At 68.2% G+C, this 57,671-nt stretch carries 49 protein-coding genes (1 of these 49 running past the window's edge); 19 read left to right on the forward strand and 30 right to left on the reverse strand.

Annotation, left to right across the window (positions count from 1 at the left end):
* The 5 genes from LTH93_RS05635 to LTH93_RS05655 all read right to left on the reverse strand — a co-directional run.
* Positions 1–462, reverse strand: a 462-nt coding sequence (locus tag LTH93_RS05635) for a hypothetical protein (protein WP_241470376.1), incomplete at its 3' end; no start/stop codon positions are given.
* Between the two features lie 553 nt (positions 463–1,015).
* The gene (locus LTH93_RS05640) at positions 1,016–1,756 is read right to left on the reverse strand and encodes an aspartate/glutamate racemase family protein (RefSeq protein ID WP_241465117.1); all 741 of its coding nucleotides are present in this window, start codon (positions 1,754–1,756) and stop codon (positions 1,016–1,018) included.
* Between the two features lie 86 nt (positions 1,757–1,842).
* Entirely contained in the window at positions 1,843–3,471 is a 1,629-nt protein-coding gene (locus tag LTH93_RS05645; protein ID WP_241470377.1) for a DUF1461 domain-containing protein, read from the reverse strand.
* 488 nt (positions 3,472–3,959) lie between these two features.
* Positions 3,960–6,857 carry a helix-turn-helix transcriptional regulator gene (locus tag LTH93_RS13435; RefSeq protein ID WP_241470378.1) on the reverse strand — a complete coding sequence of 966 codons (2,898 nt, stop codon included), beginning with the start codon at positions 6,855–6,857 and terminating at the stop codon, positions 3,960–3,962.
* A gap of 186 nt (positions 6,858–7,043) precedes the next feature.
* Entirely contained in the window at positions 7,044–8,033 is a 990-nt protein-coding gene (locus tag LTH93_RS05655) for a stage II sporulation protein M (protein WP_241470379.1), read from the reverse strand.
* A gap of 88 nt (positions 8,034–8,121) precedes the next feature.
* Between LTH93_RS05655 and LTH93_RS05660 the strand changes: the two genes are divergently transcribed.
* The 3 genes from LTH93_RS05660 to LTH93_RS05670 all read left to right on the forward strand — a co-directional run bounded on the left by LTH93_RS05660 (position 8,122) and on the right by LTH93_RS05670 (position 11,292).
* Entirely contained in the window at positions 8,122–8,895 is a 774-nt protein-coding gene (locus tag LTH93_RS05660; RefSeq protein ID WP_241465121.1) for an isocitrate lyase/PEP mutase family protein, read from the forward strand.
* Between the two features lie 48 nt (positions 8,896–8,943).
* Positions 8,944–9,756: an RDD family protein gene (locus LTH93_RS05665; RefSeq protein WP_241470380.1), complete on the forward strand. Its 813-nt coding sequence runs from the start codon at positions 8,944–8,946 to the stop codon at positions 9,754–9,756.
* A 105-nt stretch (positions 9,757–9,861) separates the two neighbouring features.
* Entirely contained in the window at positions 9,862–11,292 is a 1,431-nt protein-coding gene (locus LTH93_RS05670) for an aminobutyraldehyde dehydrogenase (protein ID WP_241465123.1), read from the forward strand.
* Here the strand turns inward: LTH93_RS05670 and LTH93_RS05675 are convergent.
* Complete coding sequence (locus LTH93_RS05675; protein WP_241465124.1) at positions 11,273–11,956, reverse strand: TetR/AcrR family transcriptional regulator; 684 nt, start codon at positions 11,954–11,956, stop codon at positions 11,273–11,275. The two genes, LTH93_RS05670 and LTH93_RS05675, sit on opposite strands and share 20 nt — an antisense overlap.
* 197 nt (positions 11,957–12,153) lie before the next feature.
* Between LTH93_RS05675 and LTH93_RS05680 the strand changes: the two genes are divergently transcribed.
* From LTH93_RS05680 to LTH93_RS05700, 5 genes are read left to right on the forward strand one after another with little or no spacing between them, the layout of a single operon-like run.
* Positions 12,154–13,596 (forward strand): flavin monoamine oxidase family protein, encoded by a 1,443-nt coding sequence (locus LTH93_RS05680; RefSeq protein WP_241470381.1) that lies wholly within the window; start codon positions 12,154–12,156, stop codon positions 13,594–13,596.
* Positions 13,589–14,446: a universal stress protein gene (locus tag LTH93_RS05685; RefSeq protein WP_241465126.1), complete on the forward strand. Its 858-nt coding sequence runs from the start codon at positions 13,589–13,591 to the stop codon at positions 14,444–14,446. Before LTH93_RS05680 ends, LTH93_RS05685 begins: the two co-directional genes overlap by 8 nt.
* A 16-nt stretch (positions 14,447–14,462) precedes the next feature.
* Complete coding sequence (locus LTH93_RS05690; protein WP_241465127.1) at positions 14,463–15,989, forward strand: APC family permease; 1,527 nt, start codon at positions 14,463–14,465, stop codon at positions 15,987–15,989.
* A 9-nt stretch (positions 15,990–15,998) separates the two neighbouring features.
* Positions 15,999–17,084, forward strand: a complete 1,086-nt coding sequence (locus tag LTH93_RS05695; RefSeq protein WP_241470382.1) for an agmatine deiminase family protein — start codon at positions 15,999–16,001, stop codon at positions 17,082–17,084.
* A complete protein-coding gene (locus LTH93_RS05700) occupies positions 17,081–18,841 on the forward strand; it encodes an amidase (protein WP_241470383.1) in 1,761 nt (586 codons plus the stop codon). The genes LTH93_RS05695 and LTH93_RS05700 overlap by 4 nt, the downstream gene beginning before the upstream one ends.
* Positions 18,842–19,073: 232 nt before the next feature.
* On the opposite strand, the gene ahcY is transcribed toward LTH93_RS05700, so the two are convergent.
* From ahcY to LTH93_RS05740, 8 genes are all read right to left on the reverse strand, one after another.
* A complete protein-coding gene (gene ahcY, locus LTH93_RS05705) occupies positions 19,074–20,564 on the reverse strand; it encodes an adenosylhomocysteinase (protein WP_241470384.1) in 1,491 nt (496 codons plus the stop codon).
* Positions 20,565–20,649: 85 nt separating this feature from the next.
* On the reverse strand, positions 20,650–20,856 hold the full coding sequence (locus LTH93_RS05710; protein ID WP_241465131.1) for a hypothetical protein: 207 nt from the start codon (positions 20,854–20,856) through the stop codon (positions 20,650–20,652).
* A 97-nt stretch (positions 20,857–20,953) separates the two neighbouring features.
* Positions 20,954–22,477, reverse strand: coding sequence for a SulP family inorganic anion transporter (locus tag LTH93_RS05715; RefSeq protein WP_241465132.1), 1,524 nt, complete (start codon positions 22,475–22,477; stop codon positions 20,954–20,956).
* A 193-nt stretch (positions 22,478–22,670) separates the two neighbouring features.
* Positions 22,671–23,051, reverse strand: a complete 381-nt coding sequence (locus LTH93_RS05720; RefSeq protein WP_370642696.1) for a MerR family transcriptional regulator — start codon at positions 23,049–23,051, stop codon at positions 22,671–22,673.
* 99 nt (positions 23,052–23,150) lie between these two features.
* Complete coding sequence (locus tag LTH93_RS05725; protein ID WP_241470385.1) at positions 23,151–23,618, reverse strand: DUF3499 domain-containing protein; 468 nt, start codon at positions 23,616–23,618, stop codon at positions 23,151–23,153.
* Positions 23,619–23,925: 307 nt separating this feature from the next.
* Positions 23,926–26,154: a DUF5719 family protein gene (locus tag LTH93_RS05730; RefSeq protein WP_241470386.1), complete on the reverse strand. Its 2,229-nt coding sequence runs from the start codon at positions 26,152–26,154 to the stop codon at positions 23,926–23,928.
* Entirely contained in the window at positions 26,151–29,744 is a 3,594-nt protein-coding gene (locus LTH93_RS05735) for a hypothetical protein (protein ID WP_241470387.1), read from the reverse strand. Before LTH93_RS05735 ends, LTH93_RS05730 begins: the two co-directional genes overlap by 4 nt.
* A 56-nt stretch (positions 29,745–29,800) precedes the next feature.
* The gene (locus tag LTH93_RS05740; protein ID WP_241465136.1) at positions 29,801–30,409 is read right to left on the reverse strand and encodes a WhiB family transcriptional regulator; all 609 of its coding nucleotides are present in this window, start codon (positions 30,407–30,409) and stop codon (positions 29,801–29,803) included.
* Positions 30,410–30,587: 178 nt separating this feature from the next.
* On the opposite strand from LTH93_RS05740, the gene LTH93_RS05745 reads away from it, so the two are divergent.
* The gene (locus LTH93_RS05745) at positions 30,588–31,412 is read left to right on the forward strand and encodes a TIGR03089 family protein (protein ID WP_241470388.1); all 825 of its coding nucleotides are present in this window, start codon (positions 30,588–30,590) and stop codon (positions 31,410–31,412) included.
* A gap of 123 nt (positions 31,413–31,535) precedes the next feature.
* Here LTH93_RS05745 and LTH93_RS05750 read toward each other — a convergent pair whose 3' ends face one another.
* The 5 genes from LTH93_RS05750 to LTH93_RS05770 are packed head-to-tail and all read right to left on the reverse strand — an operon-like array spanning position 31,536 to position 36,920.
* Entirely contained in the window at positions 31,536–32,048 is a 513-nt protein-coding gene (locus tag LTH93_RS05750; protein WP_241470389.1) for a GtrA family protein, read from the reverse strand.
* A 10-nt stretch (positions 32,049–32,058) separates the two neighbouring features.
* Positions 32,059–33,375 carry a mannose-6-phosphate isomerase, class I gene (gene manA, locus LTH93_RS05755; protein WP_241470390.1) on the reverse strand — a complete coding sequence of 439 codons (1,317 nt, stop codon included), beginning with the start codon at positions 33,373–33,375 and terminating at the stop codon, positions 32,059–32,061.
* A gap of 25 nt (positions 33,376–33,400) precedes the next feature.
* On the reverse strand, positions 33,401–35,038 hold the full coding sequence (locus LTH93_RS05760; RefSeq protein WP_241470391.1) for an LCP family protein: 1,638 nt from the start codon (positions 35,036–35,038) through the stop codon (positions 33,401–33,403).
* Positions 35,035–35,637: a 5-(carboxyamino)imidazole ribonucleotide mutase gene (purE, locus tag LTH93_RS05765; RefSeq protein WP_370642697.1), complete on the reverse strand. Its 603-nt coding sequence runs from the start codon at positions 35,635–35,637 to the stop codon at positions 35,035–35,037. The genes LTH93_RS05760 and purE overlap by 4 nt, the downstream gene beginning before the upstream one ends.
* Positions 35,634–36,920, reverse strand: a complete 1,287-nt coding sequence (locus LTH93_RS05770) for a 5-(carboxyamino)imidazole ribonucleotide synthase (protein ID WP_342357757.1) — start codon at positions 36,918–36,920, stop codon at positions 35,634–35,636. Before LTH93_RS05770 ends, purE begins: the two co-directional genes overlap by 4 nt.
* Before the next feature lie 176 nt (positions 36,921–37,096).
* Between LTH93_RS05770 and LTH93_RS05775 the strand changes: the two genes are divergently transcribed.
* Positions 37,097–38,509, forward strand: coding sequence for a S8 family serine peptidase (locus LTH93_RS05775; RefSeq protein ID WP_304653870.1), 1,413 nt, complete (start codon positions 37,097–37,099; stop codon positions 38,507–38,509).
* Between the two features lie 42 nt (positions 38,510–38,551).
* Here LTH93_RS05775 and LTH93_RS05780 read toward each other — a convergent pair whose 3' ends face one another.
* The gene (locus LTH93_RS05780) at positions 38,552–38,851 is read right to left on the reverse strand and encodes a putative quinol monooxygenase (protein WP_241465142.1); all 300 of its coding nucleotides are present in this window, start codon (positions 38,849–38,851) and stop codon (positions 38,552–38,554) included.
* A gap of 224 nt (positions 38,852–39,075) precedes the next feature.
* Positions 39,076–40,140 (reverse strand): class II fructose-bisphosphatase, encoded by a 1,065-nt coding sequence (gene glpX / locus LTH93_RS05785; RefSeq protein WP_241465144.1) that lies wholly within the window; start codon positions 40,138–40,140, stop codon positions 39,076–39,078.
* Positions 40,141–40,274: 134 nt separating this feature from the next.
* Here glpX and LTH93_RS05790 point away from each other — a divergent pair, with 134 nt between their 5' ends.
* From LTH93_RS05790 to LTH93_RS05805, 4 genes are all read left to right on the forward strand, one after another.
* Entirely contained in the window at positions 40,275–40,913 is a 639-nt protein-coding gene (locus tag LTH93_RS05790) for a DUF4245 domain-containing protein (protein ID WP_241470392.1), read from the forward strand.
* Positions 40,910–41,539, forward strand: coding sequence for a carbonic anhydrase (locus LTH93_RS05795; protein WP_241470393.1), 630 nt, complete (start codon positions 40,910–40,912; stop codon positions 41,537–41,539). Before LTH93_RS05790 ends, LTH93_RS05795 begins: the two co-directional genes overlap by 4 nt.
* Positions 41,540–41,624: 85 nt before the next feature.
* Entirely contained in the window at positions 41,625–42,158 is a 534-nt protein-coding gene (locus tag LTH93_RS05800; protein ID WP_241465147.1) for a prepilin peptidase, read from the forward strand.
* A gap of 4 nt (positions 42,159–42,162) precedes the next feature.
* Positions 42,163–42,690: an NUDIX hydrolase gene (locus LTH93_RS05805; RefSeq protein WP_241465148.1), complete on the forward strand. Its 528-nt coding sequence runs from the start codon at positions 42,163–42,165 to the stop codon at positions 42,688–42,690.
* A gap of 97 nt (positions 42,691–42,787) precedes the next feature.
* Here LTH93_RS05805 and LTH93_RS05810 read toward each other — a convergent pair whose 3' ends face one another.
* Complete coding sequence (locus tag LTH93_RS05810; RefSeq protein WP_241470394.1) at positions 42,788–44,209, reverse strand: class II fumarate hydratase; 1,422 nt, start codon at positions 44,207–44,209, stop codon at positions 42,788–42,790.
* A 78-nt stretch (positions 44,210–44,287) separates the two neighbouring features.
* Positions 44,288–44,884, reverse strand: a complete 597-nt coding sequence (locus LTH93_RS05815; RefSeq protein WP_241470395.1) for a MarR family winged helix-turn-helix transcriptional regulator — start codon at positions 44,882–44,884, stop codon at positions 44,288–44,290.
* A gap of 146 nt (positions 44,885–45,030) precedes the next feature.
* Here LTH93_RS05815 and LTH93_RS05820 point away from each other — a divergent pair, with 146 nt between their 5' ends.
* A complete protein-coding gene (locus LTH93_RS05820) occupies positions 45,031–45,741 on the forward strand; it encodes a rhomboid family intramembrane serine protease (protein ID WP_241470396.1) in 711 nt (236 codons plus the stop codon).
* A gap of 73 nt (positions 45,742–45,814) precedes the next feature.
* Here LTH93_RS05820 and LTH93_RS05825 read toward each other — a convergent pair whose 3' ends face one another.
* Together LTH93_RS05825 and uppS are read right to left on the reverse strand one after the other, a co-directional pair.
* The gene (locus tag LTH93_RS05825) at positions 45,815–47,137 is read right to left on the reverse strand and encodes a PhoH family protein (RefSeq protein ID WP_241465555.1); all 1,323 of its coding nucleotides are present in this window, start codon (positions 47,135–47,137) and stop codon (positions 45,815–45,817) included.
* Positions 47,138–47,498: 361 nt separating this feature from the next.
* The gene (uppS, locus tag LTH93_RS05830) at positions 47,499–48,281 is read right to left on the reverse strand and encodes a polyprenyl diphosphate synthase (protein WP_241465152.1); all 783 of its coding nucleotides are present in this window, start codon (positions 48,279–48,281) and stop codon (positions 47,499–47,501) included.
* 212 nt (positions 48,282–48,493) lie between these two features.
* Here uppS and trhA point away from each other — a divergent pair, with 212 nt between their 5' ends.
* The gene (gene trhA / locus LTH93_RS05835) at positions 48,494–49,123 is read left to right on the forward strand and encodes a PAQR family membrane homeostasis protein TrhA (protein ID WP_241470661.1); all 630 of its coding nucleotides are present in this window, start codon (positions 48,494–48,496) and stop codon (positions 49,121–49,123) included.
* 4 nt (positions 49,124–49,127) lie between these two features.
* Here the strand turns inward: trhA and LTH93_RS05840 are convergent, their stop codons facing one another.
* From LTH93_RS05840 to mca, 4 genes are all read right to left on the reverse strand, one after another.
* A complete protein-coding gene (locus LTH93_RS05840; RefSeq protein ID WP_241470397.1) occupies positions 49,128–51,311 on the reverse strand; it encodes a thioredoxin domain-containing protein in 2,184 nt (727 codons plus the stop codon).
* A 135-nt stretch (positions 51,312–51,446) separates the two neighbouring features.
* Positions 51,447–53,633 (reverse strand): prolyl oligopeptidase family serine peptidase, encoded by a 2,187-nt coding sequence (locus LTH93_RS05845; protein ID WP_241470398.1) that lies wholly within the window; start codon positions 53,631–53,633, stop codon positions 51,447–51,449.
* A gap of 118 nt (positions 53,634–53,751) precedes the next feature.
* A complete protein-coding gene (locus LTH93_RS05850; RefSeq protein WP_241465155.1) occupies positions 53,752–54,126 on the reverse strand; it encodes a hypothetical protein in 375 nt (124 codons plus the stop codon).
* Positions 54,127–54,244: 118 nt separating this feature from the next.
* Positions 54,245–55,102, reverse strand: coding sequence for a mycothiol conjugate amidase Mca (gene mca, locus LTH93_RS05855; protein ID WP_241465557.1), 858 nt, complete (start codon positions 55,100–55,102; stop codon positions 54,245–54,247).
* A 233-nt stretch (positions 55,103–55,335) separates the two neighbouring features.
* Here mca and LTH93_RS05860 point away from each other — a divergent pair, with 233 nt between their 5' ends.
* The 3 genes from LTH93_RS05860 (at position 55,336) to greA (ending at position 57,351) form a co-directional block, all read left to right on the forward strand.
* Positions 55,336–55,773, forward strand: a complete 438-nt coding sequence (locus tag LTH93_RS05860) for a DUF4307 domain-containing protein (RefSeq protein WP_241465156.1) — start codon at positions 55,336–55,338, stop codon at positions 55,771–55,773.
* 74 nt (positions 55,774–55,847) lie between these two features.
* Positions 55,848–56,705 (forward strand): molybdate ABC transporter substrate-binding protein, encoded by an 858-nt coding sequence (locus tag LTH93_RS05865; protein WP_241470399.1) that lies wholly within the window; start codon positions 55,848–55,850, stop codon positions 56,703–56,705.
* Between the two features lie 145 nt (positions 56,706–56,850).
* On the forward strand, positions 56,851–57,351 hold the full coding sequence (gene greA, locus LTH93_RS05870; RefSeq protein WP_241465158.1) for a transcription elongation factor GreA: 501 nt from the start codon (positions 56,851–56,853) through the stop codon (positions 57,349–57,351).
* A 127-nt stretch (positions 57,352–57,478) separates the two neighbouring features.
* Here the strand turns inward: greA and ilvA are convergent, their stop codons facing one another.
* Positions 57,479–57,671, reverse strand: partial view of a threonine ammonia-lyase gene (gene ilvA, locus LTH93_RS05875; protein WP_241465159.1) — the 3' portion only. 1,094 nt of this gene lie beyond the right edge of the window; only the last 193 of its 1,287 coding nucleotides appear in the window; its start codon lies beyond the right edge, outside the window; it ends in the stop codon at positions 57,479–57,481.

Below are 57,671 nucleotides of genomic sequence, written 5' to 3' on the forward strand. Positions count from 1 at the left end.
GGCGTCGTCCTTGACCCCAGCGGCCTCCTGCGCCGCGGTGTCCTTCACGGCCCGGCCGGCGTCCTTGGCATCACCGGCCACGTCCTGGGCCGCACTCTTGGCCTGATCTGACTTGGCCTGATCTGACGTCGCCTGATCTGACCTGCCCTGCTCGGATGAGCCCTGATCTGATGTGCCCTGGCCAGATGTGCTCTGGCCAGTGCTGGGCCGGCTCGCGCTGGCCGGACCGGACCGGGACTGGTCGGTCGTGCCCGGAGAACCTGTCTCGGAGGCATGCCGGGCGGAGTAGCCCGGTTCACCGGTCACCGGCTCCAGACCCGAGGGGGCGGCATGGACCGCGGGCACAGGTCCGGTCGCATCTGAGTCTGGTGAGGATGTCCGGGGTTCAGCTGCGGACGGGGTCTTGCTCGCGGCATCCTCTGGATTGGAAGGACGCGGGGATGTGTTGATGGGGTCAGTCATGGTTGCCTTTCGTCAGGGGCGACGGCATCGACACGATCTACGATGCCGTTCACTCCTGACGCTAGGAGCGGTGACTGTCGTTTCACTGACGACAACGTGTGCGTTTCCCCCACGTCCCAGATCAGTGCGCCACCCCGTCGGCGATCGGGTTTTGTGCCGGGCACGCCCGGCCCGGGGGATGTGGACGTGGAGTTCATGCGCCCTGACACGGGCCCCGGTACCCGGGCCCGGGCTCCGTGGCGGTCCGCGTCCGCCGCCACCAGTCGCGACGTCACTGTCTGCACGGCTCCAAGTCCTGGATGCCACCGTCGTTTCGGCCGTGCGTCTTGTCCGACTCGCCCTGCGCGGGGCATCGCCCTCGGCAGTCACCCCCGTCGAGGGAGCGCACCGACGCATCGACGCGTCGAACAGCCGACCCTCGGGGATCCATGAGCTGCCGGCCTCGGGGTCTTCACGCCGCAGCGCGGGGCGCGGAGGTGCTGTGAGTCATGCTCAGTCTGACGAACGCGGTCAGCGGCGACGCTCCATTGCTCTCAGTCCGGACCGGCCGCCCTCAAGCTCCTCCGCGCAGCGTATTCGCCTTCGTCACGACATGGTTTGCGAGCAGCACCGCAGGATCAACGAGCGGTCGCGGGGACTCCTCGGTGGTCATCGCCAGGGGGATCTCGGTGCAGGCCGCGACGATCACGTCGGCGCCCTGGGCGACCAGGGATTGGGCCACCCTGACCAGGGCGGCGCGCAGCTCGGGGCCGAGGTTGCCGCCCTTGACCGCGTAGATCGCCTCCATCACCGTGTGCTGATCGGCGGCCTCGGGAACGATCGGCTCCACCCCGTAGGCGGCCAGGCTGTCCTGGTAGAGCCCTGCGGTGAGGGTCGCATCGGTGGCCAGCAGACCGGCGGCCTTCACGTAGGGCAGGGCACTGAGGTGCTCGGCGGTCACGTCGATCATGGAGACGTACTCCAGGTCCACCTGCTCACGGACCCGCGGCAGGAAGGCGTGAGAGCCGTTGCAGGCGGCCACGTAGAACGCGGCGCCGGCGTCTTTGAGCTGCTGGGCACCCTCCGACAGCTTCGGCGTCGGGTCCTCTCCGTGGCCCACGATCGCCTGCGAGCGGTCCGGGACGGTCGGATCGGCCCAGATCATGACGCGGAGGTGCTGCTGATCCGTGGCGGCGGGAGTGGCCGCGATCAGCTTCGAATAGAAATCGACGGTGGCGGCAGGACCCATGCCGCCCAGGATCCCTACTAGGGGGCCCTGGGCGGCTGGGGCTGCGGCGGTGTTGTCACTGGTCATCAGCGAAGAGTGTACCCGGGACGCCCGCTGAGCAGGGGCCGTCGAACACTGCGGACTCAGCCCACCGAGGCGGTCTGATCCCGCTCTCAGTCGAGGTTGCGGTCACGCTTGCGACCACGAGCGGGGGTGTGGGTCGAGCTCTCGCTGTAATCCCCGTTGCCCTTGTTCAGCTCCTCGACCAGCTTGACCTTGCGACGCTCGTGCACCTCGGCCAGGCGTGCTGCCCGGCGCGCACGCCGACGGCGGGTGGGCCAGGTCGCGATCAGCAGGATCAGGGCGAACAGCACCGCGAGCGCGACTACGGCGACACCGGCGTCGATCCAGAACTGCTCGGGGTAGAGCTGGATCAGCGTGGAGTCGGTCGGGAAGGTCCAGGTGCCGTCGGCGAAGAAGATCCGGTGGAACTCGGCGAAGAAGAGCTGCCAGTCGATGATCGCCAGGACTGCGACGGCGATGATGAGGCCTAAGGTCACCCAGGCGCCGGCGAAGAGCCCGCGGGCCACTCCCCCTGGACGCCAGGCGCGAAGCAGAAGCGCCAGGATCAAGGTGATCACCAGCAGGAGGACGCCGATGAGCATGGCCCAGAGGACCACGAACTTGACGTCGACCATGTGCGCGACCTCACCCTCGGTGAACAGCTGTTCTCCACCGGGCGCGAGCTCTGACAGATAGCGCGAGTTTGCAAGGTTGGTCAGGAAGTCTGTGCCATAGGAGCCGTAGACCAGCCGGTCATCAGCGTCCATGCTGTAGGCGCCATCCGGAATCCATGGACGGTTGTAGGCCACCCAGAGGAAGAGCGGGGAGGCGACCAGGCGCACTGCGGCGACCAGCAGCAGGATCGGAGTGAAGATCGCGATCAGGACCTGGAAGAAGCGGGAGACGCCACGCTTGGAGCGGGCGACCTCATCGTTCAGGTCAGCGTCGGTGACGGACTCGTCCGAGCCGTAGGCCGCGTGGGTCTGACTGGACCCTGGACGATCGGAGCGATCAGCGGGAACTACGGCCGTGTCCTGATCGTCGGACTTCGCTTCGGCCCGATCACGACGACGCTGCTCACGTCGGCTCAGTTCGGCGGCGTTCTCCGTCGGCTGGTCGGTATCAGCACCCTGGTTCGGCGTCGCTGGAGTAGGGCTCGGCGTGGCCTGCTGCGTGGTTCTGGAATCCCCCGCAGCGCCTGATGCTGCTGCACCTGAGGTCGCGGCACCTGCTCCCTGTGCACCTGCCGCAGCCGCTCCGGTGAACGTGGTCGTGTCATCCGTCGAACGGGTGTCCCGGGGCGAGCGCAGATCATCGAGGGAACGCGTGGCATTGGGGCTCTCCGCACCGGCGCCCGGCGCAGGAGTGCGCGAAATGCTCTCGGTGGGGGCGTCCCTGCCCTGGTCGTGACGACCGGACGTGTCCTGCGGGTCGCGGGTCGCCGGGATGGCCTGGGTGGCCTGCTCATCGGGCTGACCGACGCCGGCCTGGCCTGCACCTGACTGACCCGTGCCTGACTGACCCGTGCCTGACTGACCCGTGCCTGACTGACCGGTGGCTGACTCGGCTGCACCTCGTCGACCCGACTGGGCCGGGCGCTGGTCACGCTCGGCGCTCAGGTTGTCGTCGGGAAAATCGGGCTCTTCGGATGCGAAGGCACCGTAGTCCAGCCCGGATTCAAAATCTTCGTTCTCATCGGCGGGCCTGCCGGCCTCGTTCCGATCGGAATTCGCGCTCATATCTGCCTCTCCACGCATTACTGACTCTCCTCAACAGTATGAGCGCGGCACCCCTTATGTGGGGAGGAAGCGCGGAGAGTCGGCGTCGGGCCTCGTCTCAGGTGCTCGCGAGGCGCACACCGACTGCAGGTCAGCTTCTTCGCGGCCTGAGGCGGCGTGGGGGTCACCCAGAGTCTCGGCGCTTGTCCTGGGGCTTCCTCCTGCTTCGGAGGGCGCTCAGCGCAGTCACCCTCCGGACTCGCGTAGGTCGTTTCAGTGCAAAGCTCCCGCACAGCCTTCACCAGCGTCAGGACGACATCGGCGTCTACATGCAGGAGCTGAGGTCCTGACGATCGGGTTCGAGCGCCGTTCCAATCAGCTTGCGCCCCTGCGCTTCATCCTTGTCTGAGCCTGTGGTGCGGCCCGGTCTGCACTCCGGAGTCAGATCGGAGGACGAGGGCGGGCTCGAGGTTCTCCAGCGCAGATGTTCGGCAACCTGCCAGGTGCGGCTACTGCTGCCTCGCAGGTGCCGTCGTCGTCAGCCGCCGGCGCAGGGTCTTGCGGCTGTCGAGTTCCAACTTCTTCAGAATATTGCGGACATGGGTCTCGACCGTCCGGACCGAGAGCACCAGGTGATCCGCCACCTCCCGGTTGGTCAGGCCCCTGGCGACGTGTCTGGCGACCTCACGCTCGCGTCGGGTGAGCACATGCAGCCCATCGTCGAAGTCAGCCACCACGCCGGCGCCCGCGGCTCCTCCGCGGATTCCCGCTCTCAGGCGCTGGCGGGTCTGACCGACATGTTCTGCGAGAGGCTCCACGCCGCACCGGGTGAACACCACCCCAGCCCAGGCCAGGAGGCCCAGAGCGCGAGTCCGATGCTCGCTGAGAACCTCGGGGTGCGCGGCACAGAGGTCAGCGATGTCCAGCGCCAGCAGCGCTCGGTGCAGCCGGAAGCTCCCCCGTTCAGCCTCCCCCGGGGAACGCTGCGGCTGCATGATGAGATCCAGCAGATCGATCGCGGCGAGGAGGCGCCCCATGCCTTGCCGCGGATCATCTGCAGTCAGCCCGGAGAGGTAATTCTCCGCGTATCGGCGCGAAGCGGGTGTTGCCGGGATGCTGACATCGCTGACCGTCTGGAGCAGGTCCCGCGCCTCCGCGCTCCGGTCCTGCTGGCACAGCAGGCGCCCCAGGAGCGTGACCTGCATCAGACCGATGACGCTCCACGGTGACTGCCGCTCCTTCAACGCCAGCAGCAGGTCCAGCGCACGCGGGTTCTCCTCTCGCAGCAGGCAGGCCCACGCTTCGACGAACACGCAGATCGCATCCGCCGCCGTCGGTTCGGGACCGTGCTGGGCCTTCTTCACGACATCGAGCAGCCGCTCACCGCGCGCCTGTCCACGGGCCAGGGGCACCAGCGCCGCGAAGGCATAGCCGATCAGGGCATGGACGTCTTCACCGTTGTCCAGGCCATTGGCCGCCACGCGGGTAGTCAGCTGCTCCGCTTCGTCCCAGCGTCCCGAGTAGAACAGCGAGAGGCCGAAATTAAGCCGAGCAGAGTCCAGATAGTCAGTAGCAGGCTCCTGGACAAGGGATTCGAGCATCCGAAAGGACGCCCGACACTCGCCGGCGAGCCGCATCCGAGCACCCAGCGCGGACCGCACCGCACTCGCGGCGAGCCCGGTCCCCGCGCCAGGCACTCGACGCGCCAACAGGTCTCGCAGCTCCGCCACACTCTCATCAGGGGCTCGCTCCCCCCGGCCCTTGGCGAGCACACTCCACATCTCGATGATCACCATCAGCTGCCCCAGATAGTCCCCCACCTCAGGGGCGTCCTCGCGGGACTCGGCTCCAGCACGAGACGCATCACGCCACTGTTGGATCTCGGTGAGCGCAGTCCCGAAGAAGGCAGGGCTGGGAACCCCGATGCCATAGGGGATCGCGAGCCTGCCACATTCGCTGACCGCGTAGGCGAAGACCACGACGTCCTCGGTCCGGCTGGCAGGGCCGGGCGGGAACAGCCCCAGTGAGGCCACGGCCTCGCCGGTGGAACCTCGGCGCAGCAGCATCAGGGCGTTCCACGCCGATTGCAGGGTCCCCTCGGGCATGTTCTCAAAGGCCACATCCAGGCCGTCGTTGATCACCTGGGGCAGCGCACGTCGACGGACAGCCAGGCTGATCAGTGCACGCAGGCCGCCCTCCTGGGGCAGCGCGGTGGTCACCTGCTCGATCAGGCTCTTAGCCTTCTCCCCGAACCCCTGCTCCTCCAGCTCTGCAGTGCGTTCGACTCCAAGCTCACCCAACATCACCAGGTGCTCCTGGTCCTCCCCAAGGCGAGCTGCACTGAGCCGGAATGCGAAGCTCTCCGGTCCGTCGTCGAACTCTGCCAGTGCCAGCAGAAGCCTGACCCGGTCCACCGGTGGGATCAGATCCCGGAGGGTGCTCTGCCAGCTGGCGCTGCGCAGCCGGTAGTTCACCCCCGCGGAGTCGCGGCTCACCAGATCCAGGTTCCGGAGTTCCGCCAGATCCTGCTCCTGCGCGTGGAGCCCACGCAGCAGGTACCACCCAGGCAGCGGCACGGCGGCCAGTGCCAACAGCTCGAGCACCTCGCGAGCGCTGGTGCTGAGTGATTCCATGCTTGCCACGATGTGCTGGCGGTACCGGCTGACATCTTCCTGCATGGCGGTTTCCACGCGCGCCAGCACGTGCTGGGTGCTGCGCCCGGGAAAGGATTTCGTGTGTTCCAGCCAGGTGGCCGCCTCATGCACCACCACGGGCAGCCCTCCGGTGATGTGGTGGACCTGGGCGGCTGAATGCTCCGAGATGGGCAGCCCGGTCGCGGCGCTGAGATATTCGCGAACGCCCTGCTCGCTGAGCGTGGACAGCACGATGTGGGAGGCCGCCGGATTCGACTGGGCGATCTGGACCAGGCGTTTGAGATCCTCACGCTCGGGGTGCTGCATCGTGAAGAGGAGCAGGCCCGGAGCTGGGATGATCTGGCGCAGACCCAGCGTTGCGGCCTCCACCGACACCGGGTCGGCCCAGTGGAAATCCTCCACCACGGCGATGAAGGGACCGTGCAGCGCGGCCACCCCTGATCGGGCGGCCTCGACCAGTTCCTGGGGCGTTCGGATCGTCGGGTCTGAGGCATCGGCTGAGACCAGCCTGAAGACCGAAGCCGGCTTCTGCTGATCCTCCTCCAGCAGCGTGATGGAGAACTGGCTGAACCCCTCCAGGGAGGCCAGGAACTCCTTGACGAGCGTCGTCTTTCCCACGCCCGCCTCGCCTTCGATGACGACGAGCTGAGCGTGTCCCTGGCGCGCACGTTCGGCGTGTTGCTGCAGGATCTGCATGTCGGCGGATCTGCCGACGAGCTCTCTGCGAGAGATGCCAAAACCATTGAGGGTCACTACTGAAGTCTTTCTCTGCTACGGGCCTCGAGTGTAATGATCGTGTCGGATGTGCCGTCGTACACCAGTGTGATGTGACCGGTGTCCTCAGGGAATAGGTAGAGAACTCAGTAGTCCGTGCTCTGCAGGGCCTGGGACGCAGATCACGGACCGAGGGCCGGCGCCCCAGCTGTTTCGGTCCGCGCCTCAGGCTGTGAGCTCCACCGTGCCGGCGTCGTACTTTCCGAGGTCCCCGGTGACCCCGGCCCGGTGTGCCCGCCCGCCCAGCACCAGGGTGTAGACCCAGTAGGCGGCGAGCACCGCGGCGCCGATGCCGATGCGCAGCCAGTGCGGCAGATCAGAGGGGGTCACGAAGCCTTCCACCACCCCGGAGATGAGCAGCACCAGCACCAGCCCGAAGGCCACCGTGATGAGTTTGCGCCCCTCGGCGGCCAGCGCGGCGGAGCGGCGCATCTGTCCCGGCGCGACCCAGGCCCAGAAGATCCGCAGACCAGCCGCCCCGGCGATGAAGATCGCGGTGATCTCCATCAGCCCGTGCGGCAGGATGTATAGCCAGAAGGTGGAGGCCTCGCCCTGTTCGGCCATGACTCCGGCCGCCATGCCGAGACCCTGGGCGTTGACGAAGAGCACGAAGGGCACGAAGACCCCGGTCACCCCGAAGGCGACCTCCTGGGCGGCGATCCAGGCGTTGTTGGTCCATACCTGAGCCGCGAAGCTGGAGTTCGGGTGCTCCGAGTAGTAGTTGACGAACTCGGTGCCCGCGTAGCTCTGCCGGGCATCCTCCGGCATCAGCAGATCGATCTGTGGGTGTTGGATCGTCCAGAGGGCGAAGGCGATCGTCACGGCGATGAACCCAGCCCCCAGGATCACGGTGAGCCATCGGATCCGGTAGAACGCCACCGGCAGGGTCTGCGTGAAGAAATATGCGCTGGAGACGAACACGTTCTCCCCGGACCCGGTCAGATGCGCACGGGCCCGGCCCAACGGGGCGGACAACGAGGCCACCACCGGCGAATCCGGCTCGGCCGCGCGGATCATGGACAGGTGTGTGGAGGTCCGCTCGTAGAGCCGCAGCATCTCATCGGCCTCTCCGGCGGAGAGTCGACGGCGCGAGGCCAGCGTGGCGAGCCGGTCCCACTCATGCTGATGCACGGCGATGAAGGCGTCGATATCCACGCCATGAGACTACCCCGTACTCAGCGCGTCACGGCGGCACCTGCGGGACCACCTTCCCTCGACGTCGCGCGTGTGCCACGATGCGGAGATGACTACTTCTGCGCAGCATGCCCAGCGTCTCCTCGAGCTCCACCACCAGGCCACCCCGGTCATCCTGCCCACCGTCTGGGACGCCTGGTCGGCCGAGACGTGCGCCTCCCTCGGCTTCTCTGCGCTGACCATCGGCAGCCACCCGGTGGCGGACTCCCTGGGTGAGGCCGACGGCGAGGCCATGGAGCTGTCCGACGTCCTGAACGTGGTGCGACGCATCACCGACGTCGTCGACATCCCGGTCTCGGTGGATCTGGAGTCCGGATATGACACTCCCGCCGAGGAGCTGGTGCACCGGACCCTGGAGGCCGGCGCGGCCGGGATCAACATCGAAGACACGGTCCATTCGATGGACGAGATGCGCTCCCCCGAGGAGCACGCCGCCTACATCGCCGCGATCCGCGCCGCCGCCGACGCCGCGGGGACGCATCTGGTGATCAACGGCCGCACCGATGCGTTCACCACCGACGAAGACCCGGAGGCCCAGCTCAAGGATGCGCTGCACCGGATGCGCCTGCTCGAGCAGGCCGGAGCGGATTCGCTCTACCCCGTGAAGGTCCCCTCCCGGGACTTCCTGGAACGGATCCTGGCGGCGGTGAATACCCCGCTGAACGTGACGGCCCACCCGGTCAACGGCGCGATCCCCGAGGGACTGAGCCTCGAGGAGCTTTCGAAGCTGGGCGTGAAGCGGGTGTCCTTCGGTCCGCTGCTGCAGCGCAGCCTCACCGAGGCGATGGGTGAGATCCTCCAGCCCTGGACTCCCACCGCCTAGATGACCGCCGACGCGTGACGCCGCCCCCGGAACGCTACGCTTGGGCCCATGCGCAATGTGATCACCGGTGAAGGCGTCGAGCTGGAGCTTCCGGCCGCCTCGCTGATCACCCGCGCCGCCTCGCTGATCGTGGACCTGATCATCGCCTGGGCCGCGCTGCTGGCCTTCCTGCTCCTCTCCGGCATGGCCGCGGGCGCCGGCGCCGTCGACCCGGCCCTGGAGGCCGCGGTCATGCTCGGCGGGGCCGTGCTGTGCCTGGTGATCCTGCCGATGACGGTGGAGACCCTGTCTCGAGGTCGATCGGTGGGGCGGCTGATCTTCGGCACCCGGGTGGTGCGCGACGACGGCGGCGCGATCCGGCTGCGCCATGCCGGAATCCGCGCGCTGGTCGGCTTCGGGGAGATCTACCTCAGCTTCGGGATCATCCCGCTCTTCGCCGGGATGTTCAGTCGGCGCACCAAGCGCCTGGGCGACATGGTCGCCGGCACCTACGTGATCCGGGTCCGCCAGCCGGCGGTGAAGCCGATGATGCTGCCGGTGCCCCCGCAGCTGACCTCCTGGACCCAGATCGCTGACCTGGGCCGGATCCCGGACACCGTGGCTGCTCGAGCCTCGCGGTTCCTGCGCACCATCCAGGACAGCCCTCGCGGGCACAACACCCAGGCGCTGGAGCACACCGCCAGCCGGCTGGCCGATGAGGTCGCCGGCCACGTCGCTCCGCCGGCCCCGCCCTCCTCCGCCACAGAGTTCCTGGTTGCGGTCATGGCTGAGCGTCGCAACCGCGAATATCGACGGCTGCGCATCCAGGCCGAGCGGCAGCACCGGCTGGGCCAGCGGCTTCACCGACTGCCCTACAGCTGAGCGGGACGCCTCCGCTCCCTCACGGATTCTCCAGGAGTGTTGCGCATCACATGCTCTCACCGTAAAATGAATCCGAATCATTATCTGAGTGTGGAGGAGATCTCTGTGAGCTCGCGGCTTGAGAACTACATCAACGGATCATTCGTGGCAGCCAGGGGTTCGACGGAGATGGACGTCACCAGTCCCGTCACCGGCGAGCGCGTCGCCCTTTCCCCGGTCTCCGATGCGGCCGACGTCGACGCCGCCTTCGCCGCGGCGCACGAAGCCTTCCGCTCATGGAAGTCGGTGACGCCGTCGGAACGCCAGCGCTGCCTGCTGGCGCTGGCGGACAAGATGGAGCAGCATTCCGACGAGCTGGTCGAGGCTCAGCACCGCAACACCGGACAGCCGCGGCGGATCATCGCCGAGGAAGAGGTGGCCGTCGGCGCTGACCAGCTGCGTTTCTTCGCCGGGGCGGCACGACTGCTCGAAGGCCGCGGAGCGGCGGAATATCTGGAAGGACACACCTCCTATGTGCGGCGCGAGCCGGTCGGCGTCGTCGCGCAGATCACTCCGTGGAACTTCCCGCTCATGATGGCCATCTGGAAGATCGGACCCGCCCTGGCCGCGGGCAACACCATCGTGCTCAAGCCCGCAGAGACCACACCCGAATCCACCCTGGTGCTGGCACGGCTCGCCGGGGAGGTGCTGCCCGCCGGCGTGCTGAACGTGGTGCTCGGCGACGGCAGCACCGGGCAGCTGCTCACCGAACACGGCACCCCCGCGATGGTGGCGATCACCGGCTCGGTGCGCGCGGGCCAGGCCGTCGCGACGTCTGCCGCGAAGTCGGTCAAGCGCACCCATCTGGAACTGGGCGGCAAGGCTCCTGCGGTGGTCTTCGCCGACGCAGATCTGCACAAGGCAGCCGAGATGATCCTGACCTTCGGCACCTTCAACGCCGGCCAGGACTGTACGGCGGTGACCCGAGTCCTGGTTCAGGACAGCGTCCACGACGCGTTCGTCGAGCTTCTCGCCGCCCAGGCGGCAAAGCTCACCACCGGCGAGCTCGATGATGCGAAGAACGACTACGGCCCGCTGAACAACGTGCGCCACTTCGAGACCGTCTGCACCAAGCTGGAGAACATCCCCGACCACGCCACGGTGATCACCGGGGGCGCACCGTCGAAGGACTCCAAGGGATTCTTCGTGAAGCCCACCATCATCACCGGGGTTCGCCAGGAGGACGAGCTGGTCCAGGAGGAGACCTTCGCCCCGGTGCTCACGGTGCAGCCCTTCTCCACCGAGGAGCAGGCCGTGGAGCTGGCCAACGGCGTGGACTACGCGCTGGCCTCGAGCGTCTGGACCACGAATCAGGGACAGGCGATGCGGATGAGCCGCGATCTCGACTTCGGCTGCGTCTGGGTCAACACCCACCTGCTGCTGGTGGCCGAGATGCCACACGGCGGGTTCAAGGCCTCCGGCTACGGCAAGGACCTCTCGCTCTACTCAGTGGAGGAATACACCCGGGTCAAACACGTCATGCATGCCTTGGACTGAACGTCTCACCCTTCTCGACCCGGCGAGCCAGCCCGTCTACGAGGACCTCCAGGGTCATCTCAAAGGCTCGATCAGCCGAGGCGCGGGCGTCGGCTGATCGCAGCTCGGCTGCCCGGGCGAAGGTGGGTGCGATGTCGAGGCTGCCGCCCGGGTCGAAGATGTCCGCCGGGGCTGCGGCGTCATAGGCCGCTCCGAAGACCAGCGCCTCGATCCCGGCGATGATGTCCACCGCGGCGCGGTCTTCGATCCCAGCCGAGTGCAGGGCGCTGAAGACCCGCTCGTACATCCGCAGCGACTGCGGAGCGTCAGCGATGGGCAGCACGGCGATCAGCGGAATCAGCTCGGTGTGCTGCACATAGCACTCACGATAGGAGCGCGCCCAGACGCTCAGCGCCTCCGGCCAGGGCAGCCGGTCGAAGGCGGAACAGTCGATCGATTCGTTGAGCCGATCCTGGATCAGCACCAGCACGTCCTGCTTGGAGGACACGTGGTTGTACAGCGCCGAGGCCGACACCCCGAGCTTGCGCGCCAGACCCGCCATGGTCAGATGGTCATACCCGCGCTCGGCGACCAAGGTCATGGCCTTGCCTGCGATCACCCCGCGCGAGAGCACCGGGGAGGTGGGTCGACCTCGTCCTCGAGATCGCGTCTTCTCCGCAGTCACTGTGCAATTCCCCCTGCTCATCTCGCGCCGTCGGCGACAGCGTCGACACCGGTGATCCGTCAGTCACTGGCCGCTGGCCACGAGGGCCCAGTCTATGGGCCTGACATCACCCCGGCGAAAATCTCCAGCAGGTCTTGACAACCGCTCGAGACTCCCCGTTAATGAATATAGTTAATTTATCCGCGAAGGGGAACAGCATGGAAGCTAAACGATCACTGGGCAGCAGCGAAGCGCGCGAGTGCGACGTCGTCGTCGTCGGCGCGGGACCCGCCGGGCTGATGGCCGCCCGGACGCTGCAGGCCGCAGGCCGCTCCACCATCGTGCTGGAGGCGCGAGACCGCGTCGGCGGGCGCACCTGGTCCCAAGAGATCGACGGCGCCTTCCTGGAGATCGGCGGCCAGTGGGTCTCCCGGAACCAGACCGCACTCCTGGAGCTCCTCGAAGAGCTGGGAATGGAGACCTTCACCCGCTACCGGGAGGGTGCGAACCTCTACCTCGACCGCGACGGCGTCCGCCACGAGTTCACCAGCGAGATGTTTCCCGCACCGGAGCACACTGTCGCAGAGATGCAGCGGATCATCGGGATCCTCGACGAGCTGTCCGCCTCCATCGGGCCCGAAGAGCCCTGGGCCCATCCGATGGCGCGCGAGCTCGACACCGTGACCTTCAACGCGTGGCTGCGCAGCCAGACCGAGGACGCCGCCGCCCGGGAGAACATTGCGATCTTCCTCGCCGGCGGGATGCTCACCAAACCCGATCACGCCTTCTCCGCGCTGCAGGCGGTACTGATGGCCACCTCCGCCGGATCCTTCAGCAACCTGGTGGACGAGGATTTCATCCTCGACCGCCGCGTGGTCGGCGGGATGCAGAGCGTCTCCGAAGCGATGGAGGCCCGGTTGCCCGCCGACTCGGTGCAGCTCTCCACCCCGGTGCGCACCATCGCCTGGAACCCCGACGGCGGGGTCACCGTCTTCTCCGATCGGGTCACCGTGCGAGCCCGCGAGGTCATCATCGCGGTGCCGCCGAACCTGTACTCGCGGATCAGCTTCGAGCCGCCGCTGCCACGGCTCCAGCACCAGATGCATCAGCACCAGTCCATGGGCCAGGTGATCAAGGTCCACGCGGTCTACGACCGTCCCTTCTGGCGAGAACAGGGTCTCTCCGGCACCGGCTTCGGTCCCAACGAGGTCTGCCAGGAGGTCTACGACAACACCAACCACCAGGACCAACGCGGCACCCTCGTCGGCTTCGTCTCTGATGAAGTGGCCGATCAGATGTTCACCCTCACCGCGCAGCAGCGCCGCGAAACGATCCTGCGCTCACTCGCCGCCTACCTGGGCGAGGAGGCGCTGACTCCAGAGGTCTACTACGAGTCGGACTTCGGCTCCGAGGAATGGACCCGCGGCGCCTACGCCGCGAGCTTCGACATCGGCGGACTCTCCCGCTACGGCGCGCATCAGCGCAGCGCGGTAGGTCCGCTGCACTGGGCCTGCTCCGACCTGGCGGCGGAAGGCTACCAACACGTCGACGGGGCGCTTCGGCAGGGACGCCGGACCGCCGCGGACGTCGTGGACCGCCTGGCGGGGAACACAGATGATGACGCGCAGCACACCGATCATGTGGAGGAGAACCATGGCTGAGAAGACTATTCGCCGGGTGGCGGTGGGCTTCGGCGGCGACGAGCGAAGCCTCGACGCCCTGGCGCTGGGAATCGCGCTGGCCCGGTCGGCCGGGGCACGACTCGACCTCATCCTGGTGATCCGCCAGGACTCGGCGTTCAAGCAGGAATATCCCCCGGTGGGAAGCGTCGTCGGGATCATCGCCGAACAGGCCCAGCAGTGGATCGCCGAGGCCGAAGCCGTCATCCCGCCCGAGATCAGGCACCACAGCCACATCCGCCCCGCCGGCTCGATCGCCGAGGGACTCGTCTCCGCGGTGCAGGAGCTGGACTCCGACGTGCTGGTCACCGGCTCCGGCATCGGGTTCGGCCGGATCATGACCCACCCGGCGGTCACCGCGCTGCTGCACAGCTCCCCCGTCCCGGTGGCGCTGGCCCCCGCGGGCTACCGGGCGAACACGCAGATCACCGACGTGATGGCCGCCGTCTCCGCCGCTCACCCCGACCACCAGGTCACCCGTTCAGGTGAATCCTGGGCAGGCCAGCTGGGTGCCGCGCTGACCTTCGTGACCTTCGAGGACAAGGAATCCGGTCCGGCCCGGCACGATGCCGGGAAGGGGCCCGATGCCGACGCCGGAACAGCTTCCGCTGAGCCGATCAAGCACATCCTCGCCACCGGACGGACGCTGCGCCACGCGGTGGGCACGGTGGACTGGCCACAGGGCGGGATCCTGCTCATCGGCTCGTCCCCGCTGGCGCGACGCCGGCACATCTTCCTGGGCATGACGGCCGCCCGGGTGCTCTCCCATCTGCCGATCCCCATGGTCCTGCTGCCGCGCGACCCTGACACCAGCGCGCCCGCCGCGCGCTGACCGAGGAGACCACACCATGCGCGAACCCCGCAGCACCGACATCCAGACACCGGACCGACACACCCACAGCAAGGGACTGAGCATCGGAAGCATCGGTGCGCTCGGTGCTGTGGTCATCGGTGTCTCCACGATCGCCCCCGCCTACACCCTCTCCGGGGCGCTGGGCCCCACCGCCTCCGCCGTCGGTGATCACCTGCCGGCGGTGCTGATCGTCGGGTTCATCCCGATGCTGCTGGTCGCGCTGGGCTACCGACAGCTCAACCGCGCGATGCCCGACGCCGGCACCACCTTCACCTGGGCGTCGAAGGCCTTCGGTCCGTGGATCGGCTGGATGGGAAGCTGGGGCCTGCTCGCCGCGACCATCCTGGTGCTCTCCAACCTGGCCGGGATCGCGGTGGACTTCTTCTACCTGGCGATCAGCCAGATCACCGGAGTCGACTCGATCGCAGAGCTGACCCGCAACGTTCCGATCAACGTGATCACCTGTGTGATCTTCATGGCCGCGGCCGCCTACGTCTCCTACCGAGGCATGGAGACCACCAAGACCGTGCAGTATGTGCTGGTCTCCTTCCAGGTCCTGGTGCTGCTCTGGTTCGCCGTCGCTGCGTTCCGCCAGGTCTCCGCGGGCTCAGCCTTCGACGCCACGGCCTTCAGCTGGGAATGGTTCAACCCCTTCGGCATCGAGTCCTTCTCCGCCTTCTCCGCCGGCATCGCACTCTCGGTCTTCATCTACTGGGGCTGGGACGTGGTGCTGACCATGAACGAGGAGTCTCGCGGCACCACCACCACCCCGGGGCGGGCCGCGATCCTGACCATCCTGGTGGTCGTCAGCCTCTACACCATCGTCACCCTCGGGGCGCTGACCTTCGCCGGCGTCTCCGACGGCGAGTTCGGCCTGGGCAACCCCGACATCCAGGAGAACGTCTTCGCGGCGCTGGCCGGACCGGTCATGGGCCCGATGGCGATCCTGATGTCGCTGGCGGTGCTCTCCTCCTCGGCCGCCTCGCTGCAGTCCACCATGATCTCCCCGGCCCGCACCATGCTGGCCATGGGCCACTACGGCGCCCTCAACCGGAAGTACGCCCAGGTCAGCCCGCGCTATCAGACACCTGCCTACGCCACCGTCGTCGCCGTGGTGATCGCCTCGGTGTTCTACGTGGTGATGCGCATCATCTCGGAGAACGTCCTGTGGGACACCATCACCACTTTGGGCATGATGGTCTGCTTCTACTACGGGATCACCGCGCTGGCCTGCGTCTGGTATTTCCGCGGTGAGGCCACGGCCTCCGCCGGGGACTTCTTCAACAAGCTGCTCGCTCCCCTGGTCGGCGGGATCCTGCTGCTGATCTTCTTCTTCCAGACCATCTGGGACTCCATGGACCCCGACTACGGCTCCGGCTCGGAGATCGGCGGCGTCGGCCTGGTCTTCATCCTGGGCATGCTGGTCTTCAGCCTCGGCATCGCCGCGATGTTCTGGCAGCACCACAAGCGGCCGGAGTTCTTCCGCCGGCGCTTCGAGACCACCGAATTCCCTACCCTCTGACGGAGCCCTATGACCTCGCCCCACGACCCGCTCCGGATGCCCCCGGAATGGGCGCCGCATGACCGGACCTGGATGGCCTTCCCACCTGCCAACGCAACCTTCGGCGACCCCGGTTCAGACACCCTGGACGCCGTCCGCGCGGCCTGGGGTCGGGTCGCCCGGGTGATCGCCGATCACGAACCCGTCACCGTGGTGGCAGATCCGCTGGACCTGCCGGTGGCCCATGAGCTGCTCGGCGACGCAGTCACGCTGCGGCCGATGCCCTTGGATGACGCCTGGATGCGCGATATCGGGCCGACCTTCGTCCATCGGGCCGATGGCGAGCTCGCCGCGGTGGACTGGGCGTTCAACGGCTGGGGCGCGCAGAGCTGGGCGAACTGGACCCGCGATCAGCACATCGCCGCCGCCGTGACTGCAGTTTCGGGAGCCGCGCGGGTCACCAGCCTGTTGGTCAATGAGGGCGGGGGCTTCCACGTGGATGGTCGCGGCACGGTGCTGCTGACCGAGACGGTCCAGCGCGATGTCGGCCGGAATCCTGGACAGTCCCATGAACAGATCGAGGCCGAGATCCACGCCGCACTGGGCACCACCCATGCCGTCTGGTTCCCACGCGGACTGACCCGGGACTATGAGGAGTACGGGACCCGCGGCCACGTGGACATGTTCGCGGCCTTCACCCCGTCCGGGAGCATCCTGCTGCACCGCCAGGACGACCCGGCCCACCCGGACTACGAGGTGACCCGCGAGCTGCGCGCCTTCCTGGAGACGGCTCACGATGCCGCCGGCGATCCGTTCCGCATCATCGACGTCCCGGCGCCGGCCACCATCCTCGATGACGGCGAGCATGTGGACTGGACCTACATCAACCACTATGTGGCCAATGGGGTGGTGGCCCTGTGCGCCTACGACGACCCCAACGACGACACCGCCGCCGCGATCCTCGCCGAGGCCTATCCCGACCGGCGCATCGAACTTCTCGACGCCCGAGACATCCTGCGCTTCGGCGGCGGCATCCACTGCATCACGCAGCAGCAGCCCTCCGCCGTGAGCCACTCGGCGCCGCTGAGCCTGGTCGACGGAGAGACGGACCGATGAGCGGGTCACCGGAGAGCGCCTTCGACGTCGTCGAAGCCACCATCGCCCAGCTGCGCGACGCCCTGGATCGCGGCGCGCTCACCAGCGAGCAGCTGGTGAAGGCGTATCTGGACCGGATCGAGGCGTACGACCGGCAGGACACCCAGCACGGTCCCCGACTCAACGCCACGGTGGTGATGAATCCACGAGCCCTCGAGGAGGCTCGTGCCTCAGACGCGCGGCGTGCCGCGGGCGAACCGCTGGGCGCGCTCGAAGGAATCCCCTACACCGCCAAAGACAGCTACAAGGCCGCCGGGCTGACCGTGGCCGCCGGCTCCCCCGCCTTCGCGGACCTGGTGGCACAGCAGGACTGCTTCGTCGTGGAGCGGCTGCGCGGCGCGGGAGCGATCCTGCTCGGGCTGACGAACATGCCTCCGATGGCCAACGGCGGGATGCAGCGCGGCCTCTACGGCAGAGCCGAGAGCCCCTACAATTCGGCGTTCCTGACTTCCGCCTTCGCCTCCGGATCCTCCAACGGTTCCGGCACGGCGACCGCGGCCAGTTTCGCCAGCTTCGGGCTGGCTGAGGAGACCTGGTCCTCCGGTCGGGCACCGGCCTCGAACAACGCGCTCTGCGCCTACACCCCTTCCTGGGGCGTCATCTCGATGCGGGGGAACTGGCCGCTGGTGCCGACCATGGACGTCGCCGTGCCGCACACCCGCACGATGTCCGACATGCTCGAGGTGCTGGAGGTGATCGTCGCCGATGACGCGCAGCCCCGCGGGGACTTCTGGCGGGTTCAGCCCTGGCTCGCTCTGCCACCGGCCTCTGCGCTGCGCCCGGACTCCTACGCCGCCCTTGCGGCAGATGACCCTTCTGCTGCCCGCGAGGTGCTGGGAGGGCTGAACATCGGCGCGCCCCGGATGTACCTGGGCGAGGATCCTGAGGCTGGCACCGCCGCGCCCAGATTCGACGGGGTGACCGGCATCGGGGGATCCACCGGACGAAGGGTGCTCCCGCGAGCCTCGGTGCTCGAGCTGTGGGAGGCCGCGGTCGAGAGCCTCACCGCCGCCGGCGCCACGCTCGCCCGCAGCGACCTGCCGGTGGTGTCCAACTACGAGGGGGACCGGCCGGGAGCTCCGACCATCAAGACCCGCGGGCTCGTGTCGGAGGAGTACCTCCGCCAGGAGGTGGGGCTGCTCTCTGCCTGGTCCTGTGAGGATTTCCTGGCGGCCAACGCGGATCCAGCCCTGCACAGCCTCGTCCGCGTCGACGGCAGCCAGATCTTTCCGCCTCCGCCCGGGGCTCTGCCGGATCGCTACGACGGCTTCGATGATGACATCGCAACCCTGCCGGAGCTGGTGCGTGCCCACCCCGACCTGCACCTGGCGGGCATTCCGCTGATGCAGGACGGCATCGAAGGGCTCGTCCGCACCCGCGAGCTCGACTTCGAGCAGTGGATGGATCACCACGGCTTCGACGTCATCGCCTTTCCCGCGGTGGCCGACGTCGGGCCGGCGGATGCAGACGTCTCGGCGGACTCGGCCGAGCTGGCCTGGCGCAACGGGGTATGGGTCGCCAACGGCAATCTCGTCTGGCGCCACCTGGGGATTCCCACGGTGACGGTGCCCATGGGCACCATGGCGGACACCGGGATGCCGGTGGGGCTGACCTTCGCCGGACGCCCCTATGAGGATGCCCGGCTGCTGCAGATCGCCGCCGCCTTCGAAGCCACGGGGCAGCGCCGCACCGAACCACCGCTGACTCCTCGACTGTGAATCCTGCAGGCATCGAATCGAGCCGCGTCGTCCTCCGCGCCCGGCTCCCCGCACGCCCTCAGCAAGCCCCCTGCAGCAATCTGTCGCAAGACTGAAGAAGCCTGAACCTGGCGCGGCACGAACGTGTGCAGCGCACAGGCATGAGGCCCGACGCAGACGGCGCCCCCGACAGCCGGGGCTGCTGGGGACGCCGTCGCACCTCAGGCTCTGCCTGAGGGATCAGCTGGGGGAATCAGTAGCGGTAGTGCTCCGGCTTGTACGGGCCGGCCACGTCCACGCCGAGGTAGTCGGCCTGGTCCTTGGAGAGCTCGGTGAGCCGGGCGCCGAGGGCGTCCAGGTGCAGCCGGGCGACCTTCTCGTCGAGGACCTTGGGCAGCACGTAGACGTCGGTCTCGTAGCGGTCCTCGCCGGTGTAGTCCGGTGCGGTCTTGGCGAAGAGCTCGATCTGCGCGATGGTCTGGTTCGCGAACGAGGAGCTCATCACGAAGCTGGGGTGTCCGGTGGCGTTGCCCAGGTTCAGCAGCCGACCCTCGGAGAGCAGGATGATCGAGTGGCCCTCGGCGCGGGAGCCGTCGGCAGGCATGACCCACTCGTGCACCTGCGGCTTGATCTCGACCTTCTGCACGCCGGGGATCGCGGCGAGGCCTGCGATGTCCACCTCGTTGTCGAAGTGTCCGACGTTGCCGACGATGGCCTTGTTCTTCATCTTCTGCATCGCCTCGGCGGAGATGATGTCCTTGCCGCCGGTGGTGGTGATGAAGATGTCCCCGGTCTCCAGCACGTCTTCCAGGCGGGCGACCTGGTAGCCGTCCATGGCTGCCTGCAGCGCGTTGATCGGGTCGATCTCGGTGATGATCACCCGGGAGCCCTGGCCGCGCAGCGCCTCGGCGGCACCCTTGCCCACATCGCCGTAGCCGCAGACCACGGAGACCTTGCCGCCGATGAGCACATCGGTGGCGCGCATGATGCCGTCGGGCAGCGAGTGGCGGACGCCGTACTTGTTGTCGAACTTGGACTTCGTGACCGAGTCGTTGACGTTGATCGCCGGGAACAGCAGCTTCCCGTCACGGGCGAACTGGTAGAGCCGGTTCACACCCGTGGTGGTCTCCTCGGTGACGCCGCGCAGGTTCTTCGCGATCCCGGTCCAGCGCTGCGGGTTCTCCTCGAGGGACTTACGCAGCGTGGCCAGCACGTAGTGGTACTCCTCGGGATCGGAGTCCTGCGCCGAGGGCACGGCGCCGGCAGCCTCGAACTCGACGCCCTTGTGCACCAGCATGGTGGCGTCGGCGCCGTCGTCGAGGATCATGTTCGCACCCACGGTGGGATCCTCATCCACACCGGGCCAGGCGAAGATCTGGCTGGCGGTCCACCAGTACTCCTCGAGGGACTCGTTCTTCCAGGCGAAGACCGGCACGCCCTGCGGGTCCTCAGGAGTTCCGCGCGGACCGACGACGACGGCGGCCGCCGCCTCGTCCTGGGTGGAGAAGATGTTGCAGGAGGCCCAGCGGACCTCGGCGCCCAGGGCGGTGAGGGTCTCGATCAGCACGGCGGTCTGCACGGTCATGTGCAGCGAACCGGCGATGCGGGCTCCGGCCAGCGGCTGGGAGTCGCCGTACTCCGCGCGCAGGGACATCAGCCCGGGCATCTCGTGCTCGGCCAGCCGAATCTGGTGGCGGCCGGCTTCGTGTTGGGAGATGTCCGCGATGCGGTAGTCAAAACTCATAGGTATAGGAATCCTTCTGCTGTGTCGGGTGAGAGTTCGATGCCGTGCTTGGTGACGTGCTTGGTGACGTGCGGCGGGCAGAGGCTCAGCGCGGGGCGAGCAGCGTCGGCACGCCGCGTTCGATCGCGTAGCGCAGGCTGGGGTCATCCGTGGAGATGAGCTGATCCCCGTCCTGGCGCAGGGTGCTGCCGCTGACCGGACAGCGCAGGATCTTCAGCAGATCGTCAGAGAGTGCGACGGCGGCCCGCCCCGGTGTGGGGCTCGGCGCGACGGAGGACTGGGCACTGGGCATGGCCCAAGCCTACCGCGCAGGGCACAGCAGAGGGCCGGCGTCGTCATCCGACGACACCGGCCCTCTGTGCATTCAGTTCAGGCTGTTGCGGGGCTGGTCAGTGACCGGCACCGAGGTTTCCGGCCATCCGCTCGTGCAGAGCGGCGCTGGCGGTGTTGAGACCCGAGATCTCCACCCGCTTGCCGTACTTGGAGTACTTCTCGGTGATCGCGTCCAGGGAGGCCACGGTGGAGGCATCCCAGACGTGGGAGTTGTACATGTCGATCACGATGTGGTCGGGATCCTCCGCGTAGTTGAACTGGGTGTAGAGATCGTTGGAGGAGGCGAAGAACAGCTCGCCCCTGACCTCGTACTTCGCGATCTCCTCACCGAAGTGCTGTTCGATCCGGCGCTCCACGGTGGCCAGGTGAGCCACCCGGCGGGCGAAGAGCACCATGGCGGTGAGCACTCCGAGGCCCACACCGATGGCCAGGTTGTGCGTCCAGACGGTGGCGATGACGGTGACCAGCATGACCGCGGTCTCGGACTTGGGCATCATCTTCAGGGTCGAAGGCTTGATGCTGTGCCAGTCGAAGGTGGCGACGGAGACGAAGATCATCACGGCCACCAGCGCGGCCATCGGGATCATCGCGACGACGTCGCCGAGCGCAACCGCGAGGATAAGGACGAAGATCCCGGCGCAGAAGGTGGAGATGCGGGTGCGCGCACCCGAAGCCTTCACATTGATCATGGTCTGACCGACCATGGCGCAGCCGCCCATGCCGCCGAAGAAGCCGGTGATGATGTTCGCGGCGCCCTGTCCCCAGGACTCGCGCACCTTGCCGGAGCGGGTGTCGGTGACGTCGTCGACCAGCTTGGCGGTCATCAGCGACTCGAGGAGCCCGACTGCTGCCATTCCCAGCGCGTAGGGCGCGATGATCTGGAAGGTCTCCATGGTGAAGGGGACATCCGGGATGAACAGCTCGGGGATCGACTGGGGCAGCTCGCCCTTGTCACCCACGGTGGGCACGTTCAGCGCGAAGACCACACCGAGCACGGTCAGCAGCACGATGGCCACCAGCGGCGGCGGCACGATGCTGGTGATCCGCGGCAACAGGTAGATGACCACCAGACCGAGGGCCACCAGCGGGTAGACCAGCCACGGGACGCCGATGAGATCGGGGAACTGCGAGGTGAAGATCAGGATCGCCAGCGCATTGACGAACCCGACCATCACCGAGCGGGGAATGAAGCGCATGATCTTCGCTACGCCGATGACCGCCAGCAACACCTGGAAGACACCGGCGAGGATGACCGCGGCGATGAAGTAGTCGATGCCGTGGCTTGCCACCAGCGGAGCGATGACCAGGGCGGTGGCGGCGGTGGCGGCGGAGATCATTGCGGGGCGTCCACCGAGGAAGGCGATCGAGACCGCCATCGTGAAGGAGGCGAAGAGCCCATAGCGTGGGTCCACGCCGGCGATCAGCGAGAACGCGATGGCCTCGGGGATCAGCGCCAGCGCCACGACCAGTCCGGCCAGGATCTCGGTCTTGAGCAGGCGCGGGGACTTGAGTGTGCGAAGAACCGACTGGCGTTCTTCGGGTGACAGCTCCTCGGCGACGGCCGTGGGCTTGTGTGCCATGAGGCTCCGTTCTCGGGTTGTGGACACAGCAGTGTCCATCGGATTACATACGACGTGCGGATGCGCAGCGCTGCGCAGGAAAGATTGGGGGAACCGGTGAGACAACCTCTAACCGGTCACGCCAAGAACCCTACCCTAACGTTAGGTGAGGGTTCACGTTCTGTGGTCAATGTCTCACCAGGTGGGCGCAGCCTCAGCTGCTGAGCTGGTTCCTGAGCTGTTCGGCCAGCAGATCTGCCTGTTCCAGGTAGGCCGCGAGCTTGGCGCGCTCCCGGTCCACATGCTCCAGTGACTCTTGCGCCCGATTGCGCTGATCCGCGTCGAGGGTGTCCAGCTCCAGCAGCGCCACGACCTCGGAGAGCTCCTCGAGGCTGAACCCCAGCGGTTTAAGGTACTTGATCCGCATCAGCCGCTGCTGGTCCGCTTCGCTGTAGAGCCGAAAGCCACCCTCGGTGCGGCCGCTGGCCGGAAGCAGGCCGACGTCGCCGTAATGGCGGATGGTCCGCAGGGACAGGCCGGTGCGATCGGCAAGCTCGCCGATGTGCATGGCTTCTGCATGCGGACCTGTGCTCACGTGACCTCCCGGTGTCTCTGGCACGTCACTCTATCAACGCCTGCGAAGCCGGATGACCTGGCCTGAGGAGTCCACGCGCGCGTCGGTTCAGCTCTCGACTCAGTCGTCGAGCATGCGCAGATGACCGCGGGAGATCCCGGGACCTCCGACGCGGACGGGCCGAGCCATTCGATCCCGGGTGGAGCGGGTGGGCAGCTCGGGCTCAGCGCCGCGCTCTGTTCCACGCTCCGCTGCCGGAGCAGACTGTCCTGACTGCTCTGCCTGACGCTGGGCCTCTTGGGCCAGCGCCCAGGCGGCTTGGACCTCCGGGGACTCGCGCACGGCGTCCGCCAGGGCCAGGAGGTCATCCTCCTGCTTCGGCGCTGAGGTCAGGGTCAGCCGAAGCACCTCCCAACCACGTGGCGGCGTGACCGACGCTGCGTGACGGTCGCAGAGATCATAGGTGTGCGGCTCCGCGAAGACGCTCAGCGGGCCCACCACCACGGTGGAGTCTTTATAGGAGTAGGTCAGGGTGGCGGCGGCAGGCCGCTCACAGCTGTTTCTGGTGCATCGACGCGAGGAATCCACGAGAGACCACCCTAGCAACCACTCCCCCGGATGCCTGGCAGGCACGACTGGTCGAGGCTTGCGGCCGGGGTGATCTCCGGCTGCTGGGACTGCGGCCGGCGGCCCGCCTGCGCCACCATCACGACGTCGGCCTTCACGAGTGCCGGGGCGAGGTGGCAGACAGGAAACGCGAGGCTACCCCATCCCGGGTATGAGCACCAGAAGCGGACCGGCACCCTGGACGTCGCAGGCGACCCTCCCATAAGGGGCTGCAGGAACTGCGTGATCGGACCGGCCGCTTCTCGCGCGCGGCGCTGGGCCGAACCGCTCAGCGCAGCAGCCGCACCGGCACGGACTCTGCGGCCCCGCGCAGCGGTGAGACCGGGGTCAGGCTGAACGCACCGTCATCTGTGGTGGTGGACATCGTCGCGTGGACGCTGCCTTCGCCGTCGAGCTGCGGTTCGGAGAACACGATCACCGCGGCGCCGTCCTCGCTGTCGTCAGGTTCGGCGGAGGCAAGGTCGTCGGCGGAGATGACCCCCGCGCCATCCCCGGTGAGCTCGACGTTCTGCTCGGGCCCGAAATCTCCGTCGACGTCCATCACCCGGTAGGCGACGCTGCCCGAGGCGCCGGAGGCGAACAGGTGCAGCTCGGGCGCACCGAGCTGCGGCAGCAAAGTGCCGGAGCCCTCCCCGAGCGCCGTGGCTGGAGCCGCCCAGCTGAAGTCTGAGCCCGTCTCGGTCTCGCTGCGCACCCCCACATAGGCCGGAACGTCGGTGCGCACGCGGATGTCTCTGGCGCCGGGCTCGAGGCCGCGCAGGTTCACGGCGTCGATCTCGCCGCCGTTCACGGTGAAGACGCCGGGGGTCTCGATGACCTGCTGGCCGTCCTCGCCGTAGACCTGCAGCTCAACGGTCGCGCCCTGATCACCCGGGACGTGGATCCAGAGCTCCGGCGGCGTGGTGCTCTCCTCATCGTCGTCGTCACCGGAAGCGGGGACGCCTTCGGGGATCGGCACTCCGGGCATCAGGTGCTCGGTGCCCGGGGCTGTCATCTGGGGAAGAAACTCCACGCCGGTGCCGGTCAGCCCGGACGCGCGGGAGGACTGCAGCTGCGCGGTGACCGGCGCCCCGGCTGAGCGGACCTGGACACCCAGGTCCGACCCCGAAGAGGCCAGACCGGCGATGTTGACCGAGCGGGTGGTCTGACCGGGGACGACGATGGATCGCGTCCCGGTGGTGCCACGATCTCCGTCGGAGTCCACGCTCGTGATCTCTACCGTGGCGGACCGGTCGAAGGGATTCGCAAGAGTCAGCAGCGACGAGGAGCCGGCCGCGGTCTCGGGGCCGAAGAACCACTGGCTGCGTTCGGGGGCGGTGCACTGACCGACGGCGAGACCGGCCACCGGGCCGTCCTCGGCCTCGTACTCATAGAGCGCTGCGGCCGCCGGTGCGCTGCCATCGGCAGTCGCGGCGGTCTCCAGCAGCGGCGGCCGGGCGACGTCGAGGTCTGACTCATAGACCGCCTCGCGCTGGGTCAATGGGGCCTCCGCCTGTGCGGTGTCCCCGCCCTCCTCGATCTCACCAGCGTCTGCGGAGGATGCTTCGGTCAGGACGTCCTCGTTGACGCGGCCCTCCTGGTTCAGCTGCGCCCACCAGGAGTCGGGGAAGGACCCGTTGAGATCAGTGGCGAAGAGCACCGCGGAGAACCGTGAGACGGCCGAGGAGTCCCTGTCGCGGTACTCGAGCTGGCCATCGGTGGTCAGCGAATCGGGCTGGCCGGGCAGCGGCGGACAGATGAAGGTCTGCCCAGCCTGCGGAGCGGCCACGGAGACGGCACCCAGCGCCGCTGACGCCACCTGGCCCTCTCCGGGAGTCCCGATGGCGGCCTCGGAGCGGCCATCCATCAGGCCATCCACTGCGACCGAGCCGATCATGGTGGCCAGAACTCCCGCAGTCACGACGACGGCGGCCGTGCGGGACTTCGTGCCCCTTCGTCTCCTGAGGGCGGTTGTGTGCTCCGCGCCGGACTCAGGGCTGCCGTCATTGTTCCGGGCTCCACGGCGGCGGTCCCGCCAGGTGCCCTCGGGACGTTTCTGCTTTCCAGGAGTCGAGGGCGCAGCCGACGTCTCGGTGACGGCCGAAGCCTCGGTGCTGACGGACGTCTCGATGTCGGCCGGAGCCTCGATCTGATCGTCGGCCCCGGTGTCGACAGGGGAAGGCCCGACAGCGACCGGTTCGGCGGCGGATTCCACGGCAGGGGCAGCCTTTGTCACCGTGGCCGGCTTCTGCTCCTCCCGGCGCTGGCGTTCCTGCTCCTCCCGGCGCTGGCGTTCCTGCTCCTCCCGGCGCTGGCGTTCCTGCTCCTGCCGCTGCCGGCGTTCTTGCTGCTGCTCCATGCGCAGCCGCTGCTCTTCAGCCTTCAATTCGGCTCGGGCCGCGGCCGCGTCCTGCTTGGCCTTCAGCGTGGCGGCGCGCTCCTGGTCGCGGATGGCGCGCCTGCGCGCCTGGCGCTGCTCCTTGATGAGCTTCTTGACCCTGACCTTCTTGGCGCTCATCCTCGGCGTCCCTCCAGCTCATCGGTGTCTGCCACGGGAAGCATGCGGCTTCCGCGGGGCAGCGGGATGGCGATCAGCGCCACCAGAAGCAGGAATGCGCCCAGAGTGATCAGCACCGGCAGCTGGTAGCCGCTGCGGTGATCTGCGCTGAGCTGACCGTGCAGCCCCGCACCCTGATCGGTCAGCGCCTCCGCGGGCAGCTCGAAGCGCTGCATCCAGGCGGCAGATCCATCGGAGGACTGTGCGGGCGCGTCGGTCTGCACCGCCACAGATTCGAGGTCCTGGCCGTCCCAGCTGGCTCGCCAGCCCTTCGCGTGCTCGGTGGAGAGTTCCAGCAGGTACTCGCCCTGCGGATCCAGACCCAGGCCGGCGCCGTCGTCGGCTGTGACCTGCTCCAGATCGACGTCGAGCGCCTGCGCATGGCTCGGCAGAAGCGCCTGCACCTCACCCTGGGGGTCCACGATCCGGGCCCAGCTGGTGGGAACCCCGGAGATGCCCTTCCCGGAGGGCAGCAGCGCACCCTCATCGAGCTCGGCCCGCCACAGCTCACCGCGGTCGGTCACCCCCACCGGAACGAGTCCGGCGGCGGTGTCCACGGCGTCGCTGAGCACAGCGGGTTCGTTCCGGTCGATGAGCACATAGCCCACGCCCAGCTCTGCCATCAGGTCTTCGGTCTGCAGCGCCCCGGGTGTGATCAGCGAGGCGATCAGCGAGGCCAGGCGCTCTTCGGCGGCAGAGAATCCAGTGACCGTCTGCGCTGGGCCGACGGCGTCGTCGCGGGTGCCGCCGAACAGGTTCGGGATGCGGTCCGGCTGGGCCCACAGCGGCATGTCACCGGCGGCGACCACCGCGCGGGACTTGTCCAGCGTGCGCCCCTCCCCGGAGACCAGCTCGCCGATCACACCGGGATCAGCCGCAGAGAGCACCAGCGTGCGCAGCTGCGCGGGGCCGGTGCCCTGGTCTGCGGCCGTGGCCGGGAGCTGACGCAGCGCCCCTGCCTCGATGAGCGTCGGAGCGGCGTTGACCGCGGTCAGCGGCTGACCGGTCAGCGGCGCGTCCGGCATCATGCGCGGGCTGTAGAACAGGACCAGAGAGGCGCCGATGGCAAGCACGAGCAGCGTGGAGATCACCGGGGTGATCGTGCCGCCCACCCGGGGGAAGGCCAGCGGGAACCGGTCCAGCGATGCCATACCGGCCGCCAGCAGGCAGAACAGCAGCACCGAGACCAGCGGTCCAGGGTTTCCGCTGATCACCGCGGTGCCGTCGGATCCTGCGGCCAGGAGCCCGACCAGCGCGGAGAGGCCGAGGGTCGCGAGCAGCAGTGTGCCCGCCACGATCGGCAGCGGCCGCGTGCGGCTGCCGGTGAAGATGCCCAACAGGGCGATGATCAGCAGCGGAAGCCCGATCAGCAGTGCGATGCGCAGGCTCCAGAAGTCCCCGGCAAGGTAGGCCGGCAGCCAGGATCCTGCGGCGCCGGCGGAGGCCAGTCCGGCGGCGGGATCGAAGGCGCGGGAGAAGCCGAGCAGCTGCTGCCACAGCGGGGCGGCGTCGGCGGTGAGCGCACGGCCCGGCTCATGGACGAGCACCGCGGCGAGGTTCTTGCCCTGCATGACGGCGGAGGCGATCATCGGGGCGGCGACGGCGAGCGAGGTCAGCGGGATCAGCCACAGCGGGCGGCCCCGGCGACCCAGGATCAGGGCGAGGGCGACCCCGACGAGCACCACCAGCGGCAGCAGCGTCGGGGACGCGGCGGTGAGCACCATCAGCAGCAGCGCAGCGCCGGTGGCGTACTCCCAGCTTCCGGCGACACCCAGGCCGACGGCGGCGCGGCCGACCGCCCGGACGGTGGCCACCACGGCGACCGGCAGCAGGATGTGGACCAGGACCGCTCCGATGCGACCCTCCCCCACGGCGATGTGCAATGTGGGCATGGCGGTCCAGAGCAGCGCCGAGACCACCCGTCGGGAGGCCTTGGTGGACCAGAGACCCGCGGCGTACCAGGCGCTGAGCGCGCTCAGCGGCAGCGCGAGGATCAGCAGCCAGACGAGCACGGCGGATCCGTGGCCGAAGCTCAGCGCGGAGAGCGCCAGCAGCAACAGGTTGAACGGGTCCGCGGCGGAGAGCGACCCGAGGCTGTCCGCGGCCAGGAAGCTCACCGAGTGGGCGAAGACCTCCGGCAGCGAACCTGCCAGCGGGAGTGCGGCGCCGCCGGTGATCGCCTCCGCCGAGAGCAGGTCTCGGAAGGCCAGCAGGGAGGCTCCGGCCAGCGCCAGCAGCATCAGGAACAGCCCGAGTCGGTCCCCGGAGCGACGCGAGGGCATCTCGTCGAACTCGCCGTCGGAGGCTCCGATCTCGAGCAGGGCGTCCTCGTTGTTCTCGCGTTCGCCGGTGTCATCGGGTTCGCCGTAGAACCCGGGGGTGAACCGGGTGCGCGGGACCGAGACGGTCTCAGCGGTCATCACCGAGCGTCGCTGCGCCCGGACCTCGGAGGGGCTCAGCGTCCTCCGAGCCTCGGCCTGGCGTCCGGCGCGCAGCAGCTCGGCGGCGGAGCTGATCTGTTCGTCGCGGCTGAGTCGGGCCAGGGCGGCTCTGCGGCCCTCGGTGGCGAAGCGACGCGTATGGGCGATCGCTCCCAGGCCCAGCAGGGCGCGCAGCGTGGCGAAGAACTGACCGGCGCCGGCATCAGGTGCCTTGACCACGGTCAGCCCGATCAGCCGCAGCAGCGCGGAGACCCACATGCCCAGCCAGAGGAACGGGACCGCGATCGGGGTCGCGTTGACGAGTCGGCGGCGGATCTGACTGATCCGCTGGGCGGAAGGGAGGTAGAGCGTGCCGCCGAGGCGGTGGACGGTGTCTCGGCGGGGCGGGTCCTCGCGGAGCACCCGGGCGGTGGGTTCGATGACGATGTGCGCGCCGACCTCGCGGGCGCGGCGGCAGAACTGCGCGGCGGCGTAGTCTCCGCTGAGCCCCGGGTCGAAGCCGCCGAGGTCGCCGAAGAGTGAGGCATGCACCAGCATGCCCTCCCCGGAGACGGCGGGGACGGCGTCGCGGCCGTCGTACTGGCCCTGGTCCAGCTCCTTGGGCTCGGTGGCGGTGAGGACCTCCGCGGAGCGGGCGCTGAAGAGGCCCGCATTGACCAGCCGTTCCGGGGTCTCGGCGGAGAGCTGCTTGGCGCCGATGACCTGGATCTGCGCGTGGTGCTCCTCGTCCTTGACGGTGAAGAGGCGCTCTTCGAGCCGCTCCAGGGCGTCGGAGGTGGGGACCGTGCCGGCGGGCATGATCCAGAGCCACTGGTGGCGCGGATTGAAGCCGTCCGGCAGCTGCCGTTCGAGGCTGCGCCAGAGCTGGGTGGTCTTGGTCCCGCCCGAGCCCTTGCCTGCGGTGCTGCGTGCCTGTCGGCGGTCTTCGAGCAATCCGGATCGCAGCGAGCGCGACAGGTCCTGTACCCCGCGGTAGCTCGCTGCCGAGAGTTCGATGATGTGATCGGGCGCCCGGGACTGCGCGGCCAGCGCGTCCCGGGTCCGCTGCATTGCGGTGCTGGAAGCGCCGGGGGCGGCGTCGGGTCCGGCGTGGCCTGGAGCGGACGACAAATCGCCGCCGTCGTTCAGGACGACGGCGGCGATGTGGGGGCCAGAGTGACCGTTGATCAGAGTGCTCTCTTTCGCAGCTTGCGCCGCTCCCGCTCGGACAGTCCGCCCCAGATGCCGAAGCGCTCGTCGTTGCCCAGCGCGTATTCCAGGCATTCCTGCTTCACGTTGCAGGCGCCGCAGACCTTCTTGGCGTCTCGCGTGGAGCCGCCCTTCTCGGGGAAGAAGGCTTCCGGGTCCGTCTGCGCGCAGAGCGCGTCGACCTGCCAGGCGAGCTCGCCCTCGATCTCATCGGTGGGAACGAGCGCGGGCAGGCCCAGCCAGGTGGTCCTGCTCGAGTCCGCGGGACGGGTCTCCGGCGCTGCGGTCTCACGGCCAGGCAGCTCGCGGGTCGGGGCCTCAGTGCGGCGGGAAGGAGCCTCACTGAGAGCGGTGACCGAAGAGCTGGTGCCGGCCGAGGCGTTCCCCACAGAGCGACGTTCGGCCTCTTCATGGGCGGCGAGGAATGCGGTGGCCTGATCCTCGAGGGTCTTGCCGTGCTCCAGCCGCTCGGCGGCCTGAGGATCAGCAGGGTCCACGAACCAATCAGCAGGAACCTCTAGACCCGTCCTGCGCGCTATGGCCGTGGTGCCGGGCTGTTCTGTGCCCAGCCGCTCTGCGTTCCCCATCAAAGGGCCTCCCGAGGTTGATCATGCGTGTACTGCTCCTAATTACACTGGCGTAAGTAATGATCCGTCAAGTGAGCGACTTAAGTCGCCACTATCAGACCGTCAACCCCTCGATCACGCCCGACACGCCGTCAAAAATAAGCTTGCCGCGAGGCGTGGCGGGCCCAGGAGAGAAACTATGACCCCGCTCACACTCGGCGGCTCGACCGCCCGGCCGCCCCAGACGTTCCCTGCCCTGCTGGACCTGCTCGAGTCTCGTCCGCAGCCCGCGCTGATCTGGTATGGAGCAGGCGAGGACCAGGAACGCGTGGAGCTCTCCGGGCGGGTGCTGCAGAACTGGACGGTCAAGCTGATCGGCCTCTTCAGCCAGGAATGTGAGATCGATGAAGGCGCCGCCGTATTGGTCGACGCCGCACCTCACTGGAAGGCCACCGCCGTCCTGCTGGCCGCAGGAGCCTTGGGATGGAGGGCCACGCTGGTTGCGCTGGGAGCCGCGCAGAACGACGACGACGCCCGCGCAGCCACTGCCTCGGCGCTGGAGCCGGGGTTGATCCTCACCGACCGGCCCGGCGACTGGACCGGCGCGGGCCCGTTGGCGCATGCTCTCGGGGATGCGGAACTCGCGGCGCTCTCCCCCGGCCTGCTGGATGCGTCCTTCGAGGAGGCCACCGGGCAGCGACTTCCGGCCTGGGCGCTGGACATCTCCGCCGAGGTCCGCCAGCATCCGGACCAGCTGCCGGCTCCGCTGCCGCCGCTCGAGCTGCCCGGGGCGGACGCAGGGGCCGGGGCGGGCGGCAGTGTGGGCGGTGGGCTCGTCGTCGTCGGTGAACCGACCGAGGTTGACCTGAAGGACTGGGGACTGGTGCGCTGGGGCGGCGGCGAACTGTTCGCTCGGATGCTTGCAGCCTGGGCGCAGAGCCGCCCGGTGGTGCTGTTCCAGGGTGATCCCGCCGCGCAGCCGAAGGCCTGGGAACAGATGCTGCGCAATGAGGGGATCCGCTGACAGCGGCTCCCCTCACCCACTCGATTCCCGCGGCGATGCCCGTCCCATCCCTGCGGCGGAGACGGGTGGAATGACCCGCGGATTCGACAGCTGTCCGACTGTGGAGCTGCTCAGCCCGCTGGCTCAGCGGGAGGTGACCTCGGCGGCGTCGGCGGCTGGATCTTGTTCAGTGGGCAGCTCCGCGAGACCCGAGCGGTCGGTGGTGAAGACCCAGTACTTGTAGGCGAAGAAGCGGAATACGGTGGCCAGCACCAGGCCGATCACGTTGCCGGCGATGAAGACCTCGCTCACCGAATCCATGCCCAGGGCGTACTTCGCGATGCCCACGCAGCCGGTCTGGATGCCCAGGCCGATCGCATTCATCAGCAGGAACATCACCAGCTCGCGGGTCTTGCCGGTGGAGCGCTTGTGCCGGAAGGTCCAGTAGCGGTTCGCCATCCAGGAGAAGAGCGTGGCGACGACGCCGGCGACGACCTTGGCCTTGAGCTGCGAGTCATCCATGGGGCCGCTGATCAGCCAGAGGAAGATCGCGGAGTCGATGATGAAGGCGACGCCGCCCACAGCGCCGAACTTCGCGACCTCGCGCCAGAGTCTGAGGACGAGGGTTTCGATGCGCCGGTACAGCTTGGGGATCATGGGAATAGTCCTACAGGTCTTGGCTGGCGAAGGTGGTGCTGGCCAGGAAGGCCTGGGCGTGAGCGGATGCGCTCAGCCGGTGGCCGGTGATTGCCGGCAGGAAGGCGGATTCGCCCGGAGTAAGGGTGAGCATACGAGGCGTTCCTGGGGCTGCGGTGAGTTCTTCACCGGCGGCATCCTCGCTCGAGGCCGCGTCGGGAGCGTGCAGCGTGAACGTTCCCGCGGTGCAGAGCACGATACCGGGACCGAGCCGATCCAGCACCGTCTCGCCTGGGAACTCGATCAGCTCCAGCTGGAACTCCTCGAACGGAGCCTGGTACTGGGTCCGGCGCGGAGCGGGCCCAGAGTCCTGCACCGGACAGTGTGGGACCGGGAGCACGCCGAAGTCGGTGACGCTGAGCAGTTCATCGACGGCAAGGGGCTTGCTGGTCAGTCCGCCGCGCAGCACGTTGTCAGAGTTGCCCATCAGCTCCACTCCCACCCCGTGCAGATAGGCGTGAAGATTGCCGGCCGGGAGGTAGATCGACTCTCCGGGCTGGAGCCTGACGCGGTTCAGCAGCAACGTGACGAAGATGCCGGGATCTGCGGGAAACGCCGCGCTGACGTGGGCAAGCATCTCGCGCGTGCCTGGGTCCAGCGCATCCCGGAGGGCGGCCCTGCCGTGCCCGTCAGGCAGGTCGGCCCGACCCAGGAACCTGTGCAGCTCTTCCGCGGCAGCCTGGGTCGCGTCGCGTCCGCTGCGCAGCAGATGCTCGAGCGCTCCTGCGTAGTCCTGCGCCGCGACGAAGTCGTGGAGCCGGTCCAGAAGCGCGGGCAGCTGCTGGTCGTCTGCCGGGCGTTCGACACCGGCAACGGCCGAGCTGAGCGATGTCAGCGCCGCTGCGGCCTCCGCGTGGGGCCGGAAGCCGCACAGCGCGGAGAACTCCGTCAGCGCGACGATCAGCTCAGGTTTGGCGTTGGGGTCCTTATAGCTGCGATGCGGGGCGTCGAGCGCGATTCCCGCCGCCTCCTCCGCTGCGAAGCCACGCCGGGCCCGGTCCGCGGTGGGGTGGGACTGGATCGAGAGCGGCTGCTCGGCGGCGAGGACCTTGAGCAGGAAGGGGAAGCTTCCCGGAGCCTGGTCGGAGCCTCGCAGGTAGTCCGGGAGCGAGGTGACCTCGACCGGCTGCCGCACAGACTCAGGGGCCAGCTGCAGGGAGGAGGGGTCTCCAGGGTGAGCACCCATCCAGATCTCCGCCCGCGGGGTCGCCGAAGCGGCCCAGCCGAAGAGCTCGCTGAACGCGGTGGTGGAACCCCACGCATACTCGCGGACGGGGTTGATCATCATGAACATCGGGAGAACCTTATCAGCCCTATTTCACCGGGTCACAGCGGTAATTCGAGGAGGCGGCCTCCTCCAGCACTGCGGTCTGACCGTTCATCTGAGCCTCGACCAGGTACTCCCGGGTCAGTTCAGAGCCGTCTGGCTGAGTGGGCGGCGGGGTGGAGTCGATCGGGGGTTCGTCGTCTTCCACGGCGTCGGCGGCCTGCTGCGTGGCCTGCGGTGTCGCAAGAGTCACACCCAGCGCACCCGAGTGTGCGGGCAGGAACCCTGCGGATCCGAAGAGGCCTCCGCCGCTCTGGTGCTCCTCATTGGCGATGAGCTCATCCACCCGGCGCTGGATCTGCTCGAAGTCCGGGTAGGTCGAGAACATGTCACCGGAGGCGCCGAAGTCCGGGGCCCCGAGCACCAGTCGCTGCGGAGTCTGGCCCTGCGCGTCGACGGCCAGGTCCAGGAAGGAGCCCAGCTGGGACTGCGGCAGGTTGGTCTCCACCACGTTCTCTCCGGCCTGCGTGATCTCGCTGAAGCGCGAGAGCAGCGTCTGCGGGTTGAACTGGGACATCATCGCCTGCTGGATGCACTGTTGACGCTGGATCCGGTTGTAGTCGGAGCTGAAGGTGCGCGATCGCGCGTAGGCCAGTGCCTCCTGGCCAGAGAACTCGTACACCCCGGGGGCCCACCAGTTGTCGCCCCAGCTGCCATCGGGCATCGGGCCGCGGTAGGGCACCCAGCCGCCGGAGTTCACGCTCACCCCGCCCATGGCGTCGATGAGGTCCTCGAAGCCGCCCATGTCCACCATCACGTAGCCGGAGACCTCAAGGTTCAGGCTGCCGGAGACCGCGTCCATCATGGCCTCGGCACCGGGATCCTCGGCCTCGGGATAGAGGTCCTGATGGTTCTCCATCACATCGGTGTAGAGGAAGTTGATGATGCACTCGTCGCCGCAGTCATAGCCTGTCGGGTAGACGGCGTTCAACGGGGAGTCCTCGTTGAACTGGGCGTTCTGGAAGTTGCGCGGAATCGAGAAGATGATGGTCTCCGCGGAGTCCTCGTTGACGCTGACCACGTGGATGGAGTCTGGCCGAAGTCCCTCGCGTCCCTCGCCGGCGTCGGCGCCTATGAGCAGAAAGTTATATCGACCGTCCACGGCGTCGATGCCGGGCCCGGCGGCGAAGATCCCGCCGAGAGCCGCACGGCCCTCGTTGACCAGCTTGGCGCCGTAGCCCAGCGTTCCGGAGGTCACGGTCATCAGCACCACCAGCACGACGACGACGATCGGCTTCAGTCGCGGCGCCAGGGAGGTGAAGTGGAGCAGCCTGAAGGTGTCCAGCCAGAGGATCAGCCAGCCGATCGCCAGCGCGCCCAGCACCACGGCGCTGAGCCAGAGCATGAACGGCTGGGTCAGCAGAGAGAGCACGACCCCTCGCATGGTGAGGAACATCAGTCCCAGCAGCAGTGCGGAGAACCAGCAGGCGACCGTCACCGCCAGGGCGGCGCGGCCGAGCTTCTTGGAGCCTGCGGCGACCTGGGCGGCGCCGGGGATGAAGAGGGTCAGCGCCAGGAGCATGAGGGCGCGACGGGTGCGGTCGGTCGCGGAACCACGCTGCGGGCTGCGGATCACATCCGGTTCGCTGTTGAACCGGTGGTAGCTGATGGCGGAGTCGGTCATCGTGTCCGGTACGTCTCCAGCTCGGCGGCTTCTTCGCGCAGCGCGGCACCCTTCGCGTGGGCCTCAGCCGCCAGCGCCTTCTGGAAGTCGAGCAGCTTCTCGCGCAGCTGTGCGGCCTGGGCCGAGTCCCCGGCAGCCAGAGTGCGCACGGCGAGCAGCCCCGCATTGCGGGCGCCGCCGACGGAGACGGTGGCCACCGGGACCCCGGCGGGCATCTGCACGATGCTCAGGAGTGAATCCATGCCGTCGAGGTGCTTCAGCGGCACCGGAACGCCGATCACCGGCAGCGGGGTGACCGAGGCGAGCATGCCGGGCAGATGGGCGGCTCCCCCAGCACCGGCGATGATGACCCGGATCCCGCGCTCGTGCGCGGTCTTGCCGTAGCTGATCATCTCTTCGGCCATCCGGTGGGCCGAGACGACGTCGGCTTCGAAGGTGATGCCGAACTCGTCCAGCGCCTGCGCAGCGGCCTTCATGACCGGCCAGTCGGAGTTCGACCCCATGACGAGGCTCACCTGGGCGGCGCCGGGGGCGCCGGGCTGGGCCTGGGCTTCCCCTGGCCTCGCATCAGTGGGGTGGTTCTCGGTGGTCTGGCTCATTGGGCGGGTCCTTCCACGATGATCTCGGCCACGTCTGCTGCAGCTCGGCGCACACGCTGAAGCCTCGCTCGACGTGCCTCCCAGGTCTCCTGCGTGGAATGGGTCTGGGTGAGGATGTTCACGTGCCCGATCTTGCGACCCGGGCGGGCCTCTTTGCCGTAGAGGTGAATCTTCGAGCCCTGCGAGCGGCGCATCGCCGCGGCGAAGGAGCCGTGCAGGGATCGCTCGCCGGCGGCGGCGCTGCCGAGCAGGTTCTTCATCACGGTGTAGCCGCCGGCGCCGCCCTTGACCTCGGTGGCGCCGAGCGGAAGGCCCAGCACCGCGCGCAGGTGCTGCTCGAACTGGCTCGTGATGGACCCGTCCATCGTCCAGTGCCCGGAGTTGTGCGGCCGCATGGCCAGTTCGTTGATGTAGATGCCGGGGATGATTCCAGCCTCGGGGTCGGCGTCATCCTCACTGATCTCGAAGAGCTCTACTGCGAGCATGCCGGTGACCTGGAGCTTCTCCGCGATCGTGCGGGCGATGCGCTCGCACAGGTCCAGATGGTCCTCACTGGTGTGCGGCGCGGGGGCGATCACCTCGTCGCAGACTCCGTGGGTCTGGGTGGATTCCACCACCGGGTAGGTCACGGTCTCCCCGGTGGCCGAGCGCGCGACCTGGGCGGAGAGCTCGCGGGTGTAGGGCACCTTCTGCTCGGCGAGCAGGCCCGCGCCGGATTCGGCGGCGCGGGCGAACCAGTCCTGGGCGTCAGCGGCCTGCTCGGACGAGTCGATCATCCGCACACCCTTGCCGTCGTAGCCGCCGCGCGGAGTCTTCAGCACCACCGGCCAGCCGGCGTCGGCGCCGAAGCTCAGCAGCTCGTCGACGCTGCGGACCTCGGCCCAGCGCGGGTTCGGCAGGCCCAGCTGCTCCACGGCGCGGCGCATCGCGAGCTTGTCCTGGGCGTAGATCAGCGCCTCGGGACCGGGATGCATCTCGGCGCCGTTCGCGGTGAGAGCGTCAAGCACCTCGGCAGGCACGTGCTCATGATCGAAGGTGATCACGTCTAGGCCGGCCGCGAACGCCGTCACGTCTGCGGGGGCGGTGTAGTCCCCCAACGTGGTGTGCGGGATGACCTGCGCGGCCGAGGAGTCGGCCGAGCCGGCGAGCAGATGCAGCTCGATGCCCAGCTCGACGGCGGCGGGGGCCATCATGCGGGCCAGCTGGCCGTCGCCGATGACCCCGATCCTCGGGGTGCCGGCGGGGCCGCTGGGCGGGGCTGGGTTGCTGTCCTGTCGCGTCACAGTCCCCAATTATGCGCCATGACCTCTGCTCGCCCGCACAGGGAAACACCCCCGGGTGGAGCAGACCGCACCGGACAGCTGGCCGCAGGGACGATCTCCAGGTCACTCGGCGGATATGCAGGTTGCGACCCTAGCCTGGTGCCCACGTGTCGGCGCGGCGGAGGGACGGGACAACAATGGGACGCTTTGTAGTGACCTTTGACACCTCAGATTCAGAAGTGCTGGAACGGGACGCTCCCGGGCTGCTCAGCGCCCAGGGCTTCTCCACCGACATCTATTTCCCTCGACTCGGCGTCGGCGTGGTCGACGGCGAGTCCGGTGACCTCGAGGCGTTCAGCGGTCGATGTCGTGAACGTCGAGCGCCGATGAGCTACAGCCGGGAGCTGACCTACTACGCGATCGGGGCGACCCCCGCCGAGCGCACGACGACAGCCGCAGTCGTCGACACCGCTGCACTGACCTGGGGGTTGCAGGCCATTGAGATCGGCCGCGCCCAAGCGGCGGGGCTCACCGGCGCCGGGGTGCGCATCGCGGTGCTGGACACCGGTTTCGACGTCGACCATCCGGACTTCGCCGGCCGCGTGGTGACGGCAGAGTCCTTCATCGCCGGGGAGGGTCCGGAGGACGTCCACGGTCATGGCACGCATTGCGTGGGCACCGCCTGCGGACCCTGGGCTCCCCCGTCCGGTCGAGGCTTCGGCGTGGCCCCCGGGGTCGAGATCTTCGCGGCGAAGGTGCTCGGTGCGGACGGATCCGGCTCAGACGCCTCGATCCTCGCTGGGATCGACTGGGCGCTGGCGAACAACTGCCAGATCATCTCGATGTCACTGGGCGCCGATGTGCGCGAGGTCCATCCTCCATATGTGACCGCTGGTCGGCGGGCGCTGGAGCGGGGTTCGGTGCTGGTAGCCGCGGCGGGCAACAACGCCGGACGAAGCGCAGGAAACCCCGGCTTCGTGGGGGCACCGGCGAACAGCCCCTACGTCATGGCGGTGGCCGCGCTGGACACCGGGCTGCACGTGGCGGACTTCTCAGCCCGCTCCCTGCCGCACGATGGTGGGGAGGTCGACATCGCCGCCCCCGGGGTGGACGTCTACTCATCCTGGCCGCGTCCCGAGCACCACCGCAGCATCAGCGGCACCTCCATGGCAGCCCCACACGTCTCCGGCATCGCCGCCCTGCTCTCGGCCTCCACCGGGCTGCGCGGCCAGGCGCTGTGGGATGAGCTGATCCGCACCGCGCGTCCCCTGGCAGGCGCTGAGCGTGAGGATGTCGGGGCGGGATTGGCTGCGATCCCAGCGGCCGAAAGGACAGTGACCATGCCGGAGCAGCAGTGGATCATCACCGTGGACGAGGAGCATCTGGACGCGATCGACGAGGTCGTCGCTGACTTGGAATCGGCTGGGCTCGTGGTGGACCGGGTGCTGCGCAGCCTGGGGCAGATCACCGGACGCACGGAGGCGACCCCGGGGATGCAGGCGCAGGCCGCGGGTGAGGAGCCGAAGGGCTTCTCCGCGGTGGCCGGGGTGGCCTCGGCCGACGGCGGCCAGCGGCACCATATCGCCCCGCCCGACGCCGAGATCCAGTAGCGCCGGATGCGTGGGACGGAGGTCCCTGATACATGGAAGCGGCTACGGCAGCGGGGATCCGACCACGTCGAACTGGTATCCGTCCATGGCACCCGAGAGCAGGGGCATGGCCTCGGCGATGAGTGCACGGACGCTCGGCAGCTGGAGCGAGTCCTGGTGGGCCTCCGCGGAGGTCCAGAGTTCGCTGACGAAGACCGTCTCGGGGTGCTCGTCGCTGATGCCGACCTCGTAGAGAAGACATCCGGCCTGTTCCAGGTCTGGATTATGGCGGGTCAATATGGAGACGACTCGGTCCCGGGCGCCTGGCACAACTCCCAGCGTTCCCACATTCGCGAAAGCCATGACACCACAATAGATAGGCCGCGTGGCCCTGTCAGCCCCTCGTGAGGAGTCACCCAGAAGCTGCGAAGCGGTCGGCGAGGAACATCGCATGCGGCACAGTCGGGGCGTCCCCGATCACGAACTGCTGATCCAGCGCGTGCACCAGCATGGCCGCGGCCAGAAAGACCGACGCTCACACCAGGTGTCCCACAGGGACTCCTCCCCGATCGACATCGCCACTCGCATCACTGCCGGGTGTAGGACTCCCATTTGCGGGCCTGGTGCTCAGCGTCGATGACCCGGACGGTGCCGGACTTCGAACGCATCACGATGGACTGAGTGGTGACCTTGTCTCCCTGGTACCGGACGCCGCGCAGCAGATCGCCGTCGGTGATGCCGGTGGCGGCGAAGTAGCAGTTGTCGCCGGTGACCAGTTCGTTGGTGGTGAGCACCCTGCTGACGTCGTGGCCGGCGTCGAGCGCCTTCTGCGCCTCCTCGTCGTCGATCGGAGCCAGGCGACCCTGGATCACACCGCCGACGGCCTTGATGGCGCAGGCGGTGATGATGCCCTCAGGTGTGCCGCCCACTCCCATGAGCACGTCTATGCCGGAGCCTTCGCGGGCCGCGGCGATGCCTCCGGCCACGTCACCGTCCATGATGAAACGGGTGCGAGCTCCGGCTTCGCGGATCTCCTCGACCAGCTTGGAGTGGCGCGGGCGGTCGAGCACGCAGACGTTGAGCTGACTGATCCGCTTGTTCTTGGCCTTGGCGATCAGGTGCAGGTTCTGCTTCACGGGCAGGCGCAGGTCCACCATGTCGGCGGCCTCGGGTCCGGTGATCAGCTTGTCCATGTAGAACACCGCCGATGGATCGAACATCGTGCCGCGCTCGGCCACGGCCAGCACTGCCAGCGCGTTGTTGTAGCCCAGCGCGGTGAGCCGGGTGCCGTCGATCGGGTCCACGGCCACGTCGGCCTCCGGTCCGCTGCCGTTGCCGACCCGCTCCCCGTTGAAGAGCATCGGGGCTTCATCCTTCTCCCCCTCGCCGATGACCACGATCCCGTTGAGGTTCACGGTGTCCAGCAGGGAGCGCATGGCATCCACTGCGGCACCATCGGCGGTGAGCTTGTCACCCATGCCCACCCAGGCGCCGCCGGCGATGGCCGCGGCCTCGGTGACCCGGACCAGCTCCATTGCGAGGTGGCGGTCAGGCTCGGAGTCTCCGACGGCCAGGCGCGCTGAAAGGTGGGAGAAGTCCTGGGTGGAGCCGTCGTCGGAGCGTTTGCCGCCGGGCTGCGAAGAATCGTTCATGGGCTTGGGCCACCTTGTCGTCTCGGCTTCTGACCGGCCTCGTCGCCGGCCCTGCCGCCATCATAGCCGTGAGCGCCGACACGGCACCGAGTCACGGGCCCGGGCATGTCTGCCGGCGGTGACACAATGGAGGAGTGACCGAGCCAGAAGAGACCCCCACCCCGCAGCTGACGCAGTCCCAGGCGAAGCGGCTGCGCCAGCCCCTCATCGGCGTCGTGATCACGGTGGCGATCACCATGCTGGCACTGTTCGCCGTGATGGGGCTGAGACCAGAACGCGATGTCGCCTTCACCCCTGACGTCGACGTCGAAGAGGCTGCCGGCTGGACCAGCGACGTGGCCGGCTACACCGCCATCGTCCCGGATGTGCCCGAGGGGTGGACGGCGAACTATGCCCGGTGGGAGAACCGCGCAGAGCTCGGGGTCACTGCCTGGGAGGTCGGGTACTCCGTCGACGAGCAGAGCTTCCTGAGCTTCGCGCAGACCGACGAGCCCAACCCCGCCTGGGTCAACGATGCGACGCGGCAGATCGGGGCCACCGGGGAGGAGACCGTCGATGGGCTGACCCTCGAGGTCCGCGAGAACGACGAGTGGAAGTACTACGTCCTGGAGGCCGAGGCGAACACGGTCGACGGCACGGCGATCGTGTTCGGCGGGGAGGCCACGGCAGAGCAGTTCGACATTCTCCGCAGAGCGGTCACCGAATCGATCGATGTTGAGGTAGAACATGTTGAGGTAGAAACAGGGGAAGACAACGGAGGTTCCACAGGATGACCGCATCGACCACGCCCGCTCAGCCGCTCCCCGCGGAGGTCTGGGAACTGCTCAAAGCCGGCAACGAACGCTTCGTCTCGGGTGAATCGAAGCACCCCAACCAGAATGCCGCCCGCCGATCCTCGCTGACCGAGTCCCAGCATCCGATGGCGGCGATCTTCGGCTGCTCGGACTCCCGCCTGGCCGCGGAGATCATCTTCGACGTCGGCCTCGGTGACGTCTTCGTGGTCCGCACCGCCGGGCAGGTCACCGACGACGCGGTGCTCGGCTCTCTGGAGTTCAGCGTCGCCGAGCTGAAGGTCCCGCTGATCGTGGTCCTCGGGCACGACTCCTGCGGCGCCGTCTTGGCTGCGCTGCAGGCCACCGAGTCCGGAGTCACCCCCACCGGCTTCGTGCGCAGCCTCGTCGAGCGCATCACCCCCTCGGTGCTGGCCGCGCAGCGCGCCGGAATCACCAGCGTCAACGAGACGGTCGAAGAACACGTGAAGCAGACCGCCCACCGGATCGTCGATCATTCCCGTGTGCTCCACAACGCCGTCGCGGAGGGCCGCACCGCGGTCATGGGGGTGACCTACCGGCTCTCGGAGGGACGCGCCGACGTGGTCACCAGCATTGGCGAAGTCTGACCCTCAGCTCAGCGGCATTCAGGGGCATCTTCCCCAGATAGTCATGCCCATTCCCTCCTGAGCCCCTGACGCCTAGGGTGGGACCGTGATCGCGTTCATCACCGAGCTGCTGAGTTCCGGGGCGCCGGGCCGGGCCCTGGCGGGTGTGCTGCTGCTGATCGCCGGGGTCGTGTTCGCGGTCTGTGCCATCGCGCTGAGCTTCAGCGATCTGCGCGAGCACCGGCTTCCGAACCGCATCATCTATCCCTGGGCCGGGCTCGTGATGGGGCTGCTGCTGCCGACTGCACTGCTGCTGGGCGATCCGCTTGCGGCGCTGCGCGCCCTGGCTGCCGCCCTGACCTGGGGCGGGCTCTTCCTGCTCGTGCGGCTGATCGCTCCCCCGGCGCTGGGCATGGGGGATGTGAAGCTGGCCGTGGTGCTGGGCCTCTACACCGGGTTCCTCGGCTGGGACACGGTGCTGACCGCCGTCGTCGTGTCCTTCCTGCTCGGCGGACTGGTCTCGGCAGCGCTGTTGCTCTCCGGGCGCGGCACGGCCAAGACCGCGGTGCCCTTCGGACCCTTCCTGCTGCTGGGCACCACCATCGCCCTGATGCTCAGCGGCGGCCACTCGCTAGGCTGAGGACATGCCCACCCCAGACTTCATCAAGGAACTGCGTCAAGACATCGGCACGAAGGAGCTCTGGATCCCTGCGGCCCGCGGCGTGGTGCTCCGCCGGGGAGCGGTGGGTGGCGAGGCCGCCGCCCCCTCCCCTGCCGCACCCTCCACCGCCGAGACCGAGGTGCTGCTCGTGCGCCGCGCCGACAACGGTGCGTGGACCGTGACCTCGGGGATCCTCGATCCCGGTGAGGATCCTGCCGTCGGAGCGGTCCGCGAGGTCGAAGAGGAGACCGGCGTCGTCGCCCGTCCGGTGCGGGTGGCCGGAGTCTTCGCCACCGGGCTGGTGCGCTACCCGAACGGGGACGCCTGCCGATACCTGGACACGGTGCTGGAGATGGAGCCCATCTCGGGGCAGGCGCGGGTCAATGATGATGAGTCAGTCGAGGTCGGCTGGTTCCCCGTCTCCGCGCTGCCAGAGCCGATCAGCGAGGACCAGCGGATGGTCATCGACTGGGCGCTGGACACCGAGGCCCCCGCACGATTCCGCAGCTGAGACCAAACTCCCCGCTGGTTGAGTTCTCCGGTGGATACGTATGTACCGGAAAACTCAACCAGCGGGGAGGAGTGGCGTTGGGCGCGCAGAGCTCAGATCAGCCGGGGCGGGTCATGCTCATCAGGTCCAAGGACTCATCGAGCTGCGCCTCGGTGAGGTCGCCGCGCTCGATGTAGCCCAGCTCGATCACGGCGTCGCGCACGGTGAGCTTGTTCTTCACCGCGTGCTTGGCGATCTCGGCGGCCGCCTCGTAGCCGATGTGCTTGTTCAGCGGGGTCACCACCGACGGCGACGCGGCGGCGAGGAACGCGGCGCGCTCCTCATTGGCGGTCAGGCCCTTGATCATCTTGTCGGCCATCACGTAGCTGGTGTTCTTCAGCAGCCTGATCGACTCCAGCAGGTTCGCGGCCATCACCGGGATGCCGACGTTGAGCTCGAAGGCGCCGTTGGTGGAGGACAGCGCGACGGTGGTGTCGTTGCCGATCACCTGGGCGCAGACCTGGATGGCGGACTCGCAGATCACCGGGTTGACCTTGCCGGGCATGATCGAGGAGCCGGGCTGCAGGTCAGGGATCGCGATCTCGCCGAGGCCGGTGTTCGGGCCCGACCCCATCCAGCGCAGGTCGTTGTTGATCTTCATCAGGGAATAGGCGATGTTGCGCAGCTGCCCGGAGGCCTCCACCAGCCCGTCCCGGTTGGCCTGGGCCTCGAAGTGGTCCCGGGCCTCGGTCAGCGGCAGGCCGGTGTCCTTCGCGAGGCTGGCGATGGCCTTCTCGGCGAAGCCCAGCGGGGTGTTGATCCCGGTGCCCACGGCGGTCCCGCCCAGGGGCACCTCGGCCACGCGCGGCAGGGCGGAGTCGATGCGCTCGACGCCGTAGCGCACCTGTGCGGCGTAGCCGCCGAACTCCTGGCCCAGGGTCACCGGGGTGGCGTCCATCAGGTGGGTGCGGCCGGACTTCACCACGGAGGCGAACTCTTCTGACTTGGCCTCCAGCGCCTCGGCGAGGTACGCCAGCGCCGGCTGCAGGTCGTTGACCAGCGCGGAGGTGGCTGCCACATGCACGGAGGTGGGGAAGACGTCGTTGGAGGACTGGGAGGCGTTGACGTGGTCGTTGGGGTGGACTTCCTTGTCCGAGCCCTTCTCTGCCAGGTAGCGGTTGGCCAAGGTGGCCAGCACCTCGTTGGTGTTCATGTTCGAGGAGGTCCCGGAGCCGGTCTGGAACACGTCGATCGGGAAGTGCTCGTCGAGGTCTCCGGCCTCGACCAGCTCGGCGGCGTGGACGATCGCCTCGGCGAGCTCGGCGTCGAGCACCCCGAGCTCCTGGTTCGCCCGAGCGGCGGCCTTCTTCACGCGGGCCAGCGCTTCGATGTGGGCGCGCTCCAAGGTGCGTCCCGAGATCGGGAAGTTCTCCACGGCGCGTTGGGTCTGCGCGCGATACAGGGCCTGGGCGGGCACCTTCACCTCACCCATGGTGTCGCGCTCGATACGGTATTCGGTCTCAGCAGTGTTCTCGGTCATAGGTTCAGTCTAGTAACCGATCTCCGGGGACTGAGACTGTGACGCGCAGCCAGCGGGCTCAAGATGAGCCGGCGGAGATCAGTCGACGCTGGCGATCAGTCCGAGGAGAAACTTCGTCACCGCCGCGCGTTCAGCTTCGGTGAGCGTCTCCACAGTCTCGATCATCCGGCGGTGCATCTCGCTCAGCGTCTCGCGGACCTCCTGGTCCCCGGCGATGGTCGGTTCGATCGCGACCGAACGACGGTCACTGGGGAAGGGCACGCGGCGGACATAGCCGTAGCGGATCAGCCGATCCACCAGCACGCTGACCGAGGCGGCGCTGATGTCCAGCTCCTGGGCGAGATCGCGCTGGCGCAGCAGCTCCCCGGCGGACTGGGCGCGCAGCACGAAGCGCAGCGCAAGGAGATCGGTCTCACCCATGCTCATCGACTCCCGGGTGCGCGAGCGCATCTTCCGCTCCGACTCGCGGTATCGACGCAGCAGGTTCAGCACATCCACGGAGCTCGGCGCGTGGCCGGAGTCCTGATACCAGTAGCCGCCTGGCCGGGGCGTCGGGGAATCGTGGGTCGCTTCAGCTGGGACTGCCTCATGGTGGGCTTCCGGACCTGGAATCACAGGTTCGGGTGCCGCAGCCGTGACCTCGGGGGTCTGGTGTGCGCGTTCGTCCTTCAACATCCCCGCCTAGGAGTGGCCGTCACGCCACCACATATTGATAGTTGCTCGGACTAAGTGTTGGCCCCTCTGGCCAATGGTATGGCACCAGCAGTTTCGGGGCCACCGTCCGCGCACGCCGACACCCGAGCTCTGCGTAGCATGGAGTGATGAGCAGAGCATTCCAGCGATCCGGAGCAGGCGATCCGATCGGCAGCACACCCGGTGATTCCTGGGGATCCTTGAGCACCGACCTGAAGTCCACCTTCGGCCGGACCTTCCTGCCCGTCGTCGTGCCGCTGGTGGGGATGTGGGCGGTCTATCTGGTGATGGTCTTCACCGGGAACTGGATCAATCGGGCGTTCGGACTGCAGGCCCGGGACGCCGATGGACTGCTCGGGATCCTGTTCATGCCGCTGCTGCACGGCAGCTTCGGACACATCCTGAGCAACTCGATGTCCTGGCTGGTCCTCGGCGGCATGGTCTCGCTGCTGACCCGCCGGTTCGTGAGGATCACGGCCGTGATCTGGCTGCTCTCCGGGGTGCTGCTCTGGCTCGGCGGCACACCCTGGATCTGCCACGATCCGTTGGGCGTGGGCTGCGGCCGACTGCACATCGGTGCCTCCGCCGTCGTCTACGGCTTCGCGACCTTCCTGGTCGCCTTCGGGTTCATCACACGTCGGATCCTCGCGGTGGTGTTCTCCCTGGCGGTGCTCTTCCTCTACGGGTTGAGCATGCTCATCGGGATGACACCGATCAGCCCCGGCGGGGTGTCCTGGTCCGGGCACCTGGCAGGGGCGGTGGCCGGCGTCGCCGTCGCCTTCATCTTCACCCGGTCCGCACGCAGCGAGAGAGCCGCCAAGTCGCCCGCCCGGCGCTGAAGGGAGCCCCCCGGGCCAGAAGACCGGCTCCCGCCCACCGGCAGCGGGCGGGAGCCGGTCAGCCGCACGGACCCTAGGCGTCTTCGAGCAGCTCGGTGACCAGCGCGGCGATCCGCGAGCGCTCCGAGCGGGTCAGGGTCACGTGGCCGAAGAGCGGGTTGCCCTTGAGGATCTCCACCACCGCGGCGATCCCGTCGTGGCGGCCCACCCGGAGGTTGTCGCGCTGGGCGACGTCGTGGGTGAGCACGATCTTGGAGTTCTGCCCCATCCGAGACATCACCGTGAGCAGCACGTTCTTCTCCAGCGACTGCGCCTCATCGACGATCACCCAGGCGTCATGCAGCGAGCGCCCGCGGATATGGGTCAGCGGCAGCACCTCGAGCAGCCCGCGGTGCATCACCTCGTCCAGCGCGTTCTCCGAGACCAGCGCGCCGAGCGTGTCGAAGACCGCCTGGCCCCAGGGGTTCATCTTCTCCGCCTCGGAGCCGGGCAGGTAGCCCAGCTCCTGGCCGCCCACGGCATAGAGCGGACGGAAGACGATGATCTTCTTGTGCTCGCCGCGCTCCAGCACGGCTTCGAGCCCGGCGCAGAGGGCCAGCGCGGACTTCCCCGTTCCGGCTCGACCTCCCATCGAGACGATGCCCAGCTCCGGATCCATCAACATGTCGATGGCCAGCCGCTGTTCGGCGGAGCGTCCATGCAGCCCGAAGACCTCACGGTCTCCGCGGACCACCTGGACGTATTTCTGCGAGGCGGCGTTCTGCTTGACCCTTCCCAGCGCGGAGCCACGGTCGGAGGAGATCACCAGTCCGGTGTTCACCGGCAGATCTTCGGCATCCTCGAGGTCGATCTTCTCGCCGTCGTAGAGCTGGGATATCTGTTCGGAGCTGGCGCTGACCTCGGCCAGACCGGTCCAGCCCGAATCGGTGACCCATTCGTTGCGGTACTCATCGGCCGCGAGCCCCATCGCGGAGGCCTTCACCCGCATCGGCAGGTCCTTGGAGACCACGGTGACCTCACGGCCCTCATCGGCGAAGTTCTTCGCCACTGCGAGGATCCGCGCGTCATTGTCCGAGCCGCGGAAACCATGTGGGAGAACCTCCAGCGAGATGTGATTGAGCTCGATCAACAGCTGCCCGCCCTGGTCGTTGAGCGGGATCGGTCGGTTCAGCGCCCCATGTTTGACGCGAAGCTCATCGAGCAGCCTCAGCGCGGATCGGGCGAAGTAGCCCAGCTCGGCGTCGTGGCGCTTCTTCTCCAGCTCGGAGATGACGACGACGGGGAGGATCACCTCATGCTCAGCGAACCTCAGGAACGCCTTGGGGTCTGAGAGCAGCACCGAGGTGTCGAGCACGAAGGACTGCTGGGCGAGCGCCCCGGCGATTGCTGAGTCCAGCTCGTCACTGCTGACGGCGTCGGGGGTTGCAGGGGTCACATGTGAGGAGGCCACGGTTTCTCCATATCCGGAGACACAGAAGGTCCCGCCCGCGAGTCCTGGTGGAAGGCGCCTGGTGGCGCATCCGGCTCGTGGCGGAACCTTGGACTGTCCCCGTTGTGATTCGCAAGGGTGGTCGGTTCGGCCCTGCGGGGCCGGTCCGACCCCTTCTGCGCGATGCCTGCGGCATACGTGATCGGGCCTCTCCGGTCAGTGTTCTGACACTTCAGAGCGTACTCCGGCATCGAACTACATGGCAGTAGTTCTGGTGAGTTCCGGGTGACGAACGGGTAAACAGCTCAAGCCGGGACGGAAGTGGCGGTCAGTTTCCGAAGCGTCGTTGCCGCTGTGCGTAGTCGCGCAGCGCGCGGACGAAGTCCACGCGGCGGAAGTCGGGCCACAGCGCCTCGCAGAAGTAGAACTCCGAGTACGCCGACTGCCACATCAGGAATCCGGAGAGCCGCTGCTCACCCGAGGTGCGGATGATCAGATCAGGGTCGGGCTGACCGCGGGTGTAGAGCCGGTCGGCGATCGAGCCCGGGGTGAGCTGCTCGGCGACCTCACTGATGCTGCGGCCCTTGGACTCGGCGTCGCGGAGCAGCTCCTTGACGGCATCCACGATCTCCTGGCGCCCGCCGTAGCCCACCGCCACGTTCACGTGCACGGCCGGCTCCTCCTCGGCGCGGGCAAGCTCGGCGTCCACGCAGCGCAGCCGCTCGGCCAGCGGCGCGGGCAGCAGCTCGGGCTGCCCGACCGGGTGGACCCGCACAGGGCGTCCGCCGGGGCGGGATTCACACAGCCGCTCGAGGGTGTCGCCGATGATCTCCATGAGCTGGTCCAGCTCTTCGGCGGACCTGCTCATGTTGTCCGTGGAGAGCATGTAGAGGGTCACCGTGGGCACGCCCAGCTCGGCGCACCAGTCGATGAACTCCACGATCTTGTTCGCGCCCGCCAGGTGCCCGTCGGCGGCGGGGGTGCCGGCGAGCTTGGCCCAGCGCCGGTTGCCGTCCACGACCACGCCGATATGCTGCGGGATCCGGTCCTGCGGCAGTGCGCGGCTGATCTGCCGTTCATAGACGGCGTAGGCGAGGGAACGCAGCCCCATTGGACCTCCTGCTGGGTGGATGCATTCCCACCCTAAGGGACGGCCCTGGGATCTGGGCCCGAGCGTGGTGCGCGTCCGAGTGCGGCGTGCGCCACAATATATTACTGAGCGGTCACATGTGGCTCTACACTGGTGCCGTGGCCCCGAACAAGCATGAGACCGAGCTTCCTGATCGCAGCACCGCCCCTGCGGAGCGGCTCTTCGATACCGAGATGCCGCTGAAGCCGCGGATGCGCGGCTGGCTGCACGCCGGCATGGTGCCGCTGGCCCTGATCGCCGGCATCGTGCTCATCGCTCTGGCCCCCTCAGGCACGCTGCGCGCCGCCTCGGTGGTCTATGTCATCACCGGGCTGCTGCTTTTCGCAGTCTCGGCCACCTATCACCTGGGCACCTGGTCTCCGCGCACCGCACGAGTGCTCAAGCGCCTGGACCATACCAACATCATGCTGATCATCGCCGGCACCTACACCCCGCTGACCCTCGCGCTGCTTCCGGAGCCCCGCGACCTGATCCTGCTCGTGGCGGTCTGGATCGGAGCCCTGGGCGGGGTGGCCTTCCGGGTGTTCTGGACCGACGCTCCGCGCTGGCTCTACACCCCGGTCTACATCATCCTGGGCCTGGCGGCGCTGGTGTTCCTCGGGGACTTCTTCGCCGCCGACGTCGCCGCGGCCACGCTGATCTGCGTCGGCGGGGTGTTCTACATCGTGGGCGCGGTCTTCTACGCGCTCAAGCGGCCGAACATCTCGCTGCACTGGTTCGGGTTCCACGAGCTCTTCCACGCCTGCACGCTGATCGGGTTCATCTGCCACTACATCGCGATCATGCTGGCGCTGCTGGACTGAGCGGTCACCCGTCAAGCGCGGCCAGGGCCTGATCCACCGAGCCCACCGGGGGCAGGCAGATCATGGTGCCTACGGAGTTCAGGCACACGCTCAGGCGCAGCGGGGTCTCCGTGCCCACCGCCTCGACAGCCACCGGTTCCACCGGCACCCCGTGCAGCGCGCCCGCCCGACGCACCTGGGCCAGGTCTTCGGCGGTGCCGGCGAGGAACCGGAGGGCCGGTGACCGCCGTCCGGCGCGCCGAGCGACCAGCAAGGATGCTCCGATCACCGTGGGTGCCTTGGACGCGGCGAGCTTCACATGCTGCAGGATCAGGCCAGGCCTGAGATCCTCGGCCCCGAGCAGCTCCAGCGCCTCCGCCATCTGCAGCGCCTGGGCCAGTGCGGCGACGCTGCTGGGCTCAGGCCCATCCAGCGGGGTGGCGAACAGCGGCCCCTGCTGAGCGGCGGCGAGCAGGCCCGTGGTGTCCGGGTTCTCCAGCAGCTGGATCTCGCCGTCCGTCCGGCGCACGAAGTTCTGCAGAATCTGGCGCAGCACGGCGGCTCCGCGGCGGACCCATGCGGCGTCCGCGCCGGCGGAGCCGAGCTGGAAGCAGGCCACGGCGAGATGCGCGTGATCGGCGAGTCCGCCCAGCTCGGCGGCGGGGACTCCGGCATAGGAGATCCGCCGGACGCGCGCCCGGCCGGCGTCGTCGCTGGTGTCGCTGGCGGGTTCGAGCGTCACATGGGTGCGCCAGAGCTGTTCGGCGAGGGCCTCGGCCCGCCCCAGCAGTGCGGAATCGTCCCAGAGTGCGGCTGCCGTGGCCATCGAGGAGATCGCCTGCGCATTCCAGGCCGCGACGACCTTCTCGTCCCGCGCCGGCTGATCCCGCAGCGCACGACGACGGCGCAGCTCCGGTGCGACCTGTTCCCACAGCTGCGTCTGGGCCCGGGTCAGCGGCTCATCGAAGTGCAGGGTGCGCGGAGTCTGCGCGGTGATGTCCAGCGGGGCGCCCTGCGTGATCGCCTGCTCATCGGCGGGCACGCCGCGGTTCAGGGCCACCAGCTGCTGCCCCTGCTCCTCCCCCAGGCCGGCAGCCCCGGCGGCGTCGAGCAGCTCGGCGTCGGAGAACAGGTAGGCGGCGCCCTCGGCATGCCGACCATGGGCATCCACGGTGTCGGCGTCGAGGGAGGAGGCGAGCAGCCCTGAGTCCGGAAGCAGCATCCGTTCGGTGAGCCAGTCCAGGCTGAGCCGGGCCTGGCGCTCGGCACGTGCACGCTGTGTGGCATCGGCCGCGGGGTGCACGCTGAGCCGGGCATAGTGCCCGATGAGCTGGGCGTTGTCGCAGAGCATCTTCTCGAAATGCGGCAGCGCCCAGGCGAGATCGGTGGCGTAGCGCGCGAAGCCGCCTTCGACCTGGTCGAACAGCGCCGAGCGGCCGAGGGTCTCCAGCGTGCGAAGCGCCATTCCTGCGGCGACGGAGCCGGGGTCCCATGCGGACTCCTCGAGCAGGAAGCCCAGCAGCGGGGAGGGTGGGAACTTCGGCGCGGACCCGAACCCGCCGTGGACCAGGTCCTCCTGCTCGCTGAGCACCGCCAGGGCGGCTGCGACCAGTCCGTCGAGCTCTGCAGGCTCCATGGTCGCGTGCGCACCGGGCACGCCGTCGTCGTCCTGGGTGTGGACCATGGTGGCCAGTCCTGCCTGCTGTCGACGCTGAATGCCGAGGGACTCGGCGATCTTGCCCGCCGAGGTCTCGACCTCCGCGCGGCGTTCGGTCCAGGCCGCATGGACGGCGTCGAGGACTTCGGCGAAGGACGGGACCTGTCCGACCCGTCGGGGTGGGAAATAGGTGCCGGCGTGGAAGACCCGCGCATCGGGGAGGGTGAAGACGCTCATCGGCCAGCCGCCCTGCCCGGTCATCGCCTGGGTGGCGGCCATATAGGTGTCATCGACATCCGGGTGCTCCTCGCGGTCCACCTTGATCGCGACGAAGCGCTCATTCAGCGTCTCGGCGAGCGCAGGGTCCGCGAAGGACTCGCGCGCCATCACGTGGCACCAGTGACAGGCCGCATAGCCGATGGAGACGAAGACCGGGACGTCCCGGCGGCGCGCCTCGGCGAAGGCTTCGGCTCCCCACGGGTACCAGTCCACGGGATTCTCCGCGTGGGATCGGAGGTACAGCGAGGAGCTTTCGGCGAGGCGGTGTCCCATCCGTCCAGTCTTGCGCACCCGCGACCCGGCGTCGAGCGCCTGCTCCCGCGTTGAGGGGCGGAAATTCCGGGCATCTGATGCCTCGAACCCGCTCAACCGCTCGGAGAATCCGCCCCTCAACGCGGCAGGGACACGTCAGCGGCTCAGCTCAAGGTGCGGGATCCCCTCCGGCTCGAAGCTGAAGATCTGTCCGTAGAAGCTCAACGAGGCCTCGAAGCTGGTGATGATGTTCTCCGCCTTGCGGAAGCCGTGCTGCTCTCCGGCGAAGAGCAGATAGGCGTGCGGAATGGACTTCGCGGCGAGGGCGTCGCGGAACATCTCGGCCTGGTTCGGCGGAACGATCGGGTCCTCGTCGCCCTGGAGCAGCAGCACCGGGCAGCTCAGCGAGTCCACGTGGTTCAGCGGTGCCCGCTCGCGGTAGATCTCTGCGGCCTCCGGGTAGGGGCCCACGAGCCCGTCCAGATAACGGGACTCAAAGTCATGGGTGTCCTCGGCCAGCGCCACCAGGTCGGCGACGCCGAAGCTCGAGACCCCCGCGGCGAAGGTCTCGGTGCGGGTCAGACACGCCAGGGTGGTCCATCCGCCGGCGCTGCCGCCCTCGATCCCCAGCCTTCGGGGGTCGGCGATGCCCTCGGCGACCAGGTGCTCCATCACCGCGACGGTGTCCGCCACATCCACCACGCCCCATCGGCCCTTGAGCCGGTCGCGGTAGGCCCGACCGAACCCGGTAGAACCGCCATAGTTGATGTCGACCACCCCGATCCCGCGCGAGGTGTAATAGGCGATCGCGAGCGAGAGTCCGACGGCGGCCTGGCCGGTGGGTCCGCCGTGCACCTGTGCGATGAACGGGGGCAGCTCCCCCGCCGGAGCGGCGAAGCCAACCTGGCGCGGCCGGTAGAGCACCGCGTGGATCTCCTGCCCGGAGTCGTCCTGCACCGTGATCGGCTCCGGGGCCGGCAGCAGCGCCGGGTCCGGGGCGTCATCACGGGAGGACCGGACGACGCCGGGACGGTCGACCCGCCATCGTCCGTCGCTGACGACGAGCGGGCCGACGCTGATCGCGGAGAACTCGGTGGTCGACGCACCGTGGATCGCGAGCGCACCGTCCTGGCGCAGGCTCACCCCGGCGATGCTGGTGTGCGGCAGCTCCAGGGGCACCACGGTGCCGGCACGCAGGTCGAGCACGCCCAGCGAGTCCGTGGCGGTCCCGTGGATGCACAATGCGTGGTCAGCGCCGATCAGGGTGACCCAGCGCTGGCCCAGCTGCCACAGCGGCCCGGCATACTCCTGCTCATCGACCAGCAGCTGGCGCGGCGTCTCGATCGCTGCGGGCCCACCCTTGGTACGAGTCTGGGCGTCGGTCTGGGGCCCGGTCTCCACGGTCTGCACGGTCCAGGGGTTCCACCATCCGGAGCGGTCGCTGAGGTAGATGAGTTCGCCGTCACGGCGCCACTGCGGCTGCAGCACCGAGACCTCGGGGCCGCCGTCGAGGACGTGATCGTCGACCACGATCCCGCCGGCGACGCGGCCCACGTGCAGCGCGGTGCCGTCCCACGGCATCTGCGGGTGCTCCCAGGAGATCCAGGCGAGCTGAGTCCCGTCAGGTGAGAGCTGCGGGTGAGCGACGAAGCGCGAGGCAGGCGTGACTCGTCGCAGCGCGCGCTGGTCCTCCGCGGCTGAGCCGTCCAGCGGGAGGGCGGCGATCGAGCGCTCCACGAGCGGGGCGCCCGTGGCGTCGTCGCCGTCGAGGTGTTCCTCACAGACCCACCACACCTCCACGGTGCCGTCGGCGAGGGAGACCGCCGTGGGCTGGGCCCAGCGCAGCGAGGGCCCGCCTGCGGAGGTGACCTCGGGGCCCACCGGGCTGATCGGCTGCGGAGTCCCACCCTCGACGAAGGCGTAGACCCGCTGGTCGGTGAAGTTCACGAACAGCACCAGCGGCGCCCCGGAGGCCCCCTGATCCGGCCGGGCGCCCTCTGGCGGTGCGGTCGCGGCGGGGGTCCCAGCGGGCAGCGCGATCCAGGAGGAGCCGCCGTATTCGTGGACCCGTGACCGCGCATTGAACGGCGCCGGAAGCACCGTCACGGTGTGGGGGTGCGTCTGCTGGGTCGGGCGGGCCGCGTCGTCGTCGGTCCGAGCGGCGCTGAGTGGATCTGCGTCGGTCCGGACGATGGTCTGCCGGCCACCCTCGGCGGCGAGCGCCTCGGTCCACCAGAGCTGCTCCCCCACCCACTGCGGGGAGCCCAGGCGGTTGCCGCCTACTGCGAGCTGTTCCGCGGAGATGCTCGATGGCCAGGATCCGTAAGGGAGAGTTGTCACCATGGCGCCAGTGTAGGACACCCCACCCATGCGTTGAGGGGCGAATTCTGCGAGTAGTTCAGTGGGTTCCCGGTCTCAGATCCACGTAGAATCCGCCGCTCGACGCAGGAGGGGACCCGGCTCAGCGGGAGGGTGGGTGGGGTTCGTTCTCGGCGGGCGGGGCCGGAGTCGTGGGGCTTGGGCCGAAGCGGGCTTCGGCGGCGGCGTCGCGGGAGCGCTGCTGGGCCGCTGAGATCTCGGCTTCGGTGATCTCTCCGGGGAACTCGGCCTCGTCCTCGCCGTACTCGGCCTCCACCTGCGCCCGGTACTTCATCCGGCGCATGCGCTTGACCAGGTCCCGGACCACCACGATGAGCAGCACCACGACCAGCGCGGTGAAGAGGAAGCCTTCGATCCCCGGGGTGATGTCGGCCTCTTCCAGCCCAGGGCGAAGCTCGGGAGCGTCACCGCCGCCCCCACCTGGCCACGGGTTGTTGACCGAGGGAATTAGAACCACAGGTGTCTCTGCCTTTGAACGTCGTCAGTCCTGACGGACCGGGCTTTTTCGGCAGCCGCCGACGGCGGCCATCGACTCAAGTCTACGCGTTGTAGAAATCCGGCACCGCACCAAGTCTTCAGCGCAGGCCGCTGAAGAGATCGTATTCCGGCAGCTCGGTCTTCACCCGGGAGTCGACCAGCACGTAGTCGTCATAGGGCCAGACCTCGCGCAGGAAGTCGTTGGGAGTCGCGAAGAAGAACCCGTCGGGCTCCACCTGGGTGCGGTGGGCGCGCAGGGCGCGGTCGCGGTGCTCCAGGAAGGTGCCCACCGGGATCTGGGTGGTCACCTCGTGCTCGGTCATCCATGGGATCGACCCGTCACGGAAGCGCAGCAGTCGATCCTCATAGGGGGACTTGTGCCCGGCCTCCAGCAGGGCCTTGTGGATCGCCTCGAACCGGCCGGGGTTGAAGGCCCGGTCGTAATAGAGCTTCTGCGGCTCCCAGGCCTCACCGAGGCCCTGGTACCTGGTGGGATCGCCGGCATCCCGGTAGGCCTCCACCGTGATCTTGTGACTCATGATGTGGTCCGGGTGCGGGTAGCCGCCGACCTCGTCATAGGAAAGGATCACGTGGGGCTTGAATCGGCGGACCAGGCGGACCAGCGGGGCCGTGGCCTGCTCCAGCGGCAGCGTCGCGAAGCTCCCGAAGGGAAGCGGCGGCGTGGGGTCACCTTCGGGCAGCCCGGAATCGGCGAAGCCCAGCCAGACATGGGAGATGTTCAGCGCCGCGGCAGCCTCGGCCATCTCCATCCGGCGCACCCCGGGGAGGTCGCGGTGGGTCTGCAGGATCTCCCCCGCGGCCGGGTTCAGCAGATCGCCCTGCTCACCCCCGGTCGCCGTGGCCACCATGACTTGAGCACCGGCAGCCGCGTAGGCCGCCATCATGGCGGCACCCTTGGAGGACTCGTCATCGGGGTGGGCGTGCACGGCCAGCATGCGCAGGCCTGAGGATCTCGGAAGGCTCTGCGCCTTGGCGCCGGCGAGCGCCGCCGCAACCTCGGTGCCGACACCGCCCCCGACGTCGGTGCTGACACCGGCGCCATGGTGTGCGCCGCCCGCGCGGCCGGCCCGGGAATTCGGCTGAACCGATGCGGCGGTGGAGGCGGCCGGTGGGGACTTCTTCGAGAGGGTGCGGTGTGAGCTCTGCATAAGCACCTAGAATAGTCCTGATGACTGAGTCCAGCACCACCGACGCCGCTGCCTCCACTGAGCTTCAGTCCAGGTACGGCACCCCGAGGCGCAGCGCGTCCGCGAGATCCCAGCGCTGGATGATCATCGGCGCCCTGGTGCTGGCCTTCGGAGCCATCGTCTATTTCACGGTGGGCAATGCGGTCGGTCAGCTCACCCATAACGACGTCGGGTACACGATCATCTCGGACACCGAAGCCTCGGTGGACTTCGAAGTGTCAAAAGACCAGGATGCTACTGTTCAGTGCATGATCCATGTGCTGGACAACAGCTATGCAGTTGTCGGCGCCCGGGTCATCACCATCGGTCCGCACGAGGGATCGAGCCCAGGGGATCGCAGCGAGTATTACCGCACTGATGTGCGGACGGAGTCCCGCGGAGTCACCGGAGTGGTGGACTCCTGCTGGGACGTCGACTGACCGCCGCAGCACCCGCATCACACACAGAGCTCTAGCAGACGGGCTCCACACCCTTTTCTCAGGGGAGCCTGTCCATGAAACCCGATTCTCTCTTCTTCCGACTCCGCGGCGTGATCGCGCTCGTGCTCCTGCTCTGCTTCGTCGCGGCATTCGTACTCAGCGCCTGCGGCCCTGCCACCGGAGTCTCCGCAGGTGAAAATCGCAGCGTGACCGTGCTGGCGGCACCCTCCACGGCCCCCGCACTCGACGCGCTGCGCTCTGATCTTCATGACCGGCAGAGCGGAGTCTCCGCCCAGGTCGAGTACCTCGGCAGCGACGCGCTCGAGCGCGCGATCGAGTCTGGCCACGACGCCGACCTGGTCCTGACCGCCTCGCGGGACCAGATGCTGGCACTCACCCAGGACGGGAGCATCGAGGGTGATCCGATTCCACTGGCGAGCAACCGACTGGTGCTGGTCGCCACGGCGGAGAATCCCTTCGAGATCCTGGACTTCGACGACTTCGCCGCGCGCGCCGCTGACCTGAGGGTGAGCACCTGCGCCGGAGATGCTCCCTGCACCGAACAGATCACCGACCTCTCCGGCACCTTCGACCTGGATCTGACCGACGAGGAGTTCCACGTGGCCCGCGCAGGCTTCTCCGCAGAGCCGGACAGCGCGCTGCAGAACCTCACCGAGGGCAGCAGCGACGCCGCCCTGGCGTATGTCACCGACGTACTGGCCCAGGACGTCCCGCTGCAGACCTTCGAGATCCCGCAGTTCCAGCAGAGCACCACCCAGGTCTGGGCCGGGGTGCTCACAGACCCCGAGAACTCCGGCGCGGCGAATGAGTTCTTCGGCATCCTTGCCGGTGAACGCGCCCGTTCAGCCTTCAGCGAAGCGGGCTTCCTTCCCGCCCCTGTCGCGGAAGCTGAGGCCAGTTCCGATCAATAGCCACGGTCCTGATTGAGAATCCGGAGCACCCCCACTAGCATGTGGGGAACGCATCAACACCCCGCCGAGGCATGTCCCGGGCTCAAGGGCCAGAACGCATGCCGTCCAACGGCGGGGTCTTTGCATGAATAAGGAGAGCTGAACCGTGTCAACGAACACCCCCGAGATCGACGAGAACGCTCAGTGGCTGACCCAGGAGGCCTACGATCGGCTGAAGGGCGAGCTCAAGCACCTCAGCGGACCCGGTCGCCAGGAGATCGTTGACCGCATCGAGTCTGCTCGCGAAGAGGGCGACCTCAAGGAGAACGGCGGCTACCACGCCGCGAAGGAGGAGCAGGGCAAGGCCGAGGCGCGCATCCGCTACCTCAAGGACCTGCTGGAGAACGCCTATGTCGGCGATGCTCCCACCGGCGACACCGTGGTGCCCGGGATGCTCGTGGAGGCCAAGATCGCCGGCAACACGATGAAGTTCCTCTTCGGCAACCGCGAGATCGCCGGAGACACCGACCTGGAGGTCTACTCCGAGCGCTCCCCCATCGGCGAGGCGATCAACGGCGCCAAGCCGGGAGACAAGCTCAGCTACGCCGCACCCAACGGCAAGGACATCCCGGTGGAGATCCTCTCCGCCGAGCCCTTCGGCGGCTGAGATCCACACCCCGCAGCACGACGACGACGGCCCCCTCCACTGGGAGGGGGCCGTCGTCGTGTCTGGGAGGTGCTCGGTGCTTGGGGAGCATCCCAGTGCCGCTGGAGTGCCCAGCTGCGGGGCGTGCTCAGTGCTGCGGGACCATCGGTTCGTAGCCCTGGGCGCGCAGCCGGTTGAGCACCCGCTCAGAGTGCTCGGCGCCCTTGGTCTCCATATTGATCACGATGGAGACCTCCCCCATGGACAGCGCCCCACCGATCCGGCTGTGGTCCACCCCGGTGACGTTCGCGTCGGCGTCGGCGATGATCTGGGAGATCGTG

The sequence above is a fragment of the Nesterenkonia sp. DZ6 genome (assembly GCF_022565835.1).
Taxonomy (GTDB): Bacteria; Actinomycetota; Actinomycetes; order Actinomycetales; family Micrococcaceae; genus Nesterenkonia.

Excerpts from the sequence above, each read along its gene's own strand:
- LTH93_RS05795 (WP_241470393.1), top strand. The coding sequence starts at position 40,910 with ATGACCGCATCGACCACGCCCGCTCAGCCGCTCCCCGCGGAGGTCTGG.
- LTH93_RS05690 (WP_241465127.1), top strand. The coding sequence starts at position 14,463 with ATGCGCGAACCCCGCAGCACCGACATCCAGACACCGGACCGACACACC.
- mca (WP_241465557.1), bottom strand. The coding sequence starts at position 55,102 with ATGCTGGCCGTGCACGCCCACCCCGATGACGAGTCCTCCAAGGGTGCC.
- LTH93_RS05760 (WP_241470391.1), bottom strand. The coding sequence starts at position 35,038 with ATGACCGACTCCGCCATCAGCTACCACCGGTTCAACAGCGAACCGGAT.
- LTH93_RS05730 (WP_241470386.1), bottom strand. The coding sequence starts at position 26,154 with ATGAGCGCCAAGAAGGTCAGGGTCAAGAAGCTCATCAAGGAGCAGCGC.
- glpX (WP_241465144.1), bottom strand. The coding sequence starts at position 40,140 with ATGAACGATTCTTCGCAGCCCGGCGGCAAACGCTCCGACGACGGCTCC.
- LTH93_RS05680 (WP_241470381.1), top strand. The coding sequence starts at position 12,154 with ATGGAAGCTAAACGATCACTGGGCAGCAGCGAAGCGCGCGAGTGCGAC.
- LTH93_RS05750 (WP_241470389.1), bottom strand. The coding sequence starts at position 32,048 with ATGATCCCCAAGCTGTACCGGCGCATCGAAACCCTCGTCCTCAGACTC.
- LTH93_RS05700 (WP_241470383.1), top strand. The coding sequence starts at position 17,081 with ATGAGCGGGTCACCGGAGAGCGCCTTCGACGTCGTCGAAGCCACCATC.
- LTH93_RS05810 (WP_241470394.1), bottom strand. The coding sequence starts at position 44,209 with ATGACCGAGAACACTGCTGAGACCGAATACCGTATCGAGCGCGACACC.
- LTH93_RS05645 (WP_241470377.1), bottom strand. The coding sequence starts at position 3,471 with ATGAGCGCGAATTCCGATCGGAACGAGGCCGGCAGGCCCGCCGATGAG.
- uppS (WP_241465152.1), bottom strand. The coding sequence starts at position 48,281 with ATGGGGCTGCGTTCCCTCGCCTACGCCGTCTATGAACGGCAGATCAGC.
- ahcY (WP_241470384.1), bottom strand. The coding sequence starts at position 20,564 with ATGAGTTTTGACTACCGCATCGCGGACATCTCCCAACACGAAGCCGGC.
- LTH93_RS05860 (WP_241465156.1), top strand. The coding sequence starts at position 55,336 with ATGACTGAGTCCAGCACCACCGACGCCGCTGCCTCCACTGAGCTTCAG.
- LTH93_RS05820 (WP_241470396.1), top strand. The coding sequence starts at position 45,031 with ATGAGCAGAGCATTCCAGCGATCCGGAGCAGGCGATCCGATCGGCAGC.
- LTH93_RS05695 (WP_241470382.1), top strand. The coding sequence starts at position 15,999 with ATGACCTCGCCCCACGACCCGCTCCGGATGCCCCCGGAATGGGCGCCG.
- manA (WP_241470390.1), bottom strand. The coding sequence starts at position 33,375 with ATGATGATCAACCCCGTCCGCGAGTATGCGTGGGGTTCCACCACCGCG.
- LTH93_RS05775 (WP_304653870.1), top strand. The coding sequence starts at position 37,097 with ATGGGACGCTTTGTAGTGACCTTTGACACCTCAGATTCAGAAGTGCTG.
- LTH93_RS05665 (WP_241470380.1), top strand. The coding sequence starts at position 8,944 with ATGCGCAATGTGATCACCGGTGAAGGCGTCGAGCTGGAGCTTCCGGCC.
- purE (WP_370642697.1), bottom strand. The coding sequence starts at position 35,637 with ATGAGCCAGACCACCGAGAACCACCCCACTGATGCGAGGCCAGGGGAA.
- LTH93_RS05815 (WP_241470395.1), bottom strand. The coding sequence starts at position 44,884 with ATGTTGAAGGACGAACGCGCACACCAGACCCCCGAGGTCACGGCTGCG.
- LTH93_RS05865 (WP_241470399.1), top strand. The coding sequence starts at position 55,848 with ATGAAACCCGATTCTCTCTTCTTCCGACTCCGCGGCGTGATCGCGCTC.
- LTH93_RS05660 (WP_241465121.1), top strand. The coding sequence starts at position 8,122 with ATGACTACTTCTGCGCAGCATGCCCAGCGTCTCCTCGAGCTCCACCAC.
- trhA (WP_241470661.1), top strand. The coding sequence starts at position 48,494 with ATGCCGCTGAAGCCGCGGATGCGCGGCTGGCTGCACGCCGGCATGGTG.
- LTH93_RS05715 (WP_241465132.1), bottom strand. The coding sequence starts at position 22,477 with ATGGCACACAAGCCCACGGCCGTCGCCGAGGAGCTGTCACCCGAAGAA.
- LTH93_RS05840 (WP_241470397.1), bottom strand. The coding sequence starts at position 51,311 with ATGGGACACCGCCTCGCCGAAAGCTCCTCGCTGTACCTCCGATCCCAC.
- LTH93_RS05780 (WP_241465142.1), bottom strand. The coding sequence starts at position 38,851 with ATGGCTTTCGCGAATGTGGGAACGCTGGGAGTTGTGCCAGGCGCCCGG.
- LTH93_RS05685 (WP_241465126.1), top strand. The coding sequence starts at position 13,589 with ATGGCTGAGAAGACTATTCGCCGGGTGGCGGTGGGCTTCGGCGGCGAC.
- LTH93_RS05845 (WP_241470398.1), bottom strand. The coding sequence starts at position 53,633 with ATGGTGACAACTCTCCCTTACGGATCCTGGCCATCGAGCATCTCCGCG.
- LTH93_RS05805 (WP_241465148.1), top strand. The coding sequence starts at position 42,163 with ATGCCCACCCCAGACTTCATCAAGGAACTGCGTCAAGACATCGGCACG.
- LTH93_RS05740 (WP_241465136.1), bottom strand. The coding sequence starts at position 30,409 with ATGGGGAACGCAGAGCGGCTGGGCACAGAACAGCCCGGCACCACGGCC.
- LTH93_RS05640 (WP_241465117.1), bottom strand. The coding sequence starts at position 1,756 with ATGACCAGTGACAACACCGCCGCAGCCCCAGCCGCCCAGGGCCCCCTA.
- LTH93_RS05745 (WP_241470388.1), top strand. The coding sequence starts at position 30,588 with ATGACCCCGCTCACACTCGGCGGCTCGACCGCCCGGCCGCCCCAGACG.
- LTH93_RS05710 (WP_241465131.1), bottom strand. The coding sequence starts at position 20,856 with ATGCCCAGTGCCCAGTCCTCCGTCGCGCCGAGCCCCACACCGGGGCGG.